The following is a 57,671-nucleotide window of genomic DNA, read 5'->3' on the forward strand; positions in this document are numbered from 1 at the left end:
AGGCCGTGACTGCGTCATCGTAGATGACATGGTGGATACTGCAGGTACGTTATGTAAAGCTGCTGATGCATTGAAAACATTTGGTGCGCGCAAAGTGGTTGCTTATGCAACTCACCCTGTTTTATCAGGTAAAGCTATCGAAAACTTGAAAAACTCTGTGATTGATGAATTGGTTGTTACAGACACCATTCCTCTTTCTGAAGAAGCTCAAGCTCTTGGTAAGATTCGCCAAGTTTCAGTTGCGAGTATGGTTGCTGAAACAATTCGTCGTATTAACAACGAAGAATCTATTAGCGCAATGTTTGATTCTTATCTATAATATAGCGCTGAATTTTAAAAGCCCTGCTCTGTGCAGGGCTTTGTCTCACTAGGTCGGTCGCAGATCTAGTTTATTTAAAACTTAAATTAAGGATGTCTATCATGGCAAACTTCGTATTAAACGCTCAAGCGCGTGAAGCAGCTAACCAAGGGAAAGGTGCGAGCCGCCGCCTTCGTCATGCTGCTCAAGTTCCAGCAATCATCTACGGTGGTGCTGCTGAACCTGTAGCTGTTACTTTAGAACTTCGTGAGCTTGTTAAAGCTTTAGAAAGCAATGCTTTCTTCGAAGAAGTTGTTGAAATCAAAGTTGGCGACAAAGTTGAAAGCGTTAAAATCAAAGCGTTACAACGTCACCCAGCTAAAAACACACCTATGCACGCTGACTTCGTTCGCGCATAAGTGTTATTGGTGTAATTAGTGTCAAATATTTCACTGATTGTTGGTTTGGGCAACCCAGGTTCTGAGTATGCCCAAACCCGCCATAATGCAGGCTTTTGGTTTGTTGAACGCCTTGCAGAACAATATGGCATTACGCTAAAAAAAGACCCAAAATTCAATGGAATGAGTGGGCGTGGTAATATCGAAGGTCAAGACGTCCGTCTGTTATTACCCACAACCTTTATGAACCTTGTTGGTAAAAGTGTTGTTCCCTTCGCAAAATTCTACAATATTGCTCCAGAAGCAATACTGATTGCTCACGATGAACTGGATATGAACCCTGGTGTCATTCGCCTAAAAACAGGTGGTGGTCATGGTGGTCATAATGGTTTACGTGACATAGTTCCTCATATCGGTCCAAACTTCCATCGCTTACGCATTGGTATTGGTCACCCCGGTTCAAAAGAACGTGTTTCAGGACATGTCTTAAGCAAAGCACCAAGCAATGAACAAAATTTAATGGATGACGCAATCCATCACGCACTGGCTCGCACTAAAATGCTGGTGAATGGTGAGATTCAGCCTGCCATGAATCAAATCAATGCTTACAAACCAAACTGATAAGTCAAAAAAATGTTGAACCATGCTGCTTGCCATACTGTCATTTTAAAGGCAAAATGCGCTTGCCTGATTGCTTATCCAGCAAGTTCAGATTGATTCAACCATAAGATAACGATCTTAGGTCCACTCAGGAGACGCTAGCCATGCTATCTCGTTTATTAAAAGCAAAAATCCACCGTTGTGTTGTTACTCAAGCTGAACTCCATTATGAAGGTTCATGTGCAATCGATGGTCTTTTATTGGATTTAGCCGGTATCCGCGAATATGAAGAAATTCACATGTGGAACGTGACTAATGGTAAGCGTTTCAGTACCTATGCAATTCGTGGCGAAGAAGGTTCTGGCATAATTTCAGTCAATGGCGGTGCAGCACATCAAGCCGATGTAGGCGATTTAATGATTATTGCTACCTTTGGTGATTTTACAGAAGCTGAAGCAAATGCACATAAACCACGTTTAGTTTATGCAAATCCAGATAACACTGTAAGTCACATGGCAAACTGCATTCCAGTACAAGTGGCTTAAGCCCAATAGATTAAAAAAATCCGCTGCGTGCGGATTTTTTATGAGCAGAATAATGCAATTGGATCAATTCTGAGCAGTACGAAATCCGCTCAACCAATCTCGTTTGCTCTCACAGCCTAAATCTTGTAGCTGATCACCTTTCAATGCCGTGAGTATCGCATTGCCCTGCTTATCGACTTTAAACTCAGCATATTCTGCCTGCTGATAACAATCCGCTAAACCTTCTGCAAACAAAAAACTTCTCGATGCAGGATAAAGCTCGCTATAGTGATTATTCGGGTTTTGTAAAATCAGTCGAGCTGTACGAACATTTTTCGGCAACTCAAAATAGCTATGTATCACGCGCCTCTGTGAATCGAGTTCAACATAAGTGAGTACCGAAGATTTGTTCTTAATCACTTCATCAAAATAATGACCTGAAAAAATCTGATCTTCTTGATTGATGTTTGCTTGGCTGGTGCTTTCTGGACTCAAATGTTGAGGCGCAAAATAAAGTTGATAATTCAGCGCCATATAATCCCCCTGAATAATCGAACGCGGGTCTACAGGTTGCAAACGCACATACATGGTTTGACTATTATTTAAGTGCCATTCATTTTTAAAAATTAAGCCTAAAAATACCGCGATGCTGAGTAATGCCAAAACAAGAGGAATCATTTTCTTCATATGCCGAACTCCTCTTTTTGCTTAAATAGCATCAAGCTCAAGGTCAGCAAGAGCAATATCAGACCTGACAAGAACATGCTTAAACTTTTAATTAGAAAGGTCACATCAAGGGAATAATATAAAAACCCTAAAATTAAAGCGAAAGTTGCCAGCGCAAATCCATAGATCACTTTATCTCGTGTTTTTAAAGCCCATGAAATGATGGCCAAACAAATAAAAATATCGAAATAGCCATAAAAAATCAGCCCTACTGCAAAAGCAGTCAAAATAAAATGTGCAAATAAATGAAACTGCTTTTGAATATGTAAAAAGACAAACAGTACAAACCATAAAATCGGTAAGCCAAAAGCCAATATCGGAATGTGCTCAATTTTCGCTAATTCGTATTTCCCAAAGAAAGTATAAAAACCCAAAGAAAATAGAATAATCCCAAGTGCAGAAAGTAATAAACTGCGTTGATATTCAGTTGGCTGTATGAATTTTATGGCCAAAATTCCCAGATAAAAAACATAATTCCAAAGTGCTAGATAAACAAAGTTTTCAACAATATTACGCCAACTGAGATGTGCATTGATATCCCAAATACACGCCACACCTGCTGCATATAAACCCAAAATTTGAACAAAAACAAAGAACCAATGTGTACGCATAAAATAGGCGAGTGCAAGCATCACTAATTGTAAAAATAGAATAGGTATAATTTGATTCATCAAATCAACGGTGTAAAAAATCACCGCAATTTGTCCTGCAACCCAGAGACAATAAGCAAATTGTCTTAAAAACAAACTTTGTTTAGCTTTCAACAAGTAAGCCGCCAAAGCTACAAAGACAATACCCATAATTAAAGAGAAATCCCCCCAAAAGGTCAGCATCAACGTAGCAAAGACGATACCCGCAATCCAAGCTCCTACCGCAAGTGGAATAGCATTGAAGCGACTATGTGGAATAAATTTAATCAAAAGATAAGTGATGAAAGCAAACCACGCAAAAATAATCAGCGCGATAAAAAATAATTCAAAAATTTCATTCTGACCAAACCACTCCGTCACTGCTTTCACAATGACCAAGGTAAAGCTAATGCCCAAGCCAACGGCTGAAAGTACGCTACACAACTGGTCTTTATTTTGATAATAGTAAGCCAGTGAAATGCCCAATAAGATAAAAGACACGATGAAATAAAGAATACTTTTATCCGCATAGAGATACATTGCCATATGCCAAATCGAGAGAATGGCAAACCATAGTAAGAATAAATAACGGAGTTTCGAATAATATTTATTGCAGAGATAGAATTGAATCAGTGCAAATGCATGAATACTGATTAAGAAAATATCTGGATATTGATCTCCCCAAAAGGTTTGGATAAAAAATAGAAACAATGCCAATTGGCTGATAATACATAAAAGGAAAAATACACTGATATTCGGACGATATAGCCACGGTAAAAGCAGCACAGACCAAAGTAAAAATAATAAATAGCTGTCAGCACCCGTTTGATAAATTTGACCAATCACAGCCAAACTTAAACCAATCATCAAACCACAGATACTTTGTAAACATTGCACGAGAAAATCATGTTTTGTCAGCCACAGGCTAAAAACTGCGCTGAGTAATAATAACAACTGAGGAATAGCCAGCTGAATATTCTGTGGCAACATAAACCAATTAGCAGCAACCAAATACAACATACTGACCGCGATGAGTGTAAAACCAAAAACTTGAAGATGCTTTATGAAGGATCCAGCATTCCAAGGATAATCATATTGTTGAATTTTGATCAATTCTAACTCCTCACTCTTATTTTTATCTTGATCATTTCAAACCATTCAAACTATAGAAAAACTTCTTATTCATGTTTATGGTTTTTCTCAGATATTCATTTTTGAACATTAAACTCATACTAAGTGAAATCATACACAGAGAGTGTTGGTCTTTAGCAAAAAAATAACATAAGCAACCCTATAGCAAAATTTGTTCTATGTATAAAACTGATCATTCTAAAACTCCCCCTGTTTTTCTAAATATTTCGCACTATAATGGATTTACATCGCTTCAGGGCGGGGTGTAATTCCCCACCGGTGGTAAGTTCAGTTGAATGACTCAGACTGAATCAGCCCACGAGCCAGCCAAGCAGAAATCATCTATTTGGCTCGCAGATTTGGTTAAATTCCAAAGCCGACGGTATAGTCCGGATGAAAGAAGACGACGTGACCAATAGAATCTCAGGTACAAAACTATGAGGATTTATTGCTACGCCAATTTTTCAAAGTCCTGAAATGTTCAACCGTACTTCAATTTTACGCGAGCGTTTCAATGTCTAGTTTGATTCAACCAGAAATTTTCTTTTCAGCCCTTTCTCCAGCTGAACAACGTCTCCAGCAAGCTTTAGAAGATATTCGCCAAGGCAAACCTGTTTTGGTGATGGATGACTTTGACCGTGAAAACGAAGCCGACCTCATTGTGGCTGCCGAAACTCTCACCGTCGAAACGATGGCTCGCATGATTCGTGATGGTTCTGGCATTGTCTGTTTATGTCTGACCGATGAATTGGCCGATCACTTAGACCTTGTGCCTATGGTGTCAGATAACTCAAGTCAGTTTAAAACAGCATTCACTGTGACCATTGAAGCTTCAACTGGCGTAACCACAGGTGTGTCTGCGCAAGATCGCACCACCACAGTCAAAGCAGCAATTAAAGATGGGGCTGTTGCCAGCGACTTAAACCGCCCTGGTCATGTATTCCCGCTTCGTGCACGCCAAGGCGGTGTACTCACCCGTCGTGGTCATACCGAAGGAACGATTGATTTAGCTCGTTTAGCAGGCTTAAAACCAGCAGGTGTCTTGTGTGAACTAACCAATGCCGATGGGACTATGGCCTCTGGCATTCAAGTGTTGGCATATAGTCCGCACGCCAAAAAACCAATACAATACCGATATGAGTTATCCAATACATTTTAGAAAGAAAATATTAGCCAAGCTTGAAGAAGGTCAATCTATCCGAGCGGTTGCTCAGCACTTCGAAATTAATAAAAATACAATTGTCGAATGGAAAAAGCGAATCGAAATAAAAAGAACTCGACCAAGAAAACCATCTAAAGTTGATGATGATGCCTTACGTGCAGATGTTGAGCAATATCCCGATGATTATCAATATGAACGCGCTGCTCGTTTTGGTTGTGCTACTTCTACAATTGGAGATGCGCTCAAGCGTCTAAATATTACAGTTAAAAAAAGACCTTACGGCACCCGAAAGCAAAAACAGAACTCAGAGAGCAGTATTTAAAAGATTTAAACCGATTAAGGTATCAACACCCGATCATCTATCTTGATGAAAGTGGATTTAAATCTCATGAACATAGACCTCATGGTTATTCAAAACAGGGAACTCCTTGTTATGGAACATATAATTGGCAATTAAAAAATCAAACCAATGCAATAGGAGCAATCCATGAGGGTAAGTTATTTGCAGTGGGTTTATTTGATAGCAAAGTAAATTCGGATGTATTTTATTTTTGGGTAGATCAGTTTTTATTACCAGAACTACCCTCGAATAGTGTAATTGTCATGGACAATGCAGCCTTCCATAAACGACCAGATATACAAGATCTATTAAGCCAACATGGGCATCAAATACTTTGGTTACCACCTTATAGTCCTGACCTTAATCCTATTGAAAAAATGTGGGCATGGGTGAAAGCAAAAAGGAAAAAATGGTTGGTTAACTCAATAGATAAGCTTTTTAGTCGTTTCTTTAACGAGTGTATGGGTAATTAAGCGGTTTGACTATATGCGCAAACGCATCAGTTGACTGTGATCACCATTGAAGAATTGGTGCAATATCGCATTAAACACGGGGTTTGATTTTTAGGCTCCTAATCAAAAAGCCTCCAACATGGAGGCTTTTTGATGCAGCACCATCAGCATCAAGCAAAGACAGTATAAATACCATAGAGCGCAATACTGACCAATATCGCACCACAAACGCCTAACAACTTATTGTACAAAGCGGACTGCGATAGTTTATTAAAACCCAAATAAACCAAAGACAATGTGCTAACGTCTAGAATAATCCAGAGAATGGTCAACAGTACAAGGCTGATATCGACATCACTGGTGACCCCAATGAACTGTGGGAAAAATGAGGCAAAGAAAATAATATCCTTCGGATTTGAAATCCCCACCAAGAAACCTTGCTTAAAGCCCCCCTGCACCGCCTTTAGTTGCACAGGTGATGTTTCTGTTTCTTGTGCAATGGCTTCTTTTAAAATTTGAAAACCGAGATAGGCAATATATACGCAGCCTAAAATTTTAATCGCATTTAGCCAATGCTCTGCAATGTTTAAAAAGCCTTTTAAGATGAGCACAGATAGTACAATGAGAACTAAAGAAGCTAAATTCGTCCCAAAAATGGTTTTTAAGGCTTGTTTATATCCACCTTTTAGACCTGCACTGGCAACCAACAACATCACTGGGCCAGGTGTTGCAATCATGACCACCACAGCCGTACAGTACAACGCCAGTTCAAATACATTCACCATCGAAAAACCCTTTTCCCCCAGTCACTCTCGCAAATAGCTTAGGTATGCGGAGTATTCTTTTTATTCAAACCAAGAGGACTTATTCGTCCTCTTCCATATGGATGAGATGTTGTCGAATTGCGTCAGCACGCAAAAATGCCAAATCATAACTGGCTGTAGCAAGTGCAAGAACACGGCGCTCAAACTCTTGCCAAATCGGTTTCACTTGGTGCGCTTGAATACCTAAACCACTTTCTTCGGTAAAGTTCTTATTTTTTTCACATACTTTTAACGCATGATAAAGCTTCCGCCCTTTTGATGCATCGGGACGTAAACGAACGCGTTTAGATAAAACAAAAGCTTCGACCTGCTGCACATCAGCAAAAGGCAACATTGGCACTAAAATTTGATCTAGTTGCGCATCTAAACGTTGCCAAACTGAACGATGCTGCTCCGAAGTGTAGGTGTTCCACTGAATCACTTCATGATTAAAACGACGACAACCACGACACACAGAATCACCAAATACCGTTGAACAACGCCCTGCACATGGGGTCAAAGAGGCAATTCGACGATCTGTACTCAAAACATACTCCTGTTAATAAACGCACCAAAACAAAACGGATTTTGTCTTTGGCAACTGAATATACACGCTCACCTACTACTTGAGAAGCCATTTAAAATGTTTACTTATCTCGCATCTTGATTCAATTCCATGTAAAATGTGGGCCTTAAAATTATCTATCAAAATACATTGGAGTACTCCATGAACGCTACTGTAGAACAGCTTGCACCTGTAGAACAGCAAGCGACGACTGGTTGGGTTGTTGCCGCACTTTATCAATTCAAAGAAGTTCAAGATCCTGCTGATCTTCAACAACGTCTTTTAGACTTGGTAAAAACCATCAACCTATGTGGTACTCTGATTGTAGCGGGCGAAGGCATTAATGGTACGGTTGCAGGCGACCGTGACGCTATCGATATAATTCATCAATTCCTTCTGAATGAAGGTTTTAACGAAATGGAATACAAAGAGTCTGATAGTGCAGACAAACCATTTCGTAAAATGAAGATTAAACTTAAAAAAGAAATCGTGACTTTAGGCGTTGAAGTAAAACCACGTGATTTAGTCGGTCACTACCTTGATCCGAAAGAATGGAATGACCTGATTGCTCGTGATGACGTCATTTTGATTGATACACGTAATGACTATGAATACAAAGCTGGAACATTTAAGGGTGCTATTGACCCGAAAACAGAAAGTTTCCGAGAATTTCCAGAATACGTTAAACAAAACCTTGAACAGCACAAAGATAAAAAAATTGCGATGTTCTGTACAGGTGGTATCCGCTGTGAAAAATCGACCTCCCTTCTTCTTCAAGAAGGTTTCAACGAGGTTTATCACTTAAAAGGCGGCATCTTAAAATACTTAGAAGAAACCCCTGCTGAACAAAGCATGTGGGAAGGCGAATGTTTCGTTTTTGATGGTCGTACTGCTGTCACTCATGGTGTTGAAGAAGGCCTTAACATTAAGTGTCATGCTTGTGGTTGGCCACTTCTTCCTGCTGAAGCAGAAGAACCTAGCTATGAACATGGTGTGTCATGCAAATACTGTATCGACAACACCACAGAAAAACAAAAAGAAGGCTTCCGTATGCGCCAGTCACAAATTGCTGCGGCTAAACGTAAACGCCTTTAAAATCATTCAGATGATTTAAGTCAAGAATAAGCCCTCATTTGAGGGCTTATTCTTTTATGCAGTTCGCATTTTTTAAAAATATTTAACAATTTTGTCACAACATTGAACTCAATCTGAGTCATACTGTATAAATAATAAGCTAAAGTGGTGCCCTGAAGGTCTCCACATAACAATAAAAATGACATGCCTAAACGACGAAAATAGGATGATTGCCATGCATAAAATAATCATGCCACGCCATCGCACACTGATTCGCAATGCCGCAGCAAGCCGTATCGAACAATATCACAATACCAGCTTCAACCAAATCAAAGCCAAGCTTGAACAACGCACGCATTTATTTATCGTAGTTTTGGGCATGTTGATTGGTTCAAGTATTGCCCTCGGCATTGGTTACCATTTAAGTTCAAATCTCTTAAATTATACGCTGCTTAGTTTAATCCCGATTGCGTTGGCCTATATAGTCCGCACGCCAAAAAACCAATACAATACCGATATGAGTTATCCAATACATTTTAGAAAGAAAATATTAGCCAAGCTTGAAGAAGGTCAATCTATCCGAGCGGTTGCTCAGCACTTCGAAATTAATAAAAATACAATTGTCGAATGGAAAAAGCGAATCGAAATAAAAAGAACTCGACCAAGAAAACCATCTAAAGTTGATGATGATGCCTTACGTGCAGATGTTGAGCAATATCCCGATGATTATCAATATGAACGCGCTGCTCGTTTTGGTTGTGCTACTTCTACAATTGGAGATGCGCTCAAGCGTCTAAATATTACAGTTAAAAAAAGACCTTACGGCACCCGAAAGCAAAAACAGAACTCAGAGAGCAGTATTTAAAAGATTTAAACCGATTAAGGTATCAACACCCGATCATCTATCTTGATGAAAGTGGATTTAAATCTCATGAACATAGACCTCATGGTTATTCAAAACAGGGAACTCCTTGTTATGGAACATATAATTGGCAATTAAAAAATCAAACCAATGCAATAGGAGCAATCCATGAGGGTAAGTTATTTGCAGTGGGTTTATTTGATAGCAAAGTAAATTCGGATGTATTTTATTTTTGGGTAGATCAGTTTTTATTACCAGAACTACCCTCGAATAGTGTAATTGTCATGGACAATGCAGCCTTCCATAAACGACCAGATATACAAGATCTATTAAGCCAACATGGGCATCAAATACTTTGGTTACCACCTTATAGTCCTGACCTTAATCCTATTGAAAAAATGTGGGCATGGGTGAAAGCAAAAAGGAAAAAATGGTTGGTTAACTCAATAGATAAGCTTTTTAGTCGTTTCTTTAACGAGTGTATGGGTAATTAAGCGGTTTGACTATAGCTTACGTAAAGTCTATATTCACACCCTGACACATACCCGTTTCGATGAATAGAAAACAATACATTTCAATTCTTTACCCACATGCGATAAGTCCTTAAGATAACTTATCGCATTTATTTTTATGGTCTATATGAACCTCACTGCATGGATCATCTCTGTCATGGAACAACTGGGTTATTGGGGAATAGCCTTACTGATGTTTCTTGATAATGTTTTTCCGCCTATTCCTTCTGAAATTATCATGCCTTCTGCAGGTTATGCCGCCTCACAAGGCGAGTTGGTTTTAGTTGGGGTCATTATTGCAGGATGTATTGGTTCACTCTTTGCCGCAGCAGTGCTGTATTGGATCGGCTATCAATTTAAACAAGAGCATATTTTCAGATGGGTCGACCGCTATGGTAAATATCTATTTATCAAATCCGCCGATGTGAAAAAATCCTTAGATTGGTTTGAGCAGTATGGTCACCGTATTGTATTTTTTGGTCGTATGATTCCTGCAGTGCGTTCACTGATTAGCATCCCTGCGGGGATGAGCCGTATGCCCTTTTGGAAGTTCATGTTTTATAGTGGACTCGGTACAATTATCTGGACAACATTTTTAGCAACAGTCGGCTATTACTTTGGTGAAAACCAAGCACTGATGCATCAAATTTTTAGCAAAGTCGGTTATGTCATTATTGCCATTGTCGCTGTGATTATCCTTTGGTTTTTATATCGCAGAAATTTAGGTAAAACACGCGGCTAATTTATTTATTTTGGGGAAATACATGAAACACTATTTACTGCATTTTGCGGCGGTATATAGCATTGCTTTGGTGCTGTTAATCACCGTACTGGTCTTTGGTTTAAACCTTAGCGGTTTAGTCTTAATTCCGACCTTAGTGGCTTGTGCACTGATTAGTGTCGGACACTTTGTGAAGAAGGAACAGCGTGTTCCAAATAATCATGAAAAAATTCAACTGGTTTGGGGTTCAAGTGCAGTCGCAATTATCGTCGGTAGTTTCTTTGTGCTGTTTTTAGTACTGATGAATCCCAATGCTGAAGCGATTATGAAATCCGTCGATAATGCCGGCATTGAACTCACCGCTGTCGTTATGCTGTGTATGGTCGCGATTCATGGTGCTATTTTTCATATTGCCTATGGTTGGTACGCAGACTATTGTTTTAAAAAGTTGCCATAAAAAAAGCACCTCGTTTGAGGTGTTTTTTTTATGCTTGATAGATAACAATCAAATGCCGCACGTCATTAGTGCTTTTGAGCGGAAAGTGCCATTAACTTTGTTTGGCTGGCTCTCATTTCTTCAATCAACCAACCTTTAAAAATGACTTTATGCTGATCATCCTCAAAAGGAGATGCGGAAAGTAGATAATAACCGGAGCCGTCTTGCACAATCGGGGTAAGCATATCTAACATTTGAAAATCGAGCTCTTTTTCAACCATATAGGCTGACACCACTGTTGCCCCCAACCCTGCTAAAGATGCCTCTATACACAAATAAAAATGTTCCAATGCTACTTTTTGAAAGTGCTTAAACTGCGTTTTATATGCATCCTTAAATTGTGTCCAAATTTTAGGTCTCGAACTGGAAATATACAGCTGAGACATCGGGGCTAAATGATTATGACGCGACACACAAACCATATACTCATCCGCCATTTTTTCGATATAAATGACCTTGCTCCAGTCAAAATCATTGCGCCTTAGGGCCAAGTCGATGTTTTGTACTTTAAAATCCGCTTCTTCACCACCTGTTAACAAACTGATATCAATCTCAAGATAACGCAGCTTAAATTGAACCAAGCGCGGAATCAGCCATTTCATGGCATGGTCGGTTCACAGGATAAGATTAAGCTCTTCTTCTCATTCTTCTTTTCTCTTGTTATCTGCACGAGGCACTGGTCAATCTAAGGAAACACCTGCTCACAACAATCAAACAGTTTTAGGCCATCACCCGTCAGCTGTAACTTTTTGCCGTCACGAATATATAAACAACGCCCCAGTGCCTCTTCCAAATTTTTTAACTCCTTACTGACCGCCCCTTGAGTCAAAAAAGTTTTTCAGCAGCGATGGTGACACTGTCATAATGGGCGACATAATAAAAAAACTTAAGAGAACTCAGCGATAAGCGCTCAATCATTCCAAAAACTCATCAATAGCAATAATTAAAATCCATTTTCGCTATAGCAAATATATGAAAAATATATAAATCCTTTAATTCAATCCGAAAAAGGATCAATGAGTGAATGAAATTATAGCAATTGCAGTTATCACCCTACTTGCAGTCATCAGTCCCGATGCTGACTTCGCTTTGGTCAGCCGAAATAGATATCTATATGGGCGTAAACAAGGAATCTATACCGCATATGGTATTGCTTGTGCTGTATGGATCCACATTAGCTATAGTGTACTGGGGCTCAGCTTCTTAAAGCACTACATTCCAAAACTATTGCATATCATTCAATATATTGGCGCACTGTACCTGATGTATATCGGGTACAAAACATTTACCCAACAGCAAATTAGTGACCATGCCACTCATACCTTGCTGCGCCCACGGCAAGCATTTATACAAGGTTTTCTAGGCAACAGCTTAAATCCCAAAACTACCCTATTTGTGATGAGCATCTTTGCACAGTTGTTGCGAGGCAATCATGGTCTGACGCATTTAATCGGTTATGGCATGTTTATCTCGGCCAGTCATCTGCTGTGGTTTTTGCTCATTTCACTATTCTGTTCGACCCCAGTGATCCGAAATAAAATTTTACGCAAACAAGTGAGTATTAACCGTGTCATCGGTACCGTACTCGCAACTTTAGGACTTTGCTTATTTCTCACAAACTAAGCATGAGTGGTACCTGCGTTTAAACACTAAAAATTGGGCATAAAAAAACGTCCTCTAGGGACGTTTTTTTATTTGCTTACTAATGCCTGCATCGCTGATGCCACAACGCAAGAACAATTATGCTGGCGTATGATACATGAGATAAAGTTCGTTTAAGTTCTCTGGAATTTCTTCTGCAAGCTCATCCATTAACTGACCGTTACGACGGAAAGTTTCCATTTGCGGATCTTCTTCATCAATCCCACTAAATACCATAATTGGTAAAGTAAGATCGACCAGTTGCTCTTCAAACTCAGGCGTAAACCATGCATCTTCATTGAGGAACATTGCATCGACAAAACCAACGCTCCAATCCCCTAAACTTGACTCAACATCTGCCTCTTCAATTTCAAAAGGAAATTCAATCCCTTCTTCATTGGCAAGGTTTTGACGAATAGACTCAAGCCAAGCTTTCACTTGCGCGATGATCTCGGCAGGCACTTTCTTTTGATTATTATCAAAAAGTTCATCCAACCATTTTGCAAAAGTAGGACCAACTGCAATTGCACACAAGAAACCATGAGTCGCTGCAAAATCTAGACCATACTCATTTTGGTCACCATCTAGATATTCACTCAATAAGTCTAAATCTAAAGCACTCATTTCAAATCCAAATTCAGAAACTGATTAGGGCATTAGCATAGCATTTTCAGACACGATGCTACATCTGATTTTAGTCTTCTTCGTCGTCAAAATCGTCGTCATCGTCGATGTCGTAATCAAAATCTTTAAGCTCACGTTCCAAACGGCGCTGTGCAAGAAGGTCATCAATCAGGCGACGTTTTTCTAATGATTCTTTCGCACTAATTTTACTTGATGACTCATCAAAATTAACATCATCATCAGCGTAGTTATCATCTAGTTCAAAATCTGTAGAAGACACTAAAACTACCTCATAGTGAAAAAATGTGAAGGGTCTTAGCCGCTATTTATATGGGTTCCAAAACCTTGTCAAGTTTTATTTGCATTTAGAGCAATTAATTTGACTTTTAGTCTTTATTTCTAACCAATTTTTATGGCATGATATAATCCACCCTGCGTCTTTGTAGTTTACGACTTTAAATGGTCACATAAAATCCAAATTGTTCAGATTTCAAATTTGGGTTTTGAACTTGAGCACGCTCGGGATGAACTTGAAAACAACAAATTCACCCCCATCTAAATCACTGAATTTATATTTTTAATATTTTATCAGGCAGCTTTTGGCTGACTATCCCTGATGGAATACGCAGTTATTTACAAATAAGTTTATGAAGCGAATTGTGCCCAGATGCACAGTTTTCCACTGCCACAGATTCAACGAAGAGTAAGCAAAGATGAGCGATATGACTTCCCCTACTTCACAAGTAGCGGCTCTGATTAGCCGAGGCAAAGAGCAAGGTTACCTAACTTACGCTGAGGTTAACGATCATCTCCCAGACTCGATCACTGAAAGCGAACAGATTGAAGACATCATTCAAATGCTTCAAGACGTCGGTATTCCTGTACACGAACGTGCACCTGAATCTGATGATGCAATGTTTGAGGGTGGTAATGAAGCTGCCGATGAAGTTGCTGAAGAAGAAGCCGCTGCTGTTCTTGCCTCTGTAGAAAATGAGCCTGGTCGTACCACTGACCCTGTCCGCATGTATATGCGTGAAATGGGTACTGTTGAACTGTTGACGCGCGAAGGCGAAATCAGTATTGCAAAACGTATTGAAGAAGGGATTCGTGACGTTCTTCACTCGATTGCTTACTGGCCAAATGCGGTTGAAGTGGTATTACAAGAATACAAAGATTATGAAGCAGGCGAACGTCGCCTTGCGGACATCCTTTCAGGTTATTTAGACCCTGAAACTGATGAAGCGATTCCAGAAGTCCTTGAAGAAGAGTCTGAAATTGATGAAGAAGACTCTTCAACCAAGTCTACCAAAGATGTGAAATTGGATGATGACGAGGAAGAAGAAGAGTCTGAAAGTGATGATGATTCTGAAGGTGAATCTGGCCCAGATCCTGAAATTGCCAAAGCGCGTTTTGACGAACTGACTGCGGCTTGGAAAAACACCCAAACCATCATCGAGAAACATGGTCGTTCAAGCAAAGAAGCAGAAGACGCTTTAGAGTCACTTGCAACTGTGTTTATGATGTTCAAATTTACACCACGTTTATTTGACATCATTTCGGAAATGATCCGCGGTACTCATGAACAAATCCGTACCTCTGAACGTGAAGTAATGCGCTATGCAGTACGTCGTGGTCGTATGGATCGTACTCAATTCCGTACCTCTTTCCCAGGTCAAGAGTCAAACTTTGCTTGGTTAGATGAACAAATTGCGAAAGCTTCACCAGACCAAAAAGGCTATCTTGAAAAAGTACGCCCTGACGTTTTAGCGTTCCAACAAAAAATTGCAGACATCGAAAAAGATTTGGGCCTTGATGTTAAAGGCATCAAAGAGATTTCAAAACGTATGGCTGTAGGCGAAGCGAAAGCACGCCGCGCGAAAAAAGAAATGGTTGAAGCGAACTTACGTTTGGTCATTTCGATTGCGAAAAAATACACCAACCGTGGCTTACAATTCTTGGACTTGATCCAAGAAGGTAACATTGGTTTGATGAAAGCGGTAGACAAGTTTGAATACCGTCGTGGTTATAAGTTCTCGACTTATGCAACGTGGTGGATTCGTCAGGCCATTACTCGTTCGATTGCCGACCAAGCACGTACCATTCGTATTCCAGTACACATGATCGAAACCATTAACAAGATCAACCGTGTATCACGCCAACTTCTGCAAGAAATGGGCCGTGAACCAACACCTGAAGAACTCGGTGAACGTTTGGAAATGGACGAAGTCAAAGTGCGTAAAGTGCTGAAAATCGCCAAAGAACCAATTTCGATGGAAACACCGATTGGCGATGATGAAGATTCGCATTTGGGTGACTTCATTGAAGACAGCAACATCACTTCACCTGTCGATGCTGCAACGTCTGAAGGATTAAAAGAAGCAACGCGTGAAGTGCTTGAAAACTTGACTGAACGTGAAGCGAAAGTCTTGAAAATGCGTTTTGGTATCGACATGCCAACGGACCATACTTTGGAAGAAGTAGGTAAACAGTTTGACGTGACACGTGAACGTATTCGTCAGATTGAAGCGAAAGCACTGCGTAAATTACGTCATCCTTCTCGTTCTGAACACTTACGTTCATTCCTAGAAAACGACTAATTAATACCGATACACTGGAGACTTGAAATTTAATCACGAGTCTCCATTAAGTATTTAAGAGCAACACCTAACGGCTGCAGTTTCGCAGGCGTTTGAAATAAGGGGGACTGACGCTCATGACTATGTTAGACCGTACACCATCACGTGAATTACAAGAACATCTTTGGGTATTCCCTATGGACTACCCAATCAAACTCATTGGCTTTGCGAGCACTGAGTTACATGTTGCAGTGGTTGAAATTTTAGTCAAACATTTTCCAGAATTTGATGGTGAATCGATCCAAGTCCAGCCATCACGCACAGGTAAATACCATTCTTTAACTGCCCAATTGCGTTTTGAAGAATTAGAACAAGTTCATCAACTGTATGCAGACCTTGCGGCTTGTCCGTTAATTAAAACGGCGCTGTAATGCAAATGATGTATCAATGAGACACGCTTACGAGCGTGTTTTTTTGTGCCTAAATTTTTGATCTATTGAATTCAGCTTATTCACTGAAGAAATCCCCCTACGCTCTAGATCTTTTCTTTATAATTTCAGACATACTTTTTGTTTTATAAGGACGCAAGTGCCGTGTCAGATGCCGTTCTCAAACCACAACTCATTATTCGCCAGTTTGATACCTTAACTTCATATGCTGACCGTTTTGTAGAAATGAAAGCACTGACTGAACAACGAGATGCAGACACACCAGATGAACTTTGGATTTTACAACATCACGACGTGCTCACCCAAGGCCAAGCTGGAAAACCTGAACACATCCTCATGAGCAGCAACATTCCTGTGGTACAAACGGATCGCGGAGGCCAAGTCACTTGGCATGGTCCTGGGCAGTTGGTTGCCTATTTTATGTTTGACCTCAACCGACTTGGTTGGAACGTCCGTACATTAGTGTCTTATGCTGAAAATCTGATGATTGAGTTACTCAAAAAATATGAAATTGAAGCCTATGCCAAACCTGATGCACCCGGCGTATATGTCGATGGACGCAAGATTGGCTCATTAGGTTTTAAAATTCGTAAAGGGCGCAGTTATCACGGTTTGTCCTTAAATATTGATTGTGACTTATTTGGATTTCACACTATTAATCCATGCGGCTATGCGGGCTTAGAAATGGTGCGTATCTCAGACCTCAAATCAGACTACCCGCGTTTTGAAAACTTATGTGCCGACATTATTGAAACTTTACAGCACAGCGGTTACTTTAAAGAAGTTCAAGTACAGCATATATAAAGGCTTTGCTTTTCATGGAAAAATAAATTAGAGTATTTACTCTAAACCAATAATTATTTTTAGAAAGGACAACAGCGAGTGATTAACGTAAATTCAGTGAAACCCGCTCTGCAATTGACCTATGTCAAACTTATGATGGATGTGATTGGCCGAGGATTGGTCATGGCCAGCCAAGTCGATAGTGAAATTCAGCAAGAAGTTGCCAAATTTCCAGCCAATTTCACCTTATCGATGAATGTCTTTCCAAACGGCCCGACTTTTTTAGCCAAAGTGACCGAAGACCATCAACTTGAACTGCTGACACCTGGCAGCCTAAAAGCAGATTTAACGATTACTTTTAAACATTTAAGTCATGCCTTTTTAGTATTTTCATTTCAAGAAAGTACAGCACAAGCATTTGCACATGATCGTATGATCGCAGATGGTGATGTATCTTATGCAATTCGCTTGGTACGTTGCCTGAACAAAATGGAAGCGCTGATCTTGCCTAAATTACTGGCAGAACTGGCGGTAAAAAAATACCCGACTGAACTCAGCTTAAAAGAAAAACTATCAGGTGCAGCCAATATCTATCTAAAAGTTGCCCAATCTTATTTCAAACGGAGTGCATAACATGGCGAAGCCTTATTACGAATTTTTTTGCCCAGTCAAAGTCATTGCAGGTCATGCCGCGCTTGAACATATTCCGTTTGAATTGGCGACACTCGGTTCACAACGCCCAATGATCATTACTGACAAAGGCGTGCGTTCCAACAATTTGCTTGCACCGATTGAAGCAGCTTTTGAATCTACCGATGCCGTGATTGGCTATGTTTTTGATGATGTCCCGCAAGATTCAAGTGTGGCGACAGTTCGCCGTGCTGCGCAGTTGTATCGCGAAAACAACTGTGATGCTATTATCGCGGTGGGGGGCGGTTCAGTCATTGACACCTCTAAAGCTACCAATATTTTAGTCAGCGAAGGCGGTGATGACTTGTTGCAATATTCAGGTGCACATAACTTACCGCGCCCACTGAAACCATTTTTTGTGATTCCTACTACATCAGGCACGGGTTCAGAAGTCACGATGGTTGCGGTGGTATCCGACACCGAAAAGAACGTCAAAATGCCGTTTGCATCGTATTACTTAATGCCACATGCAGCCATTTTAGACCCGCGTATGACGCAAACTTTGCCACCACATTTAACAGCAATGACGGCTATGGATGCCATGACGCACGCCATTGAAGCTTATAGTTGCATGGCAGCCAACCCAATTTCTGATGCTTATGCTACGGCAGCAATTAAAAAAATCAGCAATAACCTGTTCAATGTATTAGACAACCCAAGCGATGAACAAGGCCGTTTGGAACTGGCACAAGCATCAACCATGGCGGGGATTGCGTTTTCAAATTCTATGGTGGGTTTGGTCCATTCCTTAGGTCATGCGTTGGGTGCTGTGGCGCATTTACCACATGGACTCTGCATGAATTTATTTTTGCCATACGTGTTGGAATACAACAAAGACATCAATGCTGATAAAATTGCCGAACTGCTATTACCATTGGCTGGCGCAGATGTTTACGCACAAACCCCTGCACATTTACGTGCCGATAAAACCATTTCGACACTCTTAGCCATTCGTGACCGCTTATACGCACTGACCAAATTACCACGAACTTTACAAGAAACGGGTAAAGTCAGCGAAGCGCAATTAGATGAAGTGGCTGAAAAAGCCCTGAACGATGGTTCGATTATTTATAACCCGAAAGAGGCCAATTTAGAAGAACTCAAAGCTATCTTAAAAAAGGCTTGGTAATTCCTACAAAATAGGCCAATATAACCGAAAATCTAGCCTGATGTTTTTCTAAACATCGGGCTTTTCATTGGTAGACTGCTGCTTCTGATATTTTTTCATCAATGTGGCATATTTTCTGCTAAAAAAGAAAACAAAGATACTGACAAAGCGCATCATTATGGAGTAGATTGGCGCGTTTTTACTTTTTATGTAGGGGGGATTGTTCGTCTCAAACAATCCTGAACAAACATGACTGATCCTTGATCAACGATTAAGAGGATAACGCCGTTGACAAATATCTCTGGGACTCAATCGGCAGCTAAACTGCAAAAAACGCTAGGGCTCTGGCACATCATTATTATTGGTTTAGCCTATATTCAACCGATGACGTTATTCGACACTTTCGGTTTAGTATCGGAAGAAAGTCATTTTCACGTACCCACATCTTATATTTTTGCACTAGTTGCCATTTTGCTCACGTCTTTGAGTTATGGTCACATGATTCGTCGTTACCCATCTTCAGGGTCGGCCTATACCTATGCACAAAAATCCATCCATCCGAATGTCGGATTTATGGTCGGTTGGTCATCATGGTTAGACTATTTATTGTCTCCAATGGTCAACATCATTCTTGCCGTGATTTACCTTGAAGCCTTATTCCCTGATGTAAACCATTGGGTCTGGGTGGTAGGTTTAACTGCATTTATGACCGCGGTCAACTTACGTGGTGCACGCTTCGTTGCAAACTTTAATGGTTTGATCGTTTTTGTCCAATTAGGTGTGATTGCTTACTTCACGTGGATGGTTTACAGCTTGCTTGCTGGTGGTGTCAACGCAGATGGTACTTTGGTCAATGCAAAATATCAGTTATGGAGTTTAGAGCCATTCTGGAATGAGCTTACTTCACTGGGTGCCCTGATTACAGGTGCAACTTTGCTGTGCTTCTCATTCACAGGTTTTGACTCGCTCAGCTCGCTGGCAGAAGAAACAAAAGATACCGAGAAAACACTACCTAAAGCGATTTTCTTAACGGCACTCTTGGCTGGTGTGATTTTTATTATCAGCACCTACTTCATGCAGATTTACTTCCCGAACGATCCAAAGACTTACTTTGAAGATGTTGCTGCAACACAGCCTGACATTTTACAAGCCGTCGGTGGCGTTGCGTTTAAAACGGTGGTGTTGTACTTCGCAATTGTGACTGTTATGGCATCGGGTATTTCGGCACATGCAGGCGTTTCACGCTTAATGTATGTGATGGGCCGCGATGGCGTAATTAACAAGAAGATTTTTGGCCATATTAGTCCGAAAAGCTTTACACCGTCTTATAACATTCTCATTGTAGGTGCTGTAGCATTAACAGCTGGCTTCATGGACTTAGACATCGTTATTTCGATGATCAGCTTCGGTGCATTAACTGCATTTACCTTTGTAAACTTATCGGTGATTTCAAGATATGCACTGCGTGATGGCCGCACAAAGAATATTAAAGATATCTTTAGCTTTGTGATAATTCCAATGTGTGGATTCCTCAGTATCTTTGCCATGTGGCTAGAAATTGAAGAAACCGCGTTGAAATTCGGTTTATGGTGGGCAATGTTTGGTATTTTATACTTAGGTTATAAAACCAAAGGCTTTAAGCAACCTGCACCACAACATAATGAATTTGACGATCCGCTCTAATCTTTCATTCAAAAAGAAAAAGACGCCAAGTGCGTCTTTTTCTTTTTTAAACTAGAGCTAAAAAACTAGCCCTTAAATTGTTTAGTCATTTTAGCAATACGTTGTGCATAGGCTTTTGTGGTTTCGAGATCCCCGGCTGGGATTTCATCCGTACTTGCATCCGATGGTGATTGAACCAACAAACCTACAGAACCACCCAAATTATTTACATCTTGACGGGTTGCCGCTTTACTATTGGCAGGCAATAAGCCCAAGCTTACCCAAATACCGCCATGCTGCGATGCAAGTGTTTGCAGTTGAATTAAGGTCACTTGCTTATCACCATTTAAGCTTGCACTATTGGTAAAGCCACCGAAAATTTTATCTTGCCATGCACGAGTAAACCATTTTTTTGAAGATGCATCGGCAAACTTTTTAAATTGCCACGGCGCAGTGCCCATATAAGTTGGTGCACCTAATACAATTGCATCAGATTGATCCAGTGTCAGCCAATCTTGCTCTGGAATGTCTCCATTTGGGTCAATCTCCACCAAATTTGCACCAATTTCTTGCGCAAAAGTTTGTGCAATCACTTTGGTATGTCCATAGCCTGAATAAAAAACCACTGAAATATTCGACATTTTAGTTTCCTCTTTTGAATTGGTTGATTGGCATCGCTGCGTCAATCATGATGCTGCGCCACGTAAACCATTAAAAATAAACAGTATGAAATATCTTAAACACTTGCCTGATCGGGCTTAAGTTTCACATAACTTGCAACTTCATCGCTTAGGCCCTGTTTCAACTGCTGGGTCTTTTCACCGACCAAAACTTCGTAAGCATTTTGCTCGATGCCTTGAAAGATTTCTTGAGTCACTGTTTCTGGCGCAATCTTAGTAATGGGTAATGAACGAGTCAGATCGGTGTCAATAAAACCCACATGCACCCCCATGACCTGAATATTAAATCGAGACAACCACTGACGACTTGAGTTGGTATAGGACCATGCTGCCGCTTTAGAAATGGCATAACTGGTCAAAAAAGTGCTTGGCTCCCAAGATACATCTGAGAGAATATTGACCACATAAGCCTGTTGGTTCTTTTGTAAGATCGGAGCAAAAATTTGCGTCACCCGCATCAAGCCCAATAAATTAGTTTCCAAAATCTTTTGCGTAGTCGTAATAATATTGGCTTCGACAGGATGTTCATTCAAAAGTGCAATGCCCGCATTATTCACAAGAATCGTGGTATCTGCACATTGTTCTGCTGCCTGCTGAATAGATGCTTCATCATTTACATCGAGTTGAATCGGAATAAGCCCCTCTTCCTGAAAGCTGCCGATCTGGCGCATACCCACATAAATCTTTTTAGCGCCCTGACGACGTGCCTCCCGAGCGATGGCAAGTCCTAAGCCACGATTCGCACCCGTAATAAAAACAACAGCCTCTGAAACTTTCATCATGTGATCCATCCAATTGCCAGTATCTTGTGAAAGCGTAGTCTGATGACAGCGCTGCATTAAGTCTGTATTCATGATACACTTATGAAACTTAGTATCAATTAGTTACCACCTAGTAACTGGTCTGTTTGATTGTTTCAAATGAAGATAGAACGTAAAAGGAGCATGGTTAGAAATGAATAAGCCAATGAAATTTAATATTTTTCATCCAGATTGTCCTGCTCGTCTTTTTTTTGAAAAATTTGCAGACAAGTGGATTTTATTGATTGTGTATACGCTGGATCAAGAGTCGCAACACTTTAATGAGCTCAAGAAAAATGTTTTAGGTATTTCACCTAAAGTGCTGTCACAAAAATTAAAGATCTTAGAGCGCGATGGTTTTTTGACGCGAACCATTCATGAAGACAACGTGATTCGAGTGGAATATGCGTTAACCGAGATTGGCAAAGACTTTGCTCAAAATGCCTATCAAATGAAAGATTGGGTCGAAGCCAATATGCTTAAAGTTTTAAAATCCAGAGCTGGATTCGATCAGAAGCTAGAAAAAACAGAGTCCGCTTAAGCGGACTCTATCACAGCAATTTGATTAGGCTAAAGGCTTAAAACCCTGCTGACGCCATGCTTCATACACAATCACAGCTGTCGCATTGGATAAGTTCAAACTGCGCGAGTTTTCAGCCATGGGCAAACGAATCCAATGCTCTTTTGGAAACAGCATACGAATCTGTTCAGGCAGACCACGCGTCTCAGGTCCCATAAGTAACGCCACGGGACGATTCAAATCCGAAGTATGCGGCGTTTCCGTTCCTTTGGTGGTTAGAGGATAAATCGCGTTTATATCGACACCTTTTTCAGCTAAATTTGCTAAACACTCATCGAATGTTTCCCAAATTTGCATGCGCGCCCACTCGTGGTAGTCCAAACCTGCACGTTTGAGTTTTTTATCATCCAGTTCAAAGCCGAGTGGCTTAACCAAATGCAGCTGCGCTCCAGTATTGGCACATAAACGAATGATATTGCCTGTGTTTGCAGGAATTTCGGGCTCGTATAAAACAACATGGATCACAGCTTTTCTCTACTCTTTCAATATAGCAATAATTAATCTTGCCACTGTAATTGTTCACGCAAGCTTACTACATCACCAATGATGGTCAATGTAGGCGCTTGAATATGATTTTCTTCAACTTTTGATGCGATATCCGCTAAGGTTCCGACCACCACTTTTTGTTCTGGCGTGGTACCTTTCGAGATCAAAGCAACGGGCATATCTGGACGCTGGCCATTCTCAATTAACTTTTCACAAATTTTTTCTAAACCAACCAAGCCCATGTACAGCACAAGCGTTTGATTCTGATAGACCAACTCATCCCACGGTAACTCAGGCGAACCTTCTTTTAAATGTCCGGTAAGGAAACGCACGCTTTGTGCATAATCGCGATGTGTCAGAGGAATGCCTGCATAAGCCGAACAACCCGAAGCGGCAGTAATCCCTGGCACCACTTGAAATGGCACACCAGCGGCAAAAAGTTCTTGAATTTCTTCACCACCACGACCAAAGATGAAAGGATCACCACCTTTTAAACGGCAAACACGTTGACCTTTTGAGGCATATTCCACTAGTAAGGCATTAATGCCTTCTTGCGGAACAGCATGGTTAGAACGGGCTTTACCCACATAAATTTTTGTTGCATCTCGGCGACAGAGTTCCATAATCGCAGGGGAAACCAAACGATCATAAATCACCACATCGGCTTGTTGCATCAAACGCAGTGCTTTAAGGGTCAGCAACTCAGGATCACCTGGACCTGCACCAACCAAATACACTTCACCTTTCGGGGTTTTCCACTCTGCCAGTGCTTGCTCGATTAAACTATCTGCTTCTGTCAGATTGTCATGAAAAACTTGTTCTTTCAGTGGACTTGCATATAGATCTTCCCAGAAAACACGGCGCTCGTCAGGATTGGAAATCTTCGCTTTCACCGCTGCACGCCATTTTCCTGAAAATTCAGCCAGCTTACCCATCCCATGTGGAATACTGGTTTCAAGCTGGGTTCGAATTTGGCGAGATAACACGGGGGATGTACCATTGCTGGCCACTGAAATCACCAAAGGCGAACGATCGACAATGGCAGGAACCATAAAACGACAATGTGGTGGATCATCAACACTGTTGACCAGTATTTTCAGCGCTTCACAGTCCTCAAAGACTTGAGTATTCACCGCATAATCATCTGTTGCAGCAATCACTAAACGATAGTCATTGAGTTGGATCTGCGCAGGATATAGCGCTTGGATATATTGCCCTTGGCTTTCTTCAACCAGTTGCAATAAATTTTCATCAATATCAGGAGCAATGATATGAATCACTGCCCCTGCTTTATGTAACAACACTGCCTTACGGTAAGCAATATGCCCTCCGCCGACAATCAGACAAGGTTGCTGTTGCAACTTTAAAGAGATTGGAAAAATATCCACACACGACCTCAATGAGTTTTATCTGACTGTCTTAAAGCAATTATTGTGCACAAAACTGTGCAGTACATCGACTTTATTAGTCAATGTACTCAGCACCGCCCATATATGGACGAAGCACGGTTGGGATTTCAATCGAACCATCAGCACGTTGGTAGTTTTCCATGACCGCAAGTAAAGTACGGCCCACAGCCAAACCTGAACCATTCAGCGTATGTACAAATTCAGTTTTCTTTTGGTCTGCACGGTAACGTGCTTTCATACGACGTGCTTGGAAGTCACCCATGTTTGAACATGAAGAAATTTCGCGGTACGTATTTTGACTTGGTACCCAGACTTCAAGATCGTAAGTTTTAGTTGCACCGAAGCCCATATCACCACCACAAAGAATGATCTTACGGTACGGTAAACCAAGTGCTTTCAAGATCCCTTCAGCATGACCTGTAAGCTCTTCAAGCGCTTGCATTGAGTCTTCTGGTTTAACAATTTGCACCATTTCAACTTTGTCGAATTGGTGTTGACGAATCAAGCCACGCGTATCACGACCATATGAACCTGCTTCACTACGGAAACATGGCGTATGTGCTGCATATTTCAGTGGTAAACGGTCTGCATCAATAATTTCATCACGCACGAAGTTGGTTACAGGAACTTCCGCAGTTGGAATGAGGTAATACTCTTTTTCACCTTGTAATTTGAATAAATCTTCTTCAAATTTAGGTAATTGGCCTGTACCACGGAGTGAGTCAGCATTGACTAAATATGGCACATAAGCTTCGGTATAACCATTTTCCAAAGTATGTGTATTCAACATGAACTGTGTAATCGCACGTTGTAAACGAGCAAGTGGTCCTTTGAGCACGCTGAAACGAGAACCTGTCAATTTGGTCGCTGTTTCAAACTCAAGACCACCCATCCACTCACCAAGGTCAGTATGGTCTTTAATTTCGAAGTCAAACGTACGCGGCGTACCCCATGTGAGGATTTCCACGTTATCACTTTCGTCTTTTCCTTCAGGAACAGACTCATCTGGCAAGTTTGGAATGCTAAGTGATTTTGCTTCAAGTTCAGCTTGTAATTCAGACAAAGCGACTTCTGCGGCTTTGATTTCATCACCAATCGCTGACATGCGCGTCATAATTTCAGATGCATCACCACCAGCTTTTTTAATTTGGCCAACTTGTTTTGCACCCGAATTACGTTCAGCCTGAAGAGATTCAGTTTTGGATTGAATCTCTTTACGGCGAGCTTCTAGTGATGCCCATTCTTCAACATTCAGTTGTACACCACGTTTTGCTAAGGCTAAATTTACAGCCTCAATATTATTTCTGAGTAATTTCGGGTCGATCATAGCCAATCTTTTGCAAAGAAAAAAACTGGCTATAGTGTAAGCGCTTCAGGCCGAAAAATACAGTCACGCTATCACTAGCTGTGGCTTATTACAGCAATTTTCATGGCTTTTCTTTGCTCGCTTTTTCTCGTTCAGCTGCATAATCGACAAAACTTGGCAAATATTCCGCCTTAATTAAGCCACTGGCTTGTTGATAAGGTAAAACCAATTCAGACATCCCTTCTGCATAAGATGCTAATTCGTATAAGGGATAGACGAACACCACACCTTTGGCACTCATATAATAATTATCGGTCAGCTTCAATTGCTCGCGTGAAATATTATGATCGGACAGCCACATGCTATTGGCACCATACAATGCATCTAATAATTGAGACTCTGTCTTGTCTACCACGATATCACTCAGCGCAACCCGTTTTTTCGTTGCCAAATCTAAGGTGATGTACTCGTTGTGATACATGCCATGTGCGGCACGCGCTGGGTAGTGATAATACATCAAGACAAAATCAGCATATTTTCCACGCTGCGCCACATAACGGACATCAGACAAAGTTTCACTGAGCATGTTTTCATCAATCTGTGGCTTTGACTGCTTCAAACTTTCAAATGCCACAGGATTGGCTTTTTTCATCCGTTCATCAAAATATTGATTGATCCATGGGACATTGGTTTCCAAGCTGTACAGCTGGTATTGGGTACATCCTTCCTCATCACAAGCAATAGAATGTGCCAATTGTAATGGTCGAACTTTTGCCTCAATCAGTGGCAAAGTCTGTGTGACTTGAGCTGGTTTAGTTGTCTCTTCACTTTTTGCAGCGTTACTGTCATTTTGTGGCTGACATGCACTCAGCAACCCCGTACACAACATCATTGCGAAGACAGATCCAATTTTATTGTTATGAAGTAATATCATGATTTACCCGCAGTTAAGTATTCAATAGCACAGACTATACAAAGCACAGCCATAACTTCCCACCACGTTATGTAACTGAACGTGACCCAATAAAAAACCACCCGAAGGTGGTTTTGAACAACAGACTCATATTATTGGTCAATAATGTCTGTGCCTTTAGGCGGAGTAAAATTAAAGGTTGAAGCTGGAATATTGGTATTTACCTTGGTGTTATTAAAACGCACATAGGTTGTTTGTCCCAAAGAATCTTCTAAGATCATTAGCGTCGGCGCATTTTTCGCACCAAAACTGATCGTCAAGCTTTGAAATGCACCATCATCGCTTTTTGGGTACAAGGTATAGTAGGTTTTGCTCTGATTTGGTTGCGTAATACGATATGACTTACGAATCTGTTCCGTATTCCCTGACAATAATAGTGCAGGGGTATTCGCCACCTGTTCATCTAAAGTCTGACGAACTGCTTGCTGTAAGTCTGGATCATAAATCCAAACCGTTTTGCCCGAAGTCACAATGGTTTGTTTTGCAGGGCTTGTGGTTTCCCAATAGAATTTTCCTGGACGCTCAACTTTCATCACCCCTTTAAAGGTCTGATTCATATGCTGAGCAGATAAACCTTGTTTCTTCGGTGCTTTAGATGAATTTGTGACTTTGGTGGTTTGCTCAAAGTTAGAACTGATACTTTGAATACCACTCAACTGTTTCACTAAACTCGTCGTCGCCTGTTGCTCCGATGCTGCAACCGGAGCTGCAAATACTGTACTGCTCATAACAGGGCCAAGTGTTACTACACCTACTGTCATTGCACATAAAGTCTTACGAAGCATTTTCATAATATCACCTTTTATAATTTGCGCAGTCGCAATTTGTTAGATGAGCTATCTTAAATCAAATTTTATGGCTAATAATTGAGAATATAAGAAGATTTGTATATTTATTTGTGCTTAATGTTGTGAAATATCCATCATGATGAAGATGAGATGTGTCCTTTATACATAGAAAAGCCCCTAAATCAATAGAGGCTTTTCTAACTGAGGTTAAGAATTATCACTGTCATTTCCATTGCCAACCAATTGCTGCACCTGCACCGAAATCACCTTCACTATTGGTTGTCACAGCTACTTTGTATACATATTTGTTACTTTCAGTCACACCACTGAGACCAAAAGCATAACCTTGCTCACCTTCCCATGTACCCACACCGGCACTAAACATATTGTAGCCAGCATCTGTCGGTTGCGGTAAAGATGCTATCGCAATACTTGATGCAACTGCTGCATAGGTTCGATCTTCGAGTTTTCGCATGTCTCGGTTCAAGGCATTTACACGACTATCCGTATAAGCATTTGCTTGATTGAGGGTTTGTTGCCCAACTTGGTTCACATAAGTTTTTGCTTGATTCAGGATGTAGGTGTCAGCAGCATCCATCACTTCTTTAGAGATCCCATTGGTACCGTTTGTACCTTTAAGACTTGCTAACCATTGAGTAATGCTGCCCTCAAAACCATTACCAACTGCAACATCATAAGCACTAAAACCTGTTGCACCAGTCATCCCTGTGTTACCCATATCGCCTTTTAAGCTCGCGAGCCATTCGGTGATGGTTCCGTTAAAACCATTAACTTGCGCAACTTGATAAGCATTATATCCTGTTGCTCCCGTTTCACCTTGCACACCTTGTAAACCTTGTGCCCCTGTTGCTCCAGTATCACCTTTTACACCTTGGATACCTTGCTCGCCCTGTAAACCTTGGAGGCCTTGCTCACCTTGCGCTCCAGTATCACCTTTTATACCTTGCTCACCTTGTAAACCTTGAAGGCCCTGTTCACCTTGTGCTCCAGTATCACCTTTTACACCTTGCTCGCCCTGTAAACCTTGAAGGCCCTGTTCACCTTGTGCTCCAGTATCACCTTTTACACCTTGGATACCTTGCTCACCCTGTAAACCTTGGAGGCCTTGCTCACCTTGCGCTCCAGTATCACCTTTCACACCTTGGATACCTTGCTCACCCTGTAAACCTTGGAGACCTTGTTCACCTTGCGCTCCAGTTGCACCTTGCAAACTCTCTAACCATGCCTCCTCAGTACCTATAAAACCATTGTTCACAGCTACCTGATAAGCACTATCACCATCTGCCCCAGCAGGACCAGTAGGCCCTTGAGGACCTGGAGTTCCTGGACAATACCAAGTAGCACCCCACCCATCACATCTTTCTTTATCATTATTGGTTGCCCAAACACTATTTGCAGTCATCATCAAGGCACTAAGTAACAATACTTTTGCAGTAAACTTTTCAATACGAACATATTGATTAGGTTCAAGTGTGTACTGCTGAATTACATTTTTGACTGCAACGCTGATATGACTTTGCTCTTGTTTTAACTTTTGACCAAGAACTTCTGCTACTTGGTTGCTTGGATTGCCCAAGACATTTGTATCTATTTTATTCATATCCGTCTGCCTTTCTTTTAATTTTGTTTCTTTATTACACACCTATTTTTTTGTGATACACATCACTATTTATTAGTATTTGGTGCTTTATTTCAAAATATAAAAACACAAGAAAAATAAGCTAACAATATGAATAGACGAAAAAAAACCCACAAAATGTGGGTTTTTCTTACTATTAAAACTTACGCTTCAACAGTTACGTAGCGACGGCCAAACTGACCTTTCACTTCGAATTTTACTACGCCGTCAGCGGTTGCAAACAAAGTATGGTCACGGCCCATACCAACGTTTTGACCTGCGTGGAATTCTGTACCACGTTGACGAACGATGATGTTACCAGCAGTCACAGATTGACCACCGTAAATTTTAACACCAAGCATTTTAGGGTTCGAATCACGACCGTTCTTAGTCGAACCACCGGCTTTTTTAGTTGCCATGTCTCATTACTCCTCGTGATTAGCCTGAAATAGCTGTAATTTTCAACTCAGTGAACCATTGACGGTGACCTTGTTGTTTACGGTAGTGTTTACGACGACGCATTTTTACAATACGGATTTTGTCGTGACGACCATGGCTAACTACTTCAGCAGTTACAGTAGCGCCAGCAACAACTGGAGCACCGATTTGAATGCTGTCGCCATTTACTAGCATTAATACGTCATCAAACGTAATAGTTGCGCCAGTTTCAGCTTTCAACAATTCAACTTTAAGGGTTTCACCCTCTACAACACGGTGCTGTTTACCACCGCTTTGGATTACTGCGTACATAATGTACTCCAAACATGCCCGTGTCGTCGTGCCGATAAAGGAAGATATCGATCTTAATACGAACGCCACTGGGGTTAATCAAGGGCAAGGATTTTAAGTGATATTGACTCAAACAACAAGAGATTTGCCGAACTTATTAGACTAAATTAACGATTATTTAATAATCGAGAAAAACTCAATCAACAAATTACAGTTCAACTCTGGCTTGACTTTGCTTACAATGAAATAGATTTTTAAAATCAATCCGCTATAGTATGGATGAATTGATTTTAAAAATGTAAATAAGCCTACAAATGCAGTACGCTTATACATTGGGGAAATAAGGAACTGTCTTTCGTAAAATACAGCCTCGCACACTAGCGAGTCTCATTTATGATTAAAATGAATCATTTAGACAGGTATCCCTATTTACACAATACTGGTAATGCTGATTTTTATCACTTTATATAGATGAGGCCGCTCTTCAAATGACCATCGACTTTAAGCAAGATATTCTCGCCCCTGTAGCTCAAGACTTTGCCACGATGGACACATTTATTAATGAAGGCATTACCTCTAAAGTGGCATTAGTCATGGCGGTGAGTAAACATGTGGTTGAAGCAGGTGGTAAACGCATGCGTCCCATTATGTGTTTATTGGCTGCCAAAGCCTGTGGTGCAGAAGACTTGGAACGCCAGCGCAAACTTGCTGCCATCATTGAAATGCTGCATACCGCAACCTTAGTCCATGATGATGTGGTCGATGAATCTGGCTTACGTCGTGGTCGCCCAACGGCCAATGCAACTTGGAACAATCAAACCGCTGTACTGGTGGGTGACTTTCTGATTTCACGCGCCTTTGATTTATTGGTCGATCTCGGTGATATGACCTTACTCAAAGATTTTTCTACAGGAACTTGTGAAATCGCTGAAGGTGAAGTGCTACAACTTCAAGCACAGCACCAACCTGAAACTACAGAACAAACGTATTTAGATATTATTCACGGTAAAACCTCACGTTTATTTGAACTGGCAACTGAAGGTGCTGCAATTCTCTCTGGGACACCGCAGTACCGTGAACCGCTGCGTTTATTTGCAGGCCACTTTGGCAATGCCTTTCAAATCATTGATGATATTTTAGATTACACCTCAGATGCTGAAACATTAGGTAAAAATATTGGCGATGATTTAATGGAAGGTAAACCAACTTTGCCGTTAATCTCAGCATTGAAAAATACAACGGGTGAAGAACATGACGTTGTTCGTCGAAGTATTGCAACAGGCGGAACAGCGGATCTTGATCAAGTGATTGCGATCGTAAACAGTTCTGGCGCGCTAGATTACTGTCGACAACGGGCGAATGAAGAAACCGAAGCAGCACTTCAAGCCTTACAGGCTTTACCTGACAGCCAATATCGTCAAGCACTGATCAATTTAACCCAACTGGCTTTACATCGAATTCAATAACAAATGATGCTTTAAAATGTTTTAACTTGCCTATGCATATAAAATTTAATGATCTGTTTTTTCAAATGCAGCAACAGCTTGAGCAACCTCAAGCTGTTTTAAATGATCAACTTTTAATTGAGTTGGTGGAGCGTATTCGTCCAACGGATGCGTATCAAATCGATGAAATCCATTACAAATTTCAAGCGCTCATTCAAGCATTACTCATCACTCCCGATGCCGCATCGACCTTACAAAGCTTTGTGCTGCGGCTTATTTCCCAATATAAACAAACCAGTCTTTATGCCGACACAGGCATCTTGTCTTTAGATGGGTTTTGGAACCAATTGTCGCAGCGTTTAGGGGCACATTTTCTCCCGCTGATTAATGACGAAACTCAACTGCAAGATTTAGTCCGTCGCGTTTTCCCCAACCGAAGTGATAAATATTGGCTCGATAACATCCGAGACAGTGACTGGCTACAACTACTGAACCTGCTCAATCACGGGCATGCCAATCAAAAAGAAAAAGTCAAAATTCGCAGTGAAGTGATTAAAGCCATTACGGTGCTATCTTATCGGATTAGTGGTATTGGTTTATATCCAGAGTTTATTAATGCACATCCTGAACTGACCGAATATGAATCGCCTTTTTTAGTTCAGAACCGCGAAATTATCGAGTTCATTCAACAGTATAAAAAAGCACATCAAGAGGCAGAAACCTCGAGTGTGGTTGCCCCACCCGACGCCTCTCAAGCACTGGTCATGATTGAGCAGTGTCGTGATGTGGTATTAAAAATTCGTCGTGCGACCAAACGCATTGGGGTCAGTGTCAGTTTAACCTATCTGATTTCCTTACTTGAGCAATGCTTAGACCGCGTCGAACTGTTGCTCAATTTAATTGTAGAAGAAGGCGAAGTACACTATGAAGCGGTGAGTATGCTCTTGGTCGATATTACCGCTGCGATTTATAGCGAACGCAGCGTACGCTCTCTACTCACTACCAATAGTGAACTAATTGCGTTACAGGTAACTGAAAATGCCAGTAAAACCGGGGAACACTATGTAAGTACAGACAAACAAGGCTTTTTAGCCATGTATAAGTCCGCAGCGGGTGCAGGAGTTATTATTGCCATTATGGCAACGCTCAAAACCTTGTCGGCACGTATGGTCATGGCACCACTCATGCAAGCCTTTATTTACAGTATGAATTACTCACTAGGTTTTATGCTGATTCATGTCTTGCACTTTACTGTAGCGACCAAACAACCCGCAATGACTGCTGCAGCCCTTGCAGCAACAGTACAACACCGCAAAGGTTCTAAAACCGCGCAAATTGCTGAATTAGCAGCATTGATTATCAATATTATCCGTACCCAGTTCATTGCTATTTTGGGAAATATCTCGATTGCCATACCCGTTGCAGCCTTTATTGCATGGGCTTGGGCAACGGGGCTACACGAACCTCTGATGACACATGCAAAAGCCAGCAAAACACTACACGACCTGAATCCATTTACCTCTTTAGCCATTCCCCATGCTGCTATTGCTGGCGTGTGTTTATTTTTGTCAGGTCTGCTGGCGGGATATTTCGATAATATGGCAGTCTACCGCAAAGTTGGTCCTCGCTTAAAAGCACACCCCCGTCTCAAAACCATCATGGGGCAAGAACGACTCGACAAATTTGCAGGCTATATAGAGCGTAACTTAGGTGCGTTGGCGGGTAATTTTCTGTTCGGGATTATGTTAGGAAGTATGGGAACCATTGGTTATATTTTGGGTTTACCCCTAGATATTCGCCATATTGCCTTTGCTTCAGCAAACTTCATTCAAGGCCTGATGAATATTAATGGTAGTCCTGAGATTGGCTTGATTATTGTATCTTTCCTCGGGGTACTCGCTATTGGCCTGACGAACTTATTTGTCAGTTTTACCCTCACGATTATTGTGGCTTTACGCGCACGTCGGGTACGTTTTGAACAGTGGAAACCGTTAGCAAAATTGGTTTTAACCCATTTTCTAACGCGACCAAGTGACTTCTTTTGGCCACCAAAAGTGCCTCTTGAAGTTGATGAAAGTTCGAACAATACAAAACACCATACAAAATGATTTTGTACCCATTTTGAGCTCTTGTTACACTGTGAACAAAATTTTATACATGATTAATCAACACTTGAATTAAAGTGTACTGATGAGTACACTTTAACCCAGTAAATAACCGCGCTTAAATCGGTTGAAATGACACGAGTTCCAGCATGCCTTACTTGTTGCTTTTTATCGGTATTATTTTATTTATAATCAGTGCATTAGCTCTAAGCATTCAACCACTCACCGCTTTAGATCTGGCGATGGTCGAATATTTCAGCACATTAAGAACTGAGCCTATAGATAAACTTGCAATACTTTTATCGGCACTCGGTGGCATGCCGTTTGTATTATTTCTAACCACTCTATGGTGTTTCCATCATGCATGGTATAAAAAGTATAGAGATGTTGTTTTTATTGGTTTAGGCGTTGTTGGAAGTATTGCTTCTGCTTGGCTACTTAAATTTCTAATTTCAAGACCACGTCCACCAGAAATGTTTCACCTAGTGACGAGCTATGGTGCTTCCTTTCCGAGTGCGCACAGTATGTATGCTGCCACTTTGGCGTGTCTTGCCATTTTCTTAAGTCGACCATTTTCTGCACATCGTCATGTTGTATCCATTGCTCTTTTATGGATGCTGATGATGGGAATTTCAAGAGTCTATCTTGGAGTACATTTCCCATCCGACGTTCTCGCAGGTTGGAGCATTAGTATTATCTGGATTTCACTGCTTTACATCTTGTGCGGCAGATATACCCAATTAAATACACATTATTTTTAGATAAGAATCTAATCGAGGTGGAACTATGATGTCGGCAAAGCTTTGGGCCCCAGCCCTTACCGCTTGCGCATTAGCAACGAGTATTGCACTTGTTGGTTGTAGCAAAGATCCAAAGGATGCGCAGCAAGCTGGCGCTTCTCAACAAATGCCACCTACTGAAGTCGGTGTCATTGTTGCACAACCACAAAATGTAGAACAATCTGTAGAGTTATCTGGCAGAACCACGGCATTTGAAATCTCTGAAGTTCGCCCACAAACGAGTGGAATCATTCTAAAACGTTTGTTTGCGGAAGGCAGTTATGTACGTGAAGGCCAGGCACTTTATGAACTTGATTCTCGTACCAATCGCGCAACATTTGATAATGCCAAAGCAGCATTATTACAACAAGAAGCGAATTTAAGCACACTCAGAACCAAACTAAATCGTTATCAGCAACTGGTTTCAAGCAACGCTGTTGCGAAACAAGACTATGACGACTTAGTGGGTCAAGTAAATGTTGCTGAGGCACAAGTGGCAGCAGCACGTGCTCAAGTTAAAAATGCTGAAGTGGACTTAGGTTATTCAACCATCCGCTCACCAATTTCAGGTCAAACCAACCGCTCTACAGTTACTGCCGGTGCTTTGGTGACTGCAAACCAAACAGAACCATTGGTGACAATTCAACGTTTAGACCCGATCTATGTTGATATCAACCAATCGAGTTCTGAACTTCTTCGTTTACGTCAACAATTGAGTAAAGGTAGCTTAGACAGCAGTAACAACACGCGTGTGAAGCTGAAACTTGAAGATGGCAGTGACTATCCAGTCGAAGGTCGTTTAGCTTTCTCTGATGCTAGTGTCAATCCAGATACAGGGACTGTGACGATTCGTGCGGTGTTCCCGAACCCGAATCACTTGTTGCTTCCTGGTATGTTTGCCAATGCACAAATCGTTCAAGGCGTAATCCCGAATGCGATGTTAGTGCCGCAAATTGCGGTGACTCGCACACCAACAGGTCAAGCGATGGCAATGATTGTGAATGACAAAGGCGTAGTAGAGCCTCGTCAAATCACCACAGTTGGCATTCAAGGCCAAGACTGGATTGTGACTGAAGGCCTTAAAACAGGTGAAAAAGTTATTGTTGACGGAATAGCGAAAGTTAAAGCTGAACAGAAAGTTGTTGCGAAACCGTATCAACCTAAAGCAGCAGCACCTCAAGCTCCAACAACGGATGCTAAAAAGACAGAAGCTGGTGCAAAAACTGAACAAAAAGCTACTTCAAACGCATAAGGGGTAGACTGAATGGCTCAATTTTTTATTCATCGCCCCATTTTTGCGTGGGTGATTGCACTGGTAATTATGTTGGCGGGTATTCTCACGCTGACAAAAATGCCAGTTGCCCAATATCCGACGATTGCACCGCCCACGGTGACGATCTCTGCAACTTATCCAGGTGCTTCTGCACAGACTGTTGAAAACACAGTTACTCAGATCATTGAACAACAAATGAATGGTCTGGATGGTCTACGTTATATCTCTTCAAACAGTGCAGGTAATGGTCAAGCGTCTATTAACTTAAACTTTGAACAAGGCATCGATCCAGATATCGCCCAAGTACAAGTTCAAAACAAACTGCAATCAGCAACAGCACTGTTACCTGCTGACGTACAACGTCAAGGTGTAAAAGTGACGAAGTCTGGTGCAAGCTTCTTGCAAGTTATTGCATTTTATTCGCCAGATAACAGCCTTTCTGCTTCTGACATTAAAGATTATGTGAACTCAAATATTTCTGAGCCACTGAGTCGTGTGGCAGGTGTAGGTGAACTCCAAGTATTTGGTGGTTCATATGCAATGCGTATCTGGTTAGATCCAGCAAAGCTGACTAGCTTTAACTTGACGCCAAATGATGTTGCAACTGCTATTCGTGCACAAAACTCGCAAGTTGCGGTGGGTCAGCTCGGTGGTGCGCCATCAACTGCAGGCCAAGTTCTTAACGCAACGGTAAATGCACAAACCATGTTGCAAACCCCTGAACAGTTTAAAAACATCTTCCTGAAAAATACCTCAGGTGGTGCACAAGTTCGTTTGGGTGATGTTGCACGTGTCGAACTCGGTTCAGATAACTATCAATTTGACTCAAAGTTCAATGGTAAACCTGCAGGTGGTGTCGCAATCAAACTGGCAACAGGTGCCAACGCATTGGATACTGCTGCTGCGGTTGAAAAACGTTTATCTGAGTTACGTCATAACTATCCGAGCGGTTTAAAAGACAAGCTAGCCTATGACACCACACCATTTATTCGTCTTTCGATTGAAAGTGTTGTGCACACGCTCATTGAAGCGGTTGTCTTGGTATTTATCGTAATGTTCTTGTTCTTACAGAACTGGCGCGCAACGATTATTCCAACATTGGCAGTTCCTGTGGTTGTGTTGGGTACATTTGCCGTGATTAATATCTTCGGCTTCTCAATCAACACCCTCACCATGTTTGCAATGGTACTGGCCATCGGTCTATTGGTGGATGACGCCATTGTCGTGGTCGAGAACGTTGAACGGGTAATGCAGGAAGAACATCTGGAACCTGTCCCTGCGACCGAAAAGTCGATGAGTCAGATTTCAGGCGCCTTAGTCGGTATTACCAGTGTGTTAACAGCGGTATTCGTACCGATGGCGTTCTTTAGTGGAACCACTGGGGTAATTTATCGTCAATTCTCGATCACGCTGGTTACTGCGATGATCTTGTCATTGATCGTAGCACTTACCTTTACCCCTGCCCTATGTGCAACCTTGTTAAAACAGCACGATCCAAACAAGCAGGAAAGCAACAATATTTTCGCGCGTTTCTTCCGTTGGTTTAACCGTAGCTTTGAAAAGCTATCCGTAAAATACCAAGGTGGTGTCAACCGTATGACCCACCACAAGTTATTCTCTGGGGTACTTTATATTGTTGTGATTGCCGCTTTGGTTGGCATTTATAAAGTTTTGCCATCTTCATTCTTACCAGAAGAAGACCAAGGTGTGGTGATGACACTGGTTCAGTTACCACCGAGCGCGAGCTTGGAACGAACCGACAAAGTCATCGATACCATGACAGGCTATTTCTTGAATAAGGAAAAAGAAAATGTAGAGTCAATCTTTACAGTTGCTGGTTTCTCATTCACAGGGGTGGGTCAAAACGCGGGTCTTGCCTTTATTAAATTAAAAGACTGGAGTGAGCGTACGACACCAGAATCACAAATCGGTGCCATCATTCAACGTGGTATGGCATTGAACATGATTGTGAAAGATGCGTCTTACATCATGCCATTGCAGTTACCCGCAATGCCTGAATTGGGTGTCGCTTCTGGTTTCGATATCCAGTTAAAAGATGCCAGCGGTCAAGGGCATGAAAAACTCATTGCTGCTCGTAATGCGATTTTAGGTATGGCATCACAAGACAAACGTCTTGCGGGTGTACGTCCCAATGGTCAAGAAGATACACCACAGTACCAGATCACCATTGATCAAGCGCAAGCAGGTGCAATGGGTGTCAGTATTGCCGATATTAACAGCACCATGAGCATGGCTTGGGGTGGTTCATATATCAATGACTTCGTTGACCGTGGTCGTGTGAAGAAAGTTTATGTCCAAGGTGAAGCGGATACACGCATGATGCCTGAAGACTTGAACAAGTGGTATGTGCGTAACAACAAAGGCGAAATGGTTCCTTTCTCTGGCTTTGCCAAAGGTGAATGGACCTATGGTTCACCACGTCTAGAGCGTTATAACGGCGTATCATCTGTTAACATTCAAGGTACGCCTGCACCGGGTGTCAGCTCTGGTGATGCAATGCTCGCGATGGAAGAAATTATTGGTAAGTTACCTTCTATGGGCTTACAAGGTTTCGACTATGAATGGACAGGCTTATCTTTAGAAGAACGTGATTCGGGCAATCAAACAGCTCCGCTGCTTGTTCTTTCAATGCTTATCGTCTTCTTATGTCTTGCCGCATTGTATGAAAGTTGGTCTATCCCTGTTTCAGTATTACTAGTTGTACCACTCGGTATTCTTGGTGCATTTGCACTGACATGGTTAGGTATGATCATTAAGGGCGATCCAAACTTATCGTTCAACATCTACTTCCAAGTTGCGATTGTTGCCGTGATTGGTCTTTCTGCGAAAAATGCGATCTTGATCGTAGAGTTTGCAAAAGAGTTGCAAGAACAAGGTGAAGACTTGTTTGATGCAACCCTTCATGCTGCAAAAATGCGTTTACGCCCAATTATCATGACCACCCTTGCATTCGGTTTTGGTGTCCTTCCGCTTGCCCTTTCAACAGGTGCTGGTGCAGGTAGCCAACATTCAGTAGGCTTTGGTGTCCTTGGTGGTGTAATTAGTTCTACACTGTTGGGTATTTTCTTCATTCCAGTATTCTTTGTTTGGATTCGTAGTATTTTCAAATACAAACCTAAGAAACAAAATAATCAGGAGCAAACATCGTGATGCAAAAAGTATGGTCTATTTCAGGTCGTAGCATTGCGGTATCTGCACTTGCGCTTGCTTTGACTGCATGTCAAAGCATGCGTGGTCCAGAACCCGTCGCTCAAGCGGATATCCCAACAGGATATATTGGTTCAACGACAGGTCCATCTGTTGCAGAACAAGGCTATAAAGACTTTTTTGCTGATCAGCGTTTAGTCCAAGTCATTGAGTTAGCACTAGCCAATAACCGTGACCTCCGTACGGCGACTTTAAATATTCAACGTGCTCAGCAAGCGTATCAAATTAGCGAAAACAACCAACTACCAACCATTGGTGCAAGTGGTAGTGTGCTTCGCCAAGATACACTCAGCTCGAATAAGCCAATCACAACGTATAATGTTGGCCTTGGCGTAACTGCGTATGAGTTAGACTTTTGGGGTCGTGTTCGTAGCTTAAAAGACAATGCTTTAGACAGCTATTTGGCGACTCAAAGTGCACGTGATGCAACACAAATTTCGTTGATTGGTCAGGTTGCTCAAGCATGGCTGAGCTATTCGTTTGCTAATGCCAATTTAAAACTGGCAGACCAAACCTTAAAAGCGCAGCTTGAGTCTTACAATCTAAACAAAAAACGTTTTGATGTCGGTATCGACAGCGAAGTCCCTGTACGTCAAGCGCAAATTTCGGTTGAAACTGCGCGTAATGACGTTGCGAACTACAAGACTCAACTTGCACAAGCACAGAACTTACTCAACCTGTTGGTGGGTCAGCCTGTTCCTGCAAACTTATTGTCTCCTCAACCTGTGAAACGCATTACCCAAAGTACGGCGTTGACAGCGGGCTTGCCAAGCGACTTGTTAAATAACCGTCCTGATGTCCGTGCTGCGGAATATCAATTGTCTGCTGCGGGTGCCAACATTGGTGCGGCAAAAGCACAGTTGTACCCAACCATCAGCTTAACAGGCACAGCGGGTTATGCATCGACAGATTTAAGCGATTTGTTTAAATCAGGTGCCTTTGTATGGTCACTTGGCCCAAGCTTGGATATTCCAATCTTTGACTGGGGCACACGTCGTGCCAATGTGAAGATTTCAGAAACTGACCAAAAAATTGCATTGTCAGATTATGAAAAAACCATTCAAACCGCTTTCCGTGAAGTGAATGATGCCTTGGCAGTACGTGAAAATATTGGTGACCGTCTAGCAGCGCAACGTCGTCTGGTAGATGCAACCAACACCACCTATAAGCTTTCAACGGCACGCTTCCGTGCAGGTATCGACAACTACCTGACTGTACTTGATGCACAACGTACATCGTACTCAGCGGAACAAGGGTTGTTATTGCTTGAACAAGCAAACTTAAACAACCAAGTTGAAGTGTATAAAACCCTCGGTGGCGGTGTAAAAACCAACACGACGGATCAAGTGGTGAAACAGCCTTCTTCTTCAGATGTGAAATACAACAAAACAGCGAACTAAGGTTTGCAACATCAAAAGCTCACTTCGGTGGGCTTTTTTATTGCTTTTTGCTGAGCAATTTCCTATCTTCAAAGATAATCAAACCATTTGAATATTGAATATTATGCTTTTAAGTAACCTTGAGTCTGTTCCTGGACATCGCATTTCCCAACAACTGGATGTGGTCTACGGCAGTACGGTTCGGAGTAAACATGTCGGGCGTGACTTTTTGGCAGGGTTAAAAAATATTGTCGGTGGTGAACTCACTGCTTATACCGAGCTTTTAGAAGAATCACGCCAAGAAGCCATGAATCGTATGATTGCAAAAGCACATGGCTTAGGGGCCAATGCCATTGTGGGTATTCGTTTTTCAACTTCTAATATTGCCCAAGGTGCATCTGAGTTATTTGTTTATGGCACTGCGGTCCGTGTCACACCGTTAGACAACCATCTCCCCGATCCATTTCCAACACAGGCCTAAGCGATGGAAAGTTTAGTTTTCCAACTGCTGATCTTTGCGGTGCTCTTTAGCGTCGGTTTTGGCTTTGGTCGCTACAATGAACGTAAACATTTGGCGGAGCTTGAACAGAATGAGAAGCGTCTTGCTTACATTACTGTGGGTAATTTACGCAAAGTAAGCTTCGAGCAGTCTGGGCACATGATCAGTAGCAATGTTGTGATTTCTCATGATTATTTCAAATATGTATTGGCGACCGTGCAAAACTTTTTTGGGGGTAGACTCACCAGCTATGAAAGTGTTGTCGATCGCGCCCGTCGTGAAGCCATCGTTCGACTCAAACTTGAAGCGGAAAAACATGGCGCAACGCATATTGCTTGTATGCGACTGGCGACCACAGAAATGGGCATACAAGGCGGTATGGTCGAAGTCTTTGCTTATGGGACTGCCATTCAAAATCCTTAAACAGCGACTATTGACCAATCATCCATTCACTAAACTCAAACAGCATGAGCGTTAAAAATAGCTCATGCTCGCTCACCTTCTATCGTACATTCGGATGGTAGATTGCTCACTAGAGCATAATTCTCTACACTGAACACAATAAAAATGGACATTACCTACACTGTAAATAGGTCACAGATAATGAAATCTTTAGCACTAAAAATAAGTATGGCTGTACTCAGCATGATTCCACTTGTAGCCAAAGCTGAATTAATTGTACTGGCATCCCCCTCAAAGTAATGATGCTTACTATGCAAAAATGATTGATGATATTTTTGATTTTCACGTCGATTATGCAAAAAAAATTATTAAAAACGGAGACAATGTTGTTGTCCTGACGGACAAACACCTCTACCCCGACTATGTCAAAGCCTTGGGCAAAAAGCATGTGGCAATCGCACCGATGCATGACATTTGGATGCGCGACTTCACCAGTGCCAATCCAGCTCAACCCGTCATGTTCCGCTACACGGCGGCAGGACAAGGTGGCGCTAAAAAAGGTCAGGCCATTTCAGATGAAGTACAAGGCGAGTTTAAATACTATAGCCAAAAGGCTGGCTTACAGTTTACGCAAAGCAAACTGTTGAATGATGGCGGAAACTGGGTGGAAGATGGTTATGGCAATGTCGTCCTCAGCACCAAATTCCTAGCGGATAACAAGCTCACCGAAAGCGAAGCCCGTAAGAAACTCATCGCTTTGACAGGTGCAAAGCAGATTGCGTTTATTGAAGCCGATGAACAAGGGGGCTTGGAACATGCCGATGGCGTAGTCAGCTTTGTCGACCAAAATACCTTGGTAATTAACTCTTACCCTGAAGATCCCGACTATGCCAAGCAACTTAAAGCCGATTTAAAGCGCGGCATTCCCAATGTTAAAATTCGTGAAATCATCCCCCCTTATGATGGCAGCGAAATCTACGATGAAAAATTTGGTGCTGCATGTGGCCTATACACCAATATGTTGGTCACGCCTGAACGGATTTACTTCCCGCAATTTGGGATTAAAGAAGATGCTGTCGCGTTAAAGCAAATTCGTAGTGTAACCAAACGGACTGTTGTTCCAGTACAGTCTTCTAATGTCTGTCATATGGGCGGTGGTGTGCGCTGTATGTCTTGGCAAGTGCGTGGGAAAAATGCGGAATTGTTTTTAAACTATTTAAATAAAATCAGTAAGTAGTGCAGTGCGGCTCCCCTATCAATACATGGAGGGGATGGGATATGGGAACAACATCCGCAAAAAGGCAGGTGGAAGAGACGTTCCTCCTGCCTTTTTCAATTTACTTCACTTTCATCTTACGAATCATTTTATACAACGTTGTAGGCGATAAACGAGATACCAGAACCCCCATTTTCTCCTTCCGTCCACCGACTACGATGTATTCTTCACCTTTGAGCAAAGCGCTCACCACCGTTTGCGCAAAAATATCGGGTTCTAAACCATTTTCAATCGCTTCGTCTTGATGACCCTGTGGTTTACCCTCGCCATTTAAAGCATTAAACGAGACATTGGTTTTAACAAAGCCCGGGAAAATCACCGATACATCCACGCCCTCATTGGCCACTTCGGCACGCAAGCTATTTGCCCACATATGAATGGCAGCCTTAGCTGCTGAATAGCTGGCACGGTACTGCGTCCCCAATAGCCCCGCAACACTCGAAACAAAGGCAATACGACCTGATTTTTGCGCTAAAAATGTTGGTAGAACAGTTTTGGTTAAGAACACTTGTGAGAAATAATCCACTTCCATAATCGCACGTTCAGTCTGCATGCTGGTGTCAGCAATCAAGGCACGTTGGCTTAAACCCGCATTATTAATTAACCAGTCAATCCGACCTTTTTTCTGTAGCACTTGCTCATAGGCATGACGAACTTGAGCTTCATCGGTAATGTCAGCACAAATGGAAATATGTTGATCCGGATTCAGCAGCCCGACACGAACTTTTTCGAGTTCGTCAAAACGTCTTGCCGTGAGGACCACCTCAGCACCCTGTAAAGCACATTCTTTAGCCAGTGCTTCACCTAACCCTGAAGATGCCCCCGTAATCCACACCACCTTAGCGTCTAAACTGTTTAACTGTGCCATGTCCTTATTGCCTCATACCGAAGTTTTATTTGCAGATTGATCATTTAAAAAAGTCAGGAAATGATCGAAATATTGACTCATCATCTGCGCATCATAGATACGCCCTAACTTATCAAAACGTTTATAGCCCAACTGAGTCGTTAAGTTAATCACCCCATTTAGTGTTTTATCGACCACCAGATTAAATTTAAGCATTTTTTTGGGTTCACGGACCAGACTGGTCACCCCTTGATCGACAATTTGTGTAAATACCTTCAAAGCTGGAGCAACATAACTGTTATTGCCCTTTTCCATCTGTTCCGCACAACCCAAAAGTTCGGTGACTAAAGTTTTTTCGACTGGGTAGCTTAAAAAATGCATGCTCTCGGTGTCATACATCCTTTGCTCTAGATAATTCACCATTGGAATTAGACGGTCATTTGAAAAAAAAGACACGGACCACGGCATGTACTTACGCATAGTGTCCACAATATGCTGAATAACTTTCTCAGACTCCCCATCGACTGAGGTAGACAAGCGTGCAAGATCGCCAAAGACTTGATCAATCACTTCACATGAAATATCCGCTAAAACATCACCCAAAGGTTTGGCAAGACTTTGGCTTTCACCGGCATTAAGCTGTTGATGAATGTGAGCAAAGCGTTGGTGAGTTTCAGGTTTTAATTTTAATGATATTTGATAAGTCATAGTGATCCCCCCTTTTTTTGATTTTTACTGCGAACACTGCGCACTCTAGGTTTAGACACATCATAAAGCGCTCTGCTTCATGTCGCAATTGCTAGATCAACGCATTTGCTTTACATGCCCCCATTTGCGATTTCTTTGCTACAATAGATGCAATTTTTTATCTACTTTTGAACTGTTTGAACTATGACTGATTCAGCGCAAAATATCGCTACAACTTACGATCCGACCGAGATCGAGAAAAAATGGTACCAAACTTGGGAAGAGCGCGGCTATTTCAAGCCCTCTGAAAAAGGTGAGTCATTTTGTATCATGATTCCGCCACCAAACGTCACCGGTAGCTTGCACATGGGTCATGGTTTTAACAATGCCATTATGGATGCCTTAACCCGCTACAACCGTATGTCAGGTAAAAACACCTTATGGCAACCGGGTACAGACCATGCGGGTATTGCAACGCAAATGGTGGTTGAGCGTCAGTTGGGTGCTCAAGGTGTCAGCCGCCATGACCTTGGTCGTGAAAAATTCATCGAAAAAATCTGGGAATGGAAAGAGCAATCAGGCGACACCATCACCCGTCAAATCCGTCGTTTAGGTTCATCAGTCGACTGGTCTCGTGAACGCTTCACCATGGATGAAGGTTTATCCAATGCGGTCAAAGAAGTGTTCGTTAAATTACACGAAGACGGCTTGATTTACCGTGGCAAACGTTTAGTAAACTGGGATCCAAAATTACAAACTGCCCTTTCTGACCTCGAAGTTGAGTCGGATAAAGAAGAAGCAGGTTCACTGTGGCACTTCAAATATTTCTTTGAAGATAAAAACCTCCGTACCCATGATGGTAAAGACCACATTGTTGTCGCAACCACTCGTCCTGAAACATTGCTCGGTGATACTGCGGTTGCTGTGGCACTGGATGATGAACGCTATACGCACCTTGTTGGTCAGAACATTATTCTGCCAATTACAGGTCGTGCTGTTCCAATCGTGAAAGATGAATATGTGGATAAAGAATTCGGTACAGGCTGTGTAAAAATCACCCCTGCGCACGACTTTAACGACTATGAAGTTGGTAAGCGTTGTGAACTGCCAATCATCAACATCTTCAACAAAAATGCAGAAGTGTTGGCAGAGTTTGAATACATCGCGAAAGCGGGCGAGCAAATTTCTAAAACCATCCCTGCTCCTGCGGACTACATTGGTTTAGAGCGTTTTGAAGCACGTAAAAAACTGGTTGAACAAGCTGAAGCTGAAGGTTGGTTAGACCAAATTCAACCCTACACCTTGAAACCACCTCGTGGTGATCGTTCAGGTGTGATCGTTGAACCATTATTGACAGACCAATGGTATGTAAAAATTGCACCATTGGCTCAACCTGCCATTGAAGCGGTTCAAGACGGTCGCATCAAGTTCGTGCCTGAACAGTACAGCAACATGTACATGGCGTGGATGAACAACATTCAAGACTGGTGTATCTCTCGTCAACTTTGGTGGGGTCACCGTATCCCAGCTTGGTACGATGCTGAGGGCAACATCTATGTGGGTCGTGACGAAGCTGAAGTCCGTGCGAAAAACAACATCCCCACTGACGTTGAATTGAACCAAGACGAAGACGTACTCGATACATGGTTCTCATCGGGTCTTTGGACATTCTCAACCTTAGGTTGGACGGGCGACGAAGCGAAAGATAAAGAAAACTATTTCTTAAATACCTTCCACCCGACTGATGTATTGGTGACTGGTTTTGACATCATTTTCTTCTGGGTGGCGCGCATGATCATGATGACCATGCACTTCATGAAAAATGAAGATGGCACACCGCAAGTACCGTTCAAAACTGTGTACGTACACGGTTTGGTACGTGATGGCGAAGGTCAGAAGATGTCTAAATCTAAGGGCAATGTACTTGACCCATTAGATTTGATTGATGGTGTTGATTTAGAAACTTTAGTACAAAAACGTACAACAGGTTTGATGAACCCGAAACAAGCGGCGAAGATTGAAAAATCAACCCGCAAAGAATTCCCAGAAGGGATTCAGGCTTATGGTACAGATGCGGTTCGTTTTACCTTCTGTGCATTGGCAAACACAGGTCGTGACATCAAGTTTGATATGAAACGTGTGGAAGGTTATCGTAACTTTGCCAACAAAATTTGGAATGCAACTCGTTTTGTATTGATGAATGTTGAAGGTCAAACGGTTGGTCAAGAAGCACGTCAAGACCTTTGGGAATTACCTGAACAGTGGATTGTAAGCCGTTTACAAAAGGCAGAGCAAGCCGTTCATCAAGCCTTTGCAACTTACCGTTTAGACTTGGCTGCGCAAGCAATTTATGACTTTATTTGGAATGAATACTGCGACTGGTATGTAGAGCTGACCAAACCTGTTCTGAATGATGAGTCTGTTTCTGAAGAACGTAAAGCCGAAGTGCGTCGTGTATTACTTGCGGTGATGGAAGCTTCTTTACGTCTCGCTCACCCAATCATGCCGTACTTGACTGAAGAAATTTGGCAAACCCTTGCGCCAATGATTGGCTTGGGTGGCGAAACCATTATGTTGGCAAACTACCCTGTTGCAGATGAAGCCAAAATCAACGAACAAGCCGAAGCAGATATGCAATGGCTACAAGGTTTGATTGGTGCGGTACGTAACATCCGTGGTGAAATGGGTCTAGGTAATGCGCGTTTGTTGCCTGTTCTGCTTCAAAACACCACTGATGCTGAAAAAGCACAGATCGCACGTATTGAACCGTTGTTTAAAGCATTGGCGAAAGTTGAAAGCATTACCTTCTTAGGCGACAGCGAACAACCACCATTATCTTCATCAAGTGTTGTCGGGCATGTGTCTGTATACGTTCCAATGAAGGGTTTAATTGATCCTAAAGCGGAATTGGGTCGTCTACAAAAAGACTTAGACAAGGTTCAAAAGCAGCATGACCAAATTGCCACTAAACTTGCAAATGAAGGTTTTGTGGCAAAAGCACCTGCGGCTGTGGTTGAAGGTGAGAAAGTGAAACTTGCTGAGTTTGCTGGTCAGTTAGCGAAGATTAAAGCGAATATGGAGCAGATTGCAGCGCTTTAATCTTCATTGCTATTTATTTAATTATTAAGTTAAAATCCCTTCAAATCTGAGGGGATTTTTTAATTAAAGGATAAAAATGATTATTTCTAAATTATATATAAAAAATTTTAGGGGCTATAAAGAGCAAACTATATATTTGCATGACGATTTGAATGTGATTATCGGTAAAAATGATGTTGGTAAATCTACAATTTTAGAAGCATTAGAAATATTTTTTAATAATGATCTAGTTAAAATCGATATCAGTGATCTAAGTAAAAAAAGAGATCAAGAATCGGATACTGATATTACTATTCAGGTTTCATTTCAAGTCGCGCAAGGTAAATCCTATACAATCGATACAGTCCCAACATATCTTGCAAGTGAATATCTACTAGATTCTGACAAATACTTAACAATTAGAAAAGTCTGGAGTGCTTCAGCTCAAACTATCACAACAAAATCATTAAAAACATTTATTGTTGCAGACTATCCAAACGCTAAATTTCCAACACCGTTAGTAAGTAAAAAAATAACAGAGTTAAGAAAGGATTTAGCTATATTTGACAATTCACACGATACCTCATTAGTTAATAAAGCAAAAAGTAGTGCTATTAGACAGGCAATCTATACTTTCTCTAATGTTCAGTCCATAGATTTAATTGAAACCTTTATACCTATTGATGCTGAAGATGGTAAAAAGATTTACGAGGCAATAAAAAATGACTTTCCTCTATACTTCCTCTTTAAAGCTGATAGAGAAAATAAAGACTCAGACAGCGAAGTACAGAGCCCACTAAAAGTTATTACAAAATCAATTTTAGCAAATATGCAAACTCAGCTTGATGAATTAAAAGCTCAAGTTGTGACTGCTACTGAAGAAGTTGGACAAAGAACTATAACCAAACTAAGAGAAATGAATCCTGAGATAGCTGATGAACTAATACCAAATGTATCAACAAAAGCATGGGACACTCTTTTTTCATTTACATTCGAAGATGAAGCTGGAATACCAATTAATAAACGAGGAAGCGGTGTACGCAGGCTAATTCTTCTAAATTACTTCAGAGCTGAAGCTGAAAATAGACGAACAGATGATAGAACTGTAATTTATGCTTTAGAAGAACCAGAGACGGCACAGCATCCAGATTGGCAAATTATGCTTTATAAGGCATTAGTTGAACTATCTGGCAAGCCAAATACTCAAATTTTTATGACTACTCATAGTCCTAGTTTAGGGACATTGGTCCCATTATCAAACATTATTTTCCTTTATAAAGAAAATAATGAACTAAGAATTGAAACAAATGATGTAACAATTTTAGAAAGAGTTACTGAGTCTTTAGGTATTACACCAAATATTGAAATATCTAAAATTTATTCCGAAATAAAATTAATTATTTGTATGGAAGGTCCTACTGATATTGAATTTTTAAAAAATATTTCTATATCTTGTTTTAATTTGGACTTATCAAGTCATTCCAGTATTTTATTATTACCTTTAGGTGGTGGCAATTTAGAGCATTGGGTAACATTCAAATATTTAGATAAAGTAGCAAACATACCACAAATTCACATTTATGATCGCGATGTAAAAAAATATGGAAAGTTTATTCAGAAAATAAATCAAAATCCACTTCATAAAGCTTTTCAAACTCAGCTCTATGAAATAGAAAATTATATTCACCCTTCTCTTTATGTGCAGTGTTATGAATATTCGAACCCTTTTGTAGAATTGTCAAATAATGATTGGAAAGTTAATTGGGGAAATATTGATATTCCCAAAAGTCTTAGCCAACATTTAAAACAATGTTACATAGATGGAGATAGTCACTTAAAAGAATACAGTTCAGAGCATATTAAGAAAAAATTAAATTATCAATTATCCAAAGTTGTGACTAAGGAGCTGCTCGAAGACATTAACGCTCATACTGAAATCGAGTCTTGGTTTCAATTAATTCAACAAAAAATTGCATAATTAATATCAATACTTCACCCTCTCCTAAAAGGAGAGCGTTAGGGAGAGGTGCTTTTAAATTTCTTTCATTATGAATTCCACCCTCACCCTAGCCCTCTCCCCGAGGGAGAGGGAATTTTCAATTATTGATTTACTTTCAGCTCAAGACACACATTCCACAAATCCGCCAACACTACATCCGTCAGCCCCAACACATCAGAATTCCAGTACCGCACGGCAGTTAAGCCCAAAGCCTCTAAAAACTTCGTCCGTTCGGCATCATATTCGACAGCATCATCTGTTCCATGCTGACCACCATCCAACTCAATCACCAAACCAATTTCATGACAGTAAAAATCTACAATATACGGTGCAATCACATGCTGTCCGCAAGGAGGTGAGGGAAAATCAAAGTACCCCATGCCCCAACAACATCTCCACCCCACTCACTTTTTTCATATACACATGCTCGGCTTTTACTTTTTTTGCTTATCCATCAGAGATACGCAAAGCCATATACGCCACCAAAGCAATCGAGTAATTAAATATGAGAATACGTCAGGCGATCAAAAAGTGTAACGTCTCTCCAATGAATATGCTGTGCGTAACTTGATTTATCTAGCCATTGTGATGCAGCGTCTAAAAAGTGAAATACGCTTATCTTGCGCTGCTTTGCAGCTCATGGCGTTTAACCATGAGTCGCTTTATTATTGAATTTGTTGACCGCCCCTAAGCAATCACCTTTAATTGATGAAAATCAATTACACAAAATTATTTACAGGCTCAACCCACTTTAAAAATTAAATGACCAGCCGAATGCTCTATTTTTAAGTAAGTTTTTTAAACAATCAAAATCCTTATAACTATTTAAACACTGTTCATCTCGTAATATTTTTTTTTGAATTTCGTTCAAATCACGTTGGTATTTTTTAGCCAAATCCACAGGTTTAAAGGTCTGTTTATAGAAACCTGAACTCTCCCAATCAAATGAGTAAATAATATTATCTACCTCAAACTGCAATTGCTCAATTTGCTCTTCTAACAATAGATTATAAGATTTTAAATGTTCATTTGCGATTTTAACTGCCTGTTTTTGATCACCTTGCTCTGTATAAGCACGTAACTTTAATAGAGCTAGTAAATCTTTTTCCTCTAGCGCCGTATTGGCTTGCTGTAATAATTCAGTTTTTTCAATGCGTTTTTGCTCATCTCGCTCACGGTCAGGATGGATCACTGAGGCAATTTTTAAATAGATACTTTTTAATGACTGCCCTGCCATTTTTTTTGCATCTTCAAGTTGCATTTGCTTCTTTAAAATTTTCTTTTTCTCTTTTTCGGCAAACTTTTGATATTCTTCACGCTCACGATCATTCAGTTGATTTTGAATAAAATCGGCTTCTTCTCGATCAAATTTGGCTTTTACTTTTTGCATAAATTCTTCAAGATTTTCGAGATCAAAATCAAAGTCAATCCAGTCTTCAGACACACCTAATTGATCTGCAAGAATTCCCTTCATCACTTGTTTCTGCATCATTTCATCAGCATCATGCTCTGGATGAGAATAATTCTCTGCTTGCGATGTAACCGTCTGAAAATTAGAGCTCTCTTCTAAAAGGTTATAATATTTAGCAATGACTATCGCCAATTCATGTTGCTGTTCAGACAGATTAGGATTATCTAAGAGCAGACTCGCTAAAATCGAAATTTTTTCATCTAAACGCTGTAAATGGGTTTTAGCAAATTTATGCGATTGTTTATATTGCCAAAGTACTTCTAATTGACTAAATAAAACTTGATGCCATTTGCTATATAATGGCAATAGTTCTGCACTTGCATCCTGCTGTACTTTTTGTTGTGCTTGTTGCCACTCAACCAAAGAGAGTTGTAATTTCTCAATTTTTTGAATCTGACGATTAAACTTTTTTTGTTGTGGAGATAAATTTTCAGTTTCTTGATACAAACTTAAATCTAAAATGCTCATGACTTTATTTCAATACAAATGCGATTTGACTCAATATTTTAACAGAAAGCATGCCTACGACTATTTGTTTAAAAAGTAAAATCTTATCTCATAAAACCCCATGCCCCAACAACATCTCCACCCCACTCACCTTTTTCATATGCTTTAAACGTTCCTTTTCCCATTTCACCTGCTGCCTTAACTCAGCAGCATCCTTATCTATCACCTTATACACATCACTCATTTTGAGCTGTTTGGTGTTGATATGACTGCTCAAGTGAAAAGACGCAAAGATCACCACTAACTGGCTTTGCAAATTCTGACTCTGTGCTTCCAAAGACAACTGATAAAACTTCACTTGTTCCGAACTTAAAGCTTTTGAGCTTAGGCCTTTATTGGTCTCTAGCTGTAACTGGAGTTTCAATAGATAAAATAAATCCTGCTCTGCGTAAGCTTCATTGACCGTCTGCAAAAGTTCGGTCTTCTCTAACTTCTTCGTTTCGTCAGGTTCACGGTCAGGGTGAATCATCGCGGTAATTTTTAAATACACCGTTTTCAGTGACTGCGCTGCCATTTTGGCGGCTTGCTCGCGTTTTTCTTGTTGTTTTAACTGCTTGGCACGTTCTCGCTCTGCTTCATATTGGGCAGAATCGTATTCATAATTTTCCCAGTCTACATCCACGTTTTGTTCTACTATTTCAGCGAGGTCATGATTTTGTATTGAGTTCGCTTTGGTTTTCTTCGAGCGTATATGCTCTGCATGCTGCATATAGAAAGTATCAATTTTCTCTACTTGCTCTTTCTGCTCGGAAGTTAGCATCTGTGATTTTTTCAGCATCTTGGCTAAAGCGGCTATTTTGGTGTCAATCTGCACCAAGTCTGCTTTGCTCAAGGCATCGTGGGCTAAGTGATTCCACAAGGTATCCAGCTGTGTAAATAGAACCGTATGTAACTCGCTATACACAGGTAAAAGCTTACTGCGTGTATAGTTTTGAATGTCGGCTTGCGCATTTTTCCATGCTGCCAGTTCTTGTTTTTGTTGTTCAATACGTTCAATCAAACGATTTAATTTTTTCTGCTGCGGGCTAAGCCTCGCCTCTGGCTGAGCCGTCGTTTTTAACGCTGAAGACATAACCCACCCAACCCAGTACAAAAGAGAAATTATAGCGCGATCTTAGCGCACAAGCAGTGATCTCTCTTTAAGCCAATTTTAAAATCTGAGTGATTCAAATTTCAAATAAAAAAAGCCCATCATTCGATGAGCATTTTATTTAGATAAATAGCTTTACCAATAGTTTTCGACCGCGATATTTCCTTCACCACGGCGATTCATGGTCAGACCACGTGCTTTCAGGGCTTCTTTGGTGTCTTCAACCATTTGCGGGTTACCACACAGCATCACATGGCTGGTTTCAGGGTTCAGACTCAAACCAACTGCTTTTTCAAGCTCACCATTTTCAATCAGTACAGGTAAGCGGTCATGCAGTGGCACATGCGGATCACGCGTAATAATCGGCACAAATTTAAAGCCTGTATGCCCTTCACCAAAAGTCTCTGCAATTTCTTGAATACGTGTTGCATAGGCCAGCTCAGACGCTGTACGTACACTATAAACCAGTGTAATGCTCTCGTATTTCGACCACGTCTCAAAGTCTTGTAACATCGAGATAAAAGGTGCCAACCCTGTCCCTGTGCCTAGTAACCATAAGTCTTTTGGTAACGGCAATTGATAACGCGCCAAAGTCAAAAAGCCGTACGGGATCTTTTCAAGGTAGATCTCATCATCGACTTTTAAATGTTGTAAATTTGAGGTAAATGCACCGTCAGGCACCACAATCGAGAAAAACTCTAAAGTTTCATCAAAGGGAGAGGACACCACCGAATACGCTCGAACCACCAATTCATCACTCACTTTGATGCCAATACGGGCAAATTGTCCTGCGGTAAACTTAAAATGTGCAGGTCGCGTCATGGTGAAGCTAAAAAGTGTATTGGTCCAACGGTGTACGGATAAAACCTTTTCTAGGCTAAATTTTTCAATTGACATGATTTCAGCGTGGCATCAAAGACGTTGCTCATGTTAGCATGACCACATAATTTGTTAATATTTTTTAAATGTTAAGGCTATATTCATGCGCATGACTTTACGCCAGTTGGCGGTTTTTGTAGCAGTTGCTCAAGAAGGCACAGTAACCAAAGCCAGTGATGCGGTTCGACTCACCCAGAGTGCTGCGAGTATGGCTTTAGCAGATCTAGAAGACGGTTTGGGAGCTCCTCTGTTTGACCGTCTAGGTAAGCGTCTTCAGCTCAATGATCTAGGTCGTTTCCTGCTACCACAAGCTTTAGAAATTTTGGGTCGCTGTGATGCTTTCGAGCAAGCCGCTAAAGGTGAGTTACAAAGCATTGATTTGCGTTTGGGTGCAACCCTGACCATCAGTGACTACCTTATGCCTGACCTAATGGCTGATTTCTTACAAATTCAGCCTCAAGCCCATTTACAACTGCAAGTTGGTAACACCCGTCAAATGATTGAGGCGGTGAATCAGTTCCAACTAGATTTGGCTTTGATTGAAGGCTCTTGTCACTTGCCACAGCTCCAATGTATTCACTGGCGTGATGATGAATTAGCGGTCTGCTGTGCACCAGATCATCCTTTGGCGCAGTTAAATCGCACATTAACGCCTGAAGACTTTAAATCGGTCGAGTGGATCTTGCGTGAAGAAGGTTCAGGTACGCGTGAAGTGTTTGATAATGCTATTTTAAAAGACTTGCCTGATGCCAATATCCGTCTGACCTTGGGTCATAATGAAGCGATTTTAAAAATCGTGGCGGGTGGTTTAGGGATGTCATGTATTTCAAAACTGGCAACAGAGCCTTTGCGCGAAAAAGGCCAGTTGGTGGTGCTTGATACGCCGTTTTGGTCTCTAACGCGTCCACTGTTCATGTTGGTGCATCGTCAGAAGTACCAAGGGCCAGGACTCAAAGCCTTTATGAAATTCTGCGAAAAATAAGTAAGTAAAAAGCACCCAAGGGTGCTTTTTTTTATTTCCCAAATTGGCGCTCACAAGGCTCACCATCATTGTTCCCATCCATTTGGGTATTTGGACAGTTTCTTAAGAAATAAACCGCTTCTTCATAAGAACGCATTTGGGAGCAATGGGTTCGTCCATCGCATTTAAACTGCCCAGTGCTGACAGGTAAACGACCATGTTGTTTATCAATACTTTCCGTTACGCGTTCAGAGCGTGGTTGATTGGTCTGATGCAGACCTGCATCTAAATTACGCTTCCCTTGCTCAGATAAGATTTGATCGGGCAACTTTCCTAAAGCTTTACGCTGTTCTTCTACAATCTGTTGTTGCTCGAGCATCAACTGCTCAGCTTTACGCTGTTTTTCTGCACTATAACTTTGATATTTCCCATAGGTCAAAAAGCCCAATACCGCGACGATAATGATGCCAATCACGGTGATGATGGTACTTTTATGCCCTGCCTCATGGTAACGTGGTGAGGCTTGGGTACGTGCTTTTTTCTTATTTGATGATGTCGTGGCTTTGCTTTCTGATGACAGACCAAGCCTCTGGATATTGCCAGCCTTAAACTTGCCTTGGTCTTCTACAATCATAAACTGAAGTGCTTCACCAATTTTGGGTTCAATGTTGTGCTGTGGCAAATCTTTGATATGAAAAAATACATCATCAATATCCCCTTCCACCTCAATGAAACCAAAACCACGTGAGGTACTAAAGCTTTTGATTTTCCCTTTCAGAAACATAATCTGCTCTATTCAACTGTATTTTTCGTATTGTAATCAATAATAAAGAGGCTAAAAAGCCTCTTTGCTTCAAAATACAAAGATTAATCTTTGCACGATTAAACTCTGAATCAACGCTAACTTAGCGTCGAAAATTAGACAATAAATCTGTGGTGATCGATTTATTATGGCTTGAGACTTTCGACTTCTTGGCTTTGGCAGAGTTGTCTTCAACCCGCTCAATTTTAATCGCTTTATAGCGATCGCCATTTTCAACCACATTAAACTTCACCCGTTCATTGCGTTTCGGCTCACCTGAGTCTGCAGGGAAATCCGAGATATGAAAAAATACGTCACCTTCAGGTGAGGAAATAAAGCCAAAACCTTTGTCAGCGTTATATTGCTTAACTTTTCCTTGATATTGCTCGGCCTTCATAAACAGATCCTAATATGTACACGCTTTGTTGTAGTATATAAAAAAGAGGCTATAAAAGCCTCTTTTTGCTGAGGCTCAATCTTAATCTTTTTGAACTGAACCAAAGATTTTGTCGCCCGCATCGCCTAGACCCGGCACGATATAACCATTGGCATTTAAACCTTGGTCAATTGAAGCCGTGAAAATAGTGACATCTGGGTGCGTATCCAAAACACGTTTAATGCCTTCAGGCGCCGCAACCAACACCATCACACGAATGTCTTTACAGCCACTTGCTTTCAATACATCAATCGCAGCAACCAATGAAGAACCCGTTGCAAGCATTGGGTCGATGATCATCGCTAAACGGTTCTGTACATCTGGAACTAATTTTTTGTAATAAGTACGTGCTTCAAGCGTTTCTTCATCACGCTCTAAACCCAGTACAGACACTTTGGCACTTGGAATCAGGTTTAAGAAACCATCCAACATACCAATACCCGCACGTAAAATTGGTACAACCGTGATTTTTTTACCCACAATGCGATCTACTGTTACTTTACCATTCCAACCATCAATTTCATGGTCGCAAACAGGTAAATCTTTGGTCGCTTCATAGGTCAACAGCATGGTCACTTCTTGAGCCAGCTCACGGAAGTTTTTAGTGCTGATATCTGCACGACGAAGAAGACCAAGCTTATGACGAATCAGTGGATGACGAATTTCATGGATAGCCACGGGAGAGCACCTAAAAGGTAAAATAAAATTCCTTACATTATAAAGCTTTTTATCGTGCGATAAAAACAAAAAAGCCCCCAATTGATGGAGGCTTTTTTGTTAAAACCAAACGTTTTTAAAAATTAGTGCTGTTGAGAAAGCATAAAGTGGATTGGAGATAAGATCTCTGACTGAAGTGCTAACTTGATAATTGGATCTGGATAGATACCAATCACAAGCACTGCTGCCGCAGCTAAAAGCACCATAATACCACCCACTTTTTGACCCCAATGATCCACAGCATCTACACGAGGTGCATCTGGTGGTGTCATGTACATAACAACCATCACACGGAGGTAGTAGTACAGACCAATACCAGAACCAACGATGATCATCGCAGCAAGGAACCAGTGTTGAGTCGTTACCGCAGCCATGACCACAAGGAACTTACCAATGAAGCCCGCTGTCAATGGAATACCCGCAAGCGATAGCATCATCACGGTTAATACGGCAGTCAACACTGGACGGCGCCAGAATAGACCACGGTAGTCCGCTAGACTTTCTGCTTCGTCTACGTTGTTGTATGGACTAGACATCAATGCAACCGCACCGAACGCACCAATCGTAGTTAACACATAAGTGATCACATAGACCGATACGTTACCAAGGCTTGCATAAGTCATGCTGATTAAACCAATCAACAAGTAACCAAAGTGCGCAATTGAAGAGTATGCCAAGATACGTTTCAAGTTCACTTGTTTCACTGCAAGGAAGTTACCCACCAAGATCGATAACACCGCAATCACGGTTAAGATCGTCACGATTGAGTCAACAAGGATCGCACCTGAAGTAAGGATGTAACGTACAAACAGACCAATCGTCGCTACTTTTGCAGCTGTAGCAAGGAATGTTGCGATCGGCGTTGGGGCACCTGCATAAACGTCTGGCGTCCATTTGTGGAATGGCGCTAAAGATAGTTTGAATGCCACAGCAAAAACAATCAGACCTAAACCTAAAAGTACCATTGGCTGTTGGATGTTTTGCATTAACGCTTGAACATTGTCATAGAACGACATTGAACCTGTGTATGCGTAAATATAAGCCATACCCATCAACAACATTGCCGAAGCTGTTGCTGAAAGCACCAAGTACTTCACACCCGCTTCTAAAGACTTAGAGCGCTGGTGTGTATAGGCCAATAAGCCATATACAGGAATCGACATCAACTCAAGGCTAATGAAGAAAGATGCATAGTGAGAGCTTGCCACCATTAACATTGCACCAGTCACTGATGACAACATTAAGATATACAGTTCTTCACGGTTATCTTTATAGCTTTCGATATAGGCATGCGACAAAGTACAGCATGCCAAAGCAGCAATTAGAATAATTACTTGGTACAGCAAGGTGTACGCATCCACCATGAACATACCCATCACGTTCGCAGGTGCAAAAGCACCACCGAACATTGTGAATAATACATATGCTGCTGCAAGGTTTAAGCCCACCACTGATGCTGTTGCAATTAAGTTATGGTTACGCTTAATCGCAGTAAGAATCATCACGACGATCGTTGTTAAAGCAACGATCATCACAGGAGCTAAAGGCATAAGCTCAGAAAATGACATTGTGAAGTTCATGACTTATTGCATCTC

General features: G+C 41.3%; 54 protein-coding genes, 7 pseudogenes and 1 riboswitch (2 of these 62 running past the window's edge). Of the genes and pseudogenes, 33 read left to right on the forward strand and 28 right to left on the reverse strand.

Features of this window, described 5'->3' with window-relative positions:
- From MN200_RS12090 to panD, 4 genes are all read left to right on the forward strand, one after another.
- A protein-coding gene (locus tag MN200_RS12090; RefSeq protein WP_004695513.1) for a ribose-phosphate pyrophosphokinase crosses the window boundary here: on the forward strand, positions 1 to 319 show its final stretch. It extends 635 nt beyond the left edge of the window; 319 of the gene's 954 nt are visible here — the last part of the coding sequence; its start codon lies beyond the left edge, outside the window; it ends in the stop codon at positions 317 to 319.
- 101 nt (positions 320 to 420) lie between these two features.
- Entirely contained in the window at positions 421 to 717 is a 297-nt protein-coding gene (gene rplY, locus MN200_RS12095; RefSeq protein ID WP_058870099.1) for a 50S ribosomal protein L25, read from the forward strand.
- Positions 718 to 735: 18 nt separating this feature from the next.
- Complete coding sequence (gene pth / locus MN200_RS12100; RefSeq protein WP_004695508.1) at positions 736 to 1,317, forward strand: aminoacyl-tRNA hydrolase; 582 nt, start codon at positions 736 to 738, stop codon at positions 1,315 to 1,317.
- A gap of 143 nt (positions 1,318 to 1,460) precedes the next feature.
- Positions 1,461 to 1,841 (forward strand): aspartate 1-decarboxylase, encoded by a 381-nt coding sequence (panD, locus tag MN200_RS12105; protein WP_004695506.1) that lies wholly within the window; start codon positions 1,461 to 1,463, stop codon positions 1,839 to 1,841.
- A gap of 63 nt (positions 1,842 to 1,904) precedes the next feature.
- Here panD and MN200_RS12110 read toward each other — a convergent pair whose 3' ends face one another.
- On the reverse strand, positions 1,905 to 2,507 hold the full coding sequence (locus MN200_RS12110) for a GDYXXLXY domain-containing protein (RefSeq protein WP_058870100.1): 603 nt from the start codon (positions 2,505 to 2,507) through the stop codon (positions 1,905 to 1,907).
- Positions 2,504 to 4,288 carry a DUF2157 domain-containing protein gene (locus tag MN200_RS12115; RefSeq protein ID WP_058870101.1) on the reverse strand — a complete coding sequence of 595 codons (1,785 nt, stop codon included), beginning with the start codon at positions 4,286 to 4,288 and terminating at the stop codon, positions 2,504 to 2,506. Before MN200_RS12115 ends, MN200_RS12110 begins: the two co-directional genes overlap by 4 nt.
- 264 nt (positions 4,289 to 4,552) lie before the next feature.
- Positions 4,553 to 4,715, forward strand: a riboswitch (FMN riboswitch).
- Between the two features lie 105 nt (positions 4,716 to 4,820).
- Between MN200_RS12115 and ribB the strand changes: the two are divergent.
- The 4 genes and pseudogenes from ribB to MN200_RS12135 form a co-directional block, all read left to right on the forward strand.
- A pseudogene (gene ribB / locus MN200_RS12120) lies at positions 4,821 to 5,411 on the forward strand (3,4-dihydroxy-2-butanone-4-phosphate synthase); the annotation flags it as partial.
- A 31-nt stretch (positions 5,412 to 5,442) separates the two neighbouring features.
- Positions 5,443 to 5,790 carry an IS630 transposase-related protein gene (locus MN200_RS12125; protein ID WP_039890557.1) on the forward strand — a complete coding sequence of 116 codons (348 nt, stop codon included), beginning with the start codon at positions 5,443 to 5,445 and terminating at the stop codon, positions 5,788 to 5,790.
- A 17-nt stretch (positions 5,791 to 5,807) separates the two neighbouring features.
- A pseudogene (locus MN200_RS12130) lies at positions 5,808 to 6,281 on the forward strand (IS630 family transposase); the annotation flags it as partial.
- A gap of 12 nt (positions 6,282 to 6,293) precedes the next feature.
- Positions 6,294 to 6,368: pseudogene (locus MN200_RS12135) on the forward strand (3,4-dihydroxy-2-butanone-4-phosphate synthase); the annotation flags it as partial.
- Positions 6,369 to 6,430: 62 nt separating this feature from the next.
- On the opposite strand, the gene MN200_RS12140 reads toward MN200_RS12135, so the two are convergent.
- Positions 6,431 to 7,042, reverse strand: coding sequence for a LysE family translocator (locus MN200_RS12140; protein WP_058870191.1), 612 nt, complete (start codon positions 7,040 to 7,042; stop codon positions 6,431 to 6,433).
- An 82-nt stretch (positions 7,043 to 7,124) separates the two neighbouring features.
- Complete coding sequence (locus MN200_RS12145) at positions 7,125 to 7,610, reverse strand: DUF1289 domain-containing protein (RefSeq protein ID WP_004982805.1); 486 nt, start codon at positions 7,608 to 7,610, stop codon at positions 7,125 to 7,127.
- Between the two features lie 180 nt (positions 7,611 to 7,790).
- On the opposite strand from MN200_RS12145, the gene MN200_RS12150 reads away from it, so the two are divergent.
- From MN200_RS12150 to MN200_RS12170, 5 genes and pseudogenes are all read left to right on the forward strand, one after another.
- Entirely contained in the window at positions 7,791 to 8,723 is a 933-nt protein-coding gene (locus MN200_RS12150; RefSeq protein ID WP_058870105.1) for a rhodanese-related sulfurtransferase, read from the forward strand.
- Positions 8,724 to 9,219: 496 nt separating this feature from the next.
- Complete coding sequence (locus MN200_RS12155; RefSeq protein ID WP_039890557.1) at positions 9,220 to 9,567, forward strand: IS630 transposase-related protein; 348 nt, start codon at positions 9,220 to 9,222, stop codon at positions 9,565 to 9,567.
- Between the two features lie 17 nt (positions 9,568 to 9,584).
- Positions 9,585 to 10,058: pseudogene (locus MN200_RS12160) on the forward strand (IS630 family transposase); the annotation flags it as partial.
- 145 nt (positions 10,059 to 10,203) lie between these two features.
- Entirely contained in the window at positions 10,204 to 10,818 is a 615-nt protein-coding gene (locus MN200_RS12165; protein WP_058870192.1) for a DedA family protein, read from the forward strand.
- A 22-nt stretch (positions 10,819 to 10,840) separates the two neighbouring features.
- Positions 10,841 to 11,254 (forward strand): ABZJ_00895 family protein, encoded by a 414-nt coding sequence (locus MN200_RS12170; protein ID WP_058870107.1) that lies wholly within the window; start codon positions 10,841 to 10,843, stop codon positions 11,252 to 11,254.
- Between the two features lie 65 nt (positions 11,255 to 11,319).
- Here the strand turns inward: MN200_RS12170 and MN200_RS12175 are convergent.
- A pseudogene (locus MN200_RS12175) lies at positions 11,320 to 12,211 on the reverse strand (LysR family transcriptional regulator).
- A 102-nt stretch (positions 12,212 to 12,313) separates the two neighbouring features.
- Here MN200_RS12175 and MN200_RS12180 point away from each other — a divergent pair.
- Positions 12,314 to 12,916: a LysE family translocator gene (locus MN200_RS12180; RefSeq protein ID WP_058870108.1), complete on the forward strand. Its 603-nt coding sequence runs from the start codon at positions 12,314 to 12,316 to the stop codon at positions 12,914 to 12,916.
- Between the two features lie 117 nt (positions 12,917 to 13,033).
- Here MN200_RS12180 and MN200_RS12185 read toward each other — a convergent pair whose 3' ends face one another.
- Positions 13,034 to 13,558, reverse strand: a complete 525-nt coding sequence (locus MN200_RS12185; RefSeq protein WP_004695482.1) for a YecA family protein — start codon at positions 13,556 to 13,558, stop codon at positions 13,034 to 13,036.
- A gap of 70 nt (positions 13,559 to 13,628) precedes the next feature.
- Positions 13,629 to 13,838 carry a hypothetical protein gene (locus MN200_RS12190; protein ID WP_004982817.1) on the reverse strand — a complete coding sequence of 70 codons (210 nt, stop codon included), beginning with the start codon at positions 13,836 to 13,838 and terminating at the stop codon, positions 13,629 to 13,631.
- 433 nt (positions 13,839 to 14,271) lie between these two features.
- Between MN200_RS12190 and rpoD the strand changes: the two genes are divergently transcribed.
- The 6 genes from rpoD (at position 14,272) to MN200_RS12220 (ending at position 20,847) form a co-directional block, all read left to right on the forward strand.
- On the forward strand, positions 14,272 to 16,155 hold the full coding sequence (rpoD, locus tag MN200_RS12195) for an RNA polymerase sigma factor RpoD (protein ID WP_058870109.1): 1,884 nt from the start codon (positions 14,272 to 14,274) through the stop codon (positions 16,153 to 16,155).
- 122 nt (positions 16,156 to 16,277) lie between these two features.
- Positions 16,278 to 16,565: a DUF493 domain-containing protein gene (locus MN200_RS12200; protein WP_010327321.1), complete on the forward strand. Its 288-nt coding sequence runs from the start codon at positions 16,278 to 16,280 to the stop codon at positions 16,563 to 16,565.
- A 162-nt stretch (positions 16,566 to 16,727) separates the two neighbouring features.
- Entirely contained in the window at positions 16,728 to 17,387 is a 660-nt protein-coding gene (gene lipB, locus MN200_RS12205) for a lipoyl(octanoyl) transferase LipB (RefSeq protein ID WP_058870110.1), read from the forward strand.
- A gap of 78 nt (positions 17,388 to 17,465) precedes the next feature.
- Positions 17,466 to 17,999: a hypothetical protein gene (locus MN200_RS12210; protein ID WP_242759460.1), complete on the forward strand. Its 534-nt coding sequence runs from the start codon at positions 17,466 to 17,468 to the stop codon at positions 17,997 to 17,999.
- Position 18,000: 1 nt separating this feature from the next.
- Positions 18,001 to 19,185, forward strand: coding sequence for an iron-containing alcohol dehydrogenase (locus tag MN200_RS12215; RefSeq protein ID WP_242759464.1), 1,185 nt, complete (start codon positions 18,001 to 18,003; stop codon positions 19,183 to 19,185).
- A 267-nt stretch (positions 19,186 to 19,452) separates the two neighbouring features.
- The gene (locus MN200_RS12220) at positions 19,453 to 20,847 is read left to right on the forward strand and encodes an APC family permease (protein WP_242759467.1); all 1,395 of its coding nucleotides are present in this window, start codon (positions 19,453 to 19,455) and stop codon (positions 20,845 to 20,847) included.
- Positions 20,848 to 20,912: 65 nt separating this feature from the next.
- Here MN200_RS12220 and MN200_RS12225 read toward each other — a convergent pair whose 3' ends face one another.
- Together MN200_RS12225 and MN200_RS12230 are read right to left on the reverse strand one after the other, a co-directional pair.
- The gene (locus MN200_RS12225) at positions 20,913 to 21,467 is read right to left on the reverse strand and encodes a flavodoxin family protein (protein ID WP_234304616.1); all 555 of its coding nucleotides are present in this window, start codon (positions 21,465 to 21,467) and stop codon (positions 20,913 to 20,915) included.
- Between the two features lie 95 nt (positions 21,468 to 21,562).
- Positions 21,563 to 22,345, reverse strand: a complete 783-nt coding sequence (locus MN200_RS12230; RefSeq protein WP_242760531.1) for an SDR family NAD(P)-dependent oxidoreductase — start codon at positions 22,343 to 22,345, stop codon at positions 21,563 to 21,565.
- Between the two features lie 115 nt (positions 22,346 to 22,460).
- Between MN200_RS12230 and MN200_RS12235 the strand changes: the two genes are divergently transcribed.
- Positions 22,461 to 22,847 (forward strand): helix-turn-helix domain-containing protein, encoded by a 387-nt coding sequence (locus MN200_RS12235; protein WP_242759469.1) that lies wholly within the window; start codon positions 22,461 to 22,463, stop codon positions 22,845 to 22,847.
- A 24-nt stretch (positions 22,848 to 22,871) separates the two neighbouring features.
- Here the strand turns inward: MN200_RS12235 and MN200_RS12240 are convergent, their stop codons facing one another.
- The 8 genes from MN200_RS12240 to rplU all read right to left on the reverse strand — a co-directional run bounded on the left by MN200_RS12240 (position 22,872) and on the right by rplU (position 30,237).
- On the reverse strand, positions 22,872 to 23,351 hold the full coding sequence (locus MN200_RS12240) for a tRNA (cytidine(34)-2'-O)-methyltransferase (protein ID WP_242759471.1): 480 nt from the start codon (positions 23,349 to 23,351) through the stop codon (positions 22,872 to 22,874).
- Between the two features lie 32 nt (positions 23,352 to 23,383).
- Positions 23,384 to 24,760, reverse strand: a complete 1,377-nt coding sequence (gene cysG / locus MN200_RS12245; RefSeq protein ID WP_242759474.1) for a siroheme synthase CysG — start codon at positions 24,758 to 24,760, stop codon at positions 23,384 to 23,386.
- Positions 24,761 to 24,836: 76 nt separating this feature from the next.
- Positions 24,837 to 26,108, reverse strand: a complete 1,272-nt coding sequence (gene serS, locus MN200_RS12250) for a serine--tRNA ligase (RefSeq protein WP_004695457.1) — start codon at positions 26,106 to 26,108, stop codon at positions 24,837 to 24,839.
- Between the two features lie 100 nt (positions 26,109 to 26,208).
- Positions 26,209 to 27,021 (reverse strand): RsiV family protein, encoded by an 813-nt coding sequence (locus tag MN200_RS12255; RefSeq protein WP_010327330.1) that lies wholly within the window; start codon positions 27,019 to 27,021, stop codon positions 26,209 to 26,211.
- A 131-nt stretch (positions 27,022 to 27,152) separates the two neighbouring features.
- Positions 27,153 to 27,851 carry an outer membrane lipoprotein chaperone LolA gene (gene lolA / locus MN200_RS12260; RefSeq protein WP_010327331.1) on the reverse strand — a complete coding sequence of 233 codons (699 nt, stop codon included), beginning with the start codon at positions 27,849 to 27,851 and terminating at the stop codon, positions 27,153 to 27,155.
- Positions 27,852 to 28,071: 220 nt separating this feature from the next.
- On the reverse strand, positions 28,072 to 29,469 hold the full coding sequence (locus MN200_RS12265; protein ID WP_242759477.1) for a YadA-like family protein: 1,398 nt from the start codon (positions 29,467 to 29,469) through the stop codon (positions 28,072 to 28,074).
- Positions 29,470 to 29,651: 182 nt separating this feature from the next.
- Complete coding sequence (rpmA, locus tag MN200_RS12270) at positions 29,652 to 29,906, reverse strand: 50S ribosomal protein L27 (protein WP_004695443.1); 255 nt, start codon at positions 29,904 to 29,906, stop codon at positions 29,652 to 29,654.
- 19 nt (positions 29,907 to 29,925) lie between these two features.
- Positions 29,926 to 30,237: a 50S ribosomal protein L21 gene (gene rplU / locus MN200_RS12275; RefSeq protein ID WP_004695441.1), complete on the reverse strand. Its 312-nt coding sequence runs from the start codon at positions 30,235 to 30,237 to the stop codon at positions 29,926 to 29,928.
- A 467-nt stretch (positions 30,238 to 30,704) separates the two neighbouring features.
- On the opposite strand from rplU, the gene sdsA reads away from it, so the two are divergent.
- The 9 genes and pseudogenes from sdsA (at position 30,705) to MN200_RS12320 (ending at position 42,563) form a co-directional block, all read left to right on the forward strand.
- Positions 30,705 to 31,682, forward strand: a complete 978-nt coding sequence (sdsA, locus tag MN200_RS12280) for an All-trans-nonaprenyl-diphosphate synthase (protein ID WP_178904501.1) — start codon at positions 30,705 to 30,707, stop codon at positions 31,680 to 31,682.
- Between the two features lie 32 nt (positions 31,683 to 31,714).
- Entirely contained in the window at positions 31,715 to 33,769 is a 2,055-nt protein-coding gene (locus MN200_RS12285; protein WP_114392773.1) for a site-specific recombinase, read from the forward strand.
- 146 nt (positions 33,770 to 33,915) lie between these two features.
- The gene (locus MN200_RS12290) at positions 33,916 to 34,527 is read left to right on the forward strand and encodes a phosphatase PAP2 family protein (RefSeq protein WP_242759480.1); all 612 of its coding nucleotides are present in this window, start codon (positions 33,916 to 33,918) and stop codon (positions 34,525 to 34,527) included.
- A 25-nt stretch (positions 34,528 to 34,552) separates the two neighbouring features.
- The gene (locus MN200_RS12295) at positions 34,553 to 35,797 is read left to right on the forward strand and encodes an efflux RND transporter periplasmic adaptor subunit (RefSeq protein ID WP_058870123.1); all 1,245 of its coding nucleotides are present in this window, start codon (positions 34,553 to 34,555) and stop codon (positions 35,795 to 35,797) included.
- A gap of 12 nt (positions 35,798 to 35,809) precedes the next feature.
- Complete coding sequence (adeJ, locus tag MN200_RS12300; protein WP_058870124.1) at positions 35,810 to 38,989, forward strand: multidrug efflux RND transporter permease subunit AdeJ; 3,180 nt, start codon at positions 35,810 to 35,812, stop codon at positions 38,987 to 38,989.
- Positions 38,989 to 40,446: a multidrug efflux RND transporter AdeIJK outer membrane channel subunit AdeK gene (gene adeK, locus MN200_RS12305; RefSeq protein WP_242760533.1), complete on the forward strand. Its 1,458-nt coding sequence runs from the start codon at positions 38,989 to 38,991 to the stop codon at positions 40,444 to 40,446. The genes adeJ and adeK overlap by 1 nt, the downstream gene beginning before the upstream one ends.
- 103 nt (positions 40,447 to 40,549) lie before the next feature.
- Positions 40,550 to 40,906, forward strand: coding sequence for a YbjQ family protein (locus MN200_RS12310; RefSeq protein ID WP_058870126.1), 357 nt, complete (start codon positions 40,550 to 40,552; stop codon positions 40,904 to 40,906).
- A 3-nt stretch (positions 40,907 to 40,909) separates the two neighbouring features.
- Positions 40,910 to 41,347, forward strand: a complete 438-nt coding sequence (locus MN200_RS12315; protein ID WP_114392763.1) for a heavy metal-binding domain-containing protein — start codon at positions 40,910 to 40,912, stop codon at positions 41,345 to 41,347.
- A 180-nt stretch (positions 41,348 to 41,527) separates the two neighbouring features.
- Positions 41,528 to 42,563 (forward strand): annotated as a pseudogene (locus MN200_RS12320) (agmatine deiminase family protein).
- A 100-nt stretch (positions 42,564 to 42,663) separates the two neighbouring features.
- Here the strand turns inward: MN200_RS12320 and MN200_RS12325 are convergent.
- Together MN200_RS12325 and MN200_RS12330 are read right to left on the reverse strand one after the other, a co-directional pair.
- Positions 42,664 to 43,470 (reverse strand): SDR family NAD(P)-dependent oxidoreductase, encoded by an 807-nt coding sequence (locus tag MN200_RS12325; RefSeq protein ID WP_078389117.1) that lies wholly within the window; start codon positions 43,468 to 43,470, stop codon positions 42,664 to 42,666.
- Between the two features lie 12 nt (positions 43,471 to 43,482).
- Positions 43,483 to 44,157: a hypothetical protein gene (locus tag MN200_RS12330; RefSeq protein ID WP_242759483.1), complete on the reverse strand. Its 675-nt coding sequence runs from the start codon at positions 44,155 to 44,157 to the stop codon at positions 43,483 to 43,485.
- A gap of 183 nt (positions 44,158 to 44,340) precedes the next feature.
- Between MN200_RS12330 and MN200_RS12335 the strand changes: the two genes are divergently transcribed.
- Positions 44,341 to 47,235: a valine--tRNA ligase gene (locus tag MN200_RS12335; RefSeq protein ID WP_242759486.1), complete on the forward strand. Its 2,895-nt coding sequence runs from the start codon at positions 44,341 to 44,343 to the stop codon at positions 47,233 to 47,235.
- A 76-nt stretch (positions 47,236 to 47,311) separates the two neighbouring features.
- A complete protein-coding gene (locus tag MN200_RS12340) occupies positions 47,312 to 49,192 on the forward strand; it encodes an ATP-binding protein (RefSeq protein ID WP_242759489.1) in 1,881 nt (626 codons plus the stop codon).
- Positions 49,193 to 49,314: 122 nt separating this feature from the next.
- On the opposite strand, the pseudogene MN200_RS12345 reads toward MN200_RS12340, so the two are convergent.
- The 4 genes and pseudogenes from MN200_RS12345 to MN200_RS12360 form a co-directional block, all read right to left on the reverse strand.
- Positions 49,315 to 49,557, reverse strand: a pseudogene (locus tag MN200_RS12345) (endonuclease domain-containing protein); the annotation flags it as partial.
- 407 nt (positions 49,558 to 49,964) lie between these two features.
- A complete protein-coding gene (locus tag MN200_RS12350; protein WP_347565860.1) occupies positions 49,965 to 51,152 on the reverse strand; it encodes a molecular chaperone DnaJ in 1,188 nt (395 codons plus the stop codon).
- Between the two features lie 88 nt (positions 51,153 to 51,240).
- Positions 51,241 to 52,263 carry a molecular chaperone DnaJ gene (locus MN200_RS12355; protein WP_242759491.1) on the reverse strand — a complete coding sequence of 341 codons (1,023 nt, stop codon included), beginning with the start codon at positions 52,261 to 52,263 and terminating at the stop codon, positions 51,241 to 51,243.
- Between the two features lie 153 nt (positions 52,264 to 52,416).
- A complete protein-coding gene (locus MN200_RS12360) occupies positions 52,417 to 53,178 on the reverse strand; it encodes a ferredoxin--NADP reductase (protein ID WP_242759492.1) in 762 nt (253 codons plus the stop codon).
- Positions 53,179 to 53,263: 85 nt separating this feature from the next.
- On the opposite strand from MN200_RS12360, the gene gigC reads away from it, so the two are divergent.
- The gene (gene gigC, locus MN200_RS12365) at positions 53,264 to 54,142 is read left to right on the forward strand and encodes a LysR family transcriptional regulator GigC (RefSeq protein ID WP_010327351.1); all 879 of its coding nucleotides are present in this window, start codon (positions 53,264 to 53,266) and stop codon (positions 54,140 to 54,142) included.
- Positions 54,143 to 54,173: 31 nt separating this feature from the next.
- Here the strand turns inward: gigC and MN200_RS12370 are convergent, their stop codons facing one another.
- The 5 genes from MN200_RS12370 to nuoM all read right to left on the reverse strand — a co-directional run.
- Positions 54,174 to 54,905, reverse strand: a complete 732-nt coding sequence (locus MN200_RS12370) for a cold shock domain-containing protein (RefSeq protein ID WP_242759493.1) — start codon at positions 54,903 to 54,905, stop codon at positions 54,174 to 54,176.
- Between the two features lie 121 nt (positions 54,906 to 55,026).
- Positions 55,027 to 55,320 carry a cold shock domain-containing protein gene (locus MN200_RS12375; RefSeq protein WP_005400349.1) on the reverse strand — a complete coding sequence of 98 codons (294 nt, stop codon included), beginning with the start codon at positions 55,318 to 55,320 and terminating at the stop codon, positions 55,027 to 55,029.
- Between the two features lie 81 nt (positions 55,321 to 55,401).
- Positions 55,402 to 56,037: a uracil phosphoribosyltransferase gene (upp, locus tag MN200_RS12380; RefSeq protein ID WP_004982901.1), complete on the reverse strand. Its 636-nt coding sequence runs from the start codon at positions 56,035 to 56,037 to the stop codon at positions 55,402 to 55,404.
- A 122-nt stretch (positions 56,038 to 56,159) separates the two neighbouring features.
- Entirely contained in the window at positions 56,160 to 57,656 is a 1,497-nt protein-coding gene (gene nuoN / locus MN200_RS12385) for an NADH-quinone oxidoreductase subunit NuoN (RefSeq protein WP_242759494.1), read from the reverse strand.
- A 3-nt stretch (positions 57,657 to 57,659) separates the two neighbouring features.
- Positions 57,660 to 57,671, reverse strand: the final stretch of a protein-coding gene (nuoM, locus tag MN200_RS12390) for an NADH-quinone oxidoreductase subunit M (RefSeq protein WP_242760535.1). The gene runs 1,596 nt beyond the window's last position; 12 of the gene's 1,608 nt are visible here — the last part of the coding sequence; its start codon lies off the right edge, out of view — the gene reads right to left on this strand; its stop codon occupies positions 57,660 to 57,662.

Source organism: Acinetobacter sp. LUNF3 (assembly GCF_022699605.1).
GTDB classification, from domain to species: Bacteria; Pseudomonadota; Gammaproteobacteria; order Pseudomonadales; family Moraxellaceae; genus Acinetobacter; species Acinetobacter johnsonii.

Bases quoted from the DNA above. Each gene is read 5' to 3' on its own strand.
- nuoN (WP_242759494.1), bottom strand. From the start codon at position 57,656: ATGAACTTCACAATGTCATTTTCTGAGCTTATGCCTTTAGCTCCTGTG.
- rpmA (WP_004695443.1), bottom strand. From the start codon at position 29,906: ATGGCAACTAAAAAAGCCGGTGGTTCGACTAAGAACGGTCGTGATTCG.
- adeK (WP_242760533.1), top strand. From the start codon at position 38,989: ATGCAAAAAGTATGGTCTATTTCAGGTCGTAGCATTGCGGTATCTGCA.
- MN200_RS12150 (WP_058870105.1), top strand. From the start codon at position 7,791: ATGAACGCTACTGTAGAACAGCTTGCACCTGTAGAACAGCAAGCGACG.
- MN200_RS12355 (WP_242759491.1), bottom strand. From the start codon at position 52,263: ATGTCTTCAGCGTTAAAAACGACGGCTCAGCCAGAGGCGAGGCTTAGC.
- MN200_RS12310 (WP_058870126.1), top strand. From the start codon at position 40,550: ATGCTTTTAAGTAACCTTGAGTCTGTTCCTGGACATCGCATTTCCCAA.
- gigC (WP_010327351.1), top strand. From the start codon at position 53,264: ATGCGCATGACTTTACGCCAGTTGGCGGTTTTTGTAGCAGTTGCTCAA.
- MN200_RS12360 (WP_242759492.1), bottom strand. From the start codon at position 53,178: ATGTCAATTGAAAAATTTAGCCTAGAAAAGGTTTTATCCGTACACCGT.
- MN200_RS12315 (WP_114392763.1), top strand. From the start codon at position 40,910: ATGGAAAGTTTAGTTTTCCAACTGCTGATCTTTGCGGTGCTCTTTAGC.
- MN200_RS12290 (WP_242759480.1), top strand. From the start codon at position 33,916: ATGCCTTACTTGTTGCTTTTTATCGGTATTATTTTATTTATAATCAGT.
- adeJ (WP_058870124.1), top strand. From the start codon at position 35,810: ATGGCTCAATTTTTTATTCATCGCCCCATTTTTGCGTGGGTGATTGCA.
- panD (WP_004695506.1), top strand. From the start codon at position 1,461: ATGCTATCTCGTTTATTAAAAGCAAAAATCCACCGTTGTGTTGTTACT.
- MN200_RS12225 (WP_234304616.1), bottom strand. From the start codon at position 21,467: ATGTCGAATATTTCAGTGGTTTTTTATTCAGGCTATGGACATACCAAA.
- MN200_RS12350 (WP_347565860.1), bottom strand. From the start codon at position 51,152: ATGAGCATTTTAGATTTAAGTTTGTATCAAGAAACTGAAAATTTATCT.
- sdsA (WP_178904501.1), top strand. From the start codon at position 30,705: ATGACCATCGACTTTAAGCAAGATATTCTCGCCCCTGTAGCTCAAGAC.
- MN200_RS12200 (WP_010327321.1), top strand. From the start codon at position 16,278: ATGTTAGACCGTACACCATCACGTGAATTACAAGAACATCTTTGGGTA.
- MN200_RS12230 (WP_242760531.1), bottom strand. From the start codon at position 22,345: ATGCAGCGCTGTCATCAGACTACGCTTTCACAAGATACTGGCAATTGG.
- MN200_RS12235 (WP_242759469.1), top strand. From the start codon at position 22,461: ATGAATAAGCCAATGAAATTTAATATTTTTCATCCAGATTGTCCTGCT.
- MN200_RS12325 (WP_078389117.1), bottom strand. From the start codon at position 43,470: ATGGCACAGTTAAACAGTTTAGACGCTAAGGTGGTGTGGATTACGGGG.
- MN200_RS12285 (WP_114392773.1), top strand. From the start codon at position 31,715: ATGCATATAAAATTTAATGATCTGTTTTTTCAAATGCAGCAACAGCTT.
- MN200_RS12330 (WP_242759483.1), bottom strand. From the start codon at position 44,157: ATGACTTATCAAATATCATTAAAATTAAAACCTGAAACTCACCAACGC.
- rpoD (WP_058870109.1), top strand. From the start codon at position 14,272: ATGAGCGATATGACTTCCCCTACTTCACAAGTAGCGGCTCTGATTAGC.
- MN200_RS12110 (WP_058870100.1), bottom strand. From the start codon at position 2,507: ATGAAGAAAATGATTCCTCTTGTTTTGGCATTACTCAGCATCGCGGTA.
- rplU (WP_004695441.1), bottom strand. From the start codon at position 30,237: ATGTACGCAGTAATCCAAAGCGGTGGTAAACAGCACCGTGTTGTAGAG.
- MN200_RS12265 (WP_242759477.1), bottom strand. From the start codon at position 29,469: ATGAATAAAATAGATACAAATGTCTTGGGCAATCCAAGCAACCAAGTA.
- serS (WP_004695457.1), bottom strand. From the start codon at position 26,108: ATGATCGACCCGAAATTACTCAGAAATAATATTGAGGCTGTAAATTTA.
- MN200_RS12170 (WP_058870107.1), top strand. From the start codon at position 10,841: ATGAAACACTATTTACTGCATTTTGCGGCGGTATATAGCATTGCTTTG.
- lolA (WP_010327331.1), bottom strand. From the start codon at position 27,851: ATGAAAATGCTTCGTAAGACTTTATGTGCAATGACAGTAGGTGTAGTA.
- MN200_RS12165 (WP_058870192.1), top strand. From the start codon at position 10,204: ATGAACCTCACTGCATGGATCATCTCTGTCATGGAACAACTGGGTTAT.
- MN200_RS12155 (WP_039890557.1), top strand. From the start codon at position 9,220: ATGAGTTATCCAATACATTTTAGAAAGAAAATATTAGCCAAGCTTGAA.
- MN200_RS12335 (WP_242759486.1), top strand. From the start codon at position 44,341: ATGACTGATTCAGCGCAAAATATCGCTACAACTTACGATCCGACCGAG.
- MN200_RS12125 (WP_039890557.1), top strand. From the start codon at position 5,443: ATGAGTTATCCAATACATTTTAGAAAGAAAATATTAGCCAAGCTTGAA.
- MN200_RS12295 (WP_058870123.1), top strand. From the start codon at position 34,553: ATGATGTCGGCAAAGCTTTGGGCCCCAGCCCTTACCGCTTGCGCATTA.
- MN200_RS12370 (WP_242759493.1), bottom strand. From the start codon at position 54,905: ATGTTTCTGAAAGGGAAAATCAAAAGCTTTAGTACCTCACGTGGTTTT.
- MN200_RS12215 (WP_242759464.1), top strand. From the start codon at position 18,001: ATGGCGAAGCCTTATTACGAATTTTTTTGCCCAGTCAAAGTCATTGCA.
- MN200_RS12185 (WP_004695482.1), bottom strand. From the start codon at position 13,558: ATGAGTGCTTTAGATTTAGACTTATTGAGTGAATATCTAGATGGTGAC.
- MN200_RS12255 (WP_010327330.1), bottom strand. From the start codon at position 27,021: ATGATATTACTTCATAACAATAAAATTGGATCTGTCTTCGCAATGATG.
- MN200_RS12340 (WP_242759489.1), top strand. From the start codon at position 47,312: ATGATTATTTCTAAATTATATATAAAAAATTTTAGGGGCTATAAAGAG.
- rplY (WP_058870099.1), top strand. From the start codon at position 421: ATGGCAAACTTCGTATTAAACGCTCAAGCGCGTGAAGCAGCTAACCAA.
- MN200_RS12375 (WP_005400349.1), bottom strand. From the start codon at position 55,320: ATGAAGGCCGAGCAATATCAAGGAAAAGTTAAGCAATATAACGCTGAC.